Raw genomic sequence first — 57,084 nt, forward strand, 5'->3', positions numbered from 1 at the left:
TGAGATTGCGGGAAATCCGCAGAGGTTTGAGGCGAATGGCAAAGCTCAAGGTCGACGGGAAAGAAATCACTGTACCCGACCATTACACGCTGCTCCAGGCGGCAGAGGAGGCGGGCGCGGAAGTGCCGCGCTTCTGCTTCCACGAGCGGTTGTCGATCGCCGGCAATTGCCGCATGTGCCTGATCGAGGTGAAGGGCGGGCCGCCCAAGCCGCAAGCGTCCTGCGCCATGGGCGTGCGCGACCTGCGTCCTGGTCCGAACGGCGAAGCGCCGGAAATCTTCACCAACACGCCGATGGTCAAGAAGGCCAGGGAAGGCGTGATGGAATTCCTGCTGATCAACCATCCGCTGGATTGCCCGATCTGCGACCAGGGCGGCGAATGCGACCTGCAGGACCAGGCGATGGCCTTCGGCGTTGATTCCTCGCGCTATCACGAGAACAAGCGCGCGGTCGAAGACAAGTATATCGGCCCGCTGGTCAAGACGGTGATGAACCGCTGCATCCACTGCACGCGCTGCGTTCGCTTCACCACCGAGGTTGCCGGCATTTCCGAACTCGGCCTGATCGGCCGCGGCGAGGATGCCGAGATCACCACCTATCTCGAGCAGGCGATGACCTCGGAGCTGCAGGGGAATGTCATCGACCTGTGCCCCGTCGGCGCGCTGACCTCCAAGCCTTTCGCCTTCCAGGCACGGCCGTGGGAACTGACCAAGACCGAATCCATCGACGTCATGGATGCCGTCGGCTCGGCGATCCGCGTCGACAGCCGCGGCCGCGAGGTGATGCGCATCCTGCCGCGCGTCAACGAGGCGGTGAACGAGGAATGGATCTCCGACAAGACCCGGTTCATCTGGGACGGCCTGCGCACGCAGCGCCTCGACCGGCCCTATGTGCGCAAGGACGGTAAGCTGGCCCCGGCGAGCTGGGCCGAGGCCTTCGCGGCAATCAAGGACGCCGTGTCGAAGACTACGCCCGAGAAGATCGGCGCCATAGCGGGCGATCTTGCCGCGGTTGAGGAAATCTACGCGCTGAAGCTCCTGATGGCCGCACTCGGTTCGAAGAACATGGATTGCCGCCAGGACGGCGCCGCGCTCGACCCGTCGCTTGGCCGGGCAAGCTACATTTTCAACCCCACCATCGAAGGCATCGAACAGGCGGACGCGGTGCTGATCATCGGCGCCAATCCGCGCTTCGAAGCCTCGGTGCTCAACGCCCGCATCCGCAAGCGCTGGCGGGTCGGCAATCTGCCGGTCGGCGTCATCGGCGATGTCGGGGATACACGCTATGACTACGAACTGCTGGGCGCAGGACCGGAATCGCTCAAGGATCTGGCCGACGGTGATGGCAAGTTCTTCCAGGTGCTGAAGAAGGCCACGCATCCGCTCATCATCGTCGGCCAGGGCGCGCTGGCACGCCCCGATGGCGCGGCGGTGCTCGGCCAGGCAGCGAAGCTCGCCATGGCCGTGAACGCCGCGCGCGCGGACTGGAACGGCTTTGCCGTGCTGCACAATGCGGCTGGACGCGTCGGCGGCCTCGACCTTGGCTTCGTGCCGAGCGAGGGCGGCAGGAACGTCGCCGGCATGCTGGGCGAGACGGACGTGCTGTTCTTGCTGGGCGCCGACGAAATCGACATGGCAAAGACCGGCGGCGCTTTCGTGGTCTATGTGGGCACCCATGGCGATGCCGGCGCGCACCGCGCCAACGTCATCCTGCCGGGCGCTGCCTACACCGAGAAGTCGGGCACCTATGTCAACACGGAAGGGCGCGTGCAGCAGACCAACCGCGCCGGCTTCGCGCCGGGCGACGCGCGCGAGGATTGGGCCATCATCAGGGCATTGTCGGATGTACTGGGCAAGAAGTTGCCGTTCGATTCACTGCCGCAGCTGCGCGCTAAACTCTACGGCGAGTACCCGCATCTTGCCCGCATCGACCAGGTTGCTGCGGGCAATGCCGAGGATATCGCCAATGTGGCGAAGCTTGGCGGACGGCTGAACAAGGGCACGTTCACGTCGCCGGTCCAGGACTTCTACCTGACCAACCCGATCGCGCGGGCCTCTGCCGTGATGGCGGAGTGCTCGGCGCTGGCCAAGAGCGGCTTCAAGCAGGCGGCGGAATAAGCATGGACACCTTCTTCTCCTTTTACGTGCTGCCGGCGCTGATCATCGTGTTGAAGTCGGTCGTACTGATCGTCGTGCTTCTCATCGCCGTCGCCTACCTGCTCTATGCAGACCGCAAGATCTGGGCGGCGGTGCAACTGCGCCGCGGCCCGAACGTCGTCGGCCCCTGGGGCACGCTGCAGGCTTTCGCCGACCTGTTGAAGTTCGTCTTCAAGGAGCCGGTGATCCCGTCCGGCGCCAACAAGGGCGTGTTCCTTTTGGCGCCATTGGTATCGGCGGTTCTGGCGATCTCGGCCTGGGCGGTCATTCCGGTCAGCCAGGGCTGGGCCGTCGCCAACGTCAATGTCGGTATCCTCTATGTCTTCGCCATCTCCTCGCTCGAGGTTTATGGCGTGATCATGGGCGGCTGGGCGTCCAATTCGAAATATCCGTTCCTCGGGGCGCTGCGTTCGGCCGCACAAATGGTGTCCTACGAGGTCTCGATCGGCTTCGTCATCGTCACCGTGCTGCTTTGCGTCGGCTCGCTCAACCTGTCCGACATCGTGCTGTCGCAGCAGGATGGGCTGGGCACCAGGCTCGGCCTGCCCAACACCTTCCTCGACTGGCACTGGCTGTCGCTGTTGCCGATGTTCGTCATCTTCTTCATCTCGGCGCTAGCCGAGACGAATCGCCCGCCTTTCGACCTCGTCGAAGCCGAATCGGAACTGGTCGCCGGCCACATGGTCGAATATTCGTCGACGCCGTTCCTGCTGTTCTTCCTCGGCGAATATGTCGCCGTCGTGCTGATGTGCGCGCTGGCCACCATCCTGTTCCTCGGCGGCTGGCTGCCGCCGTTCGACTTCGCGCCCTTCACCTGGGTGCCGGGGGTGATCTGGTTCGTGCTCAAGATCTGCCTGATGTTCTTCATGTTCTCCATGGTGAAGGCGTTCGTGCCGCGTTACCGCTACGACCAACTGATGCGGCTTGGCTGGAAGGTGTTCCTGCCGATCTCGTTGTTCATGGTGGTGCTGACCGCCGCCTTCCTCAAGATCACGGGGTTTGCGTGATGTCCGCTCTGTCCCAGGCCGCCAAATCGCTGCTGCTGAAGGATTTCGTCAGCGCCTTCTTCTTGTCGATGCGCCAGTTCTTCGCGCCGAAGGAGACGATCAATTATCCGCACGAGAAAGGGCCGGTGAGCCCGCGCTTCCGCGGCGAGCATGCCTTGCGCCGTTATCCCAATGGCGAGGAACGCTGCATAGCCTGCAAATTGTGCGAGGCGATCTGCCCGGCGCAGGCCATCACCATCGAGGCCGGCCCGCGCCGCAACGACGGCACGCGCCGTACCGTGCGCTACGACATCGATATGGTGAAGTGCATCTATTGCGGCTTCTGCCAGGAAGCCTGCCCGGTCGACGCCATCGTCGAGGGGCCGAATTTCGAATTCGCGACCGAGACGCGCGAGGAACTCTACTACGACAAGGATAGGCTGCTGGCGAATGGCGACCGGTGGGAGCGCGAACTGGCGCGCAACATCTCGCTGGACGCACCGTACCGCTGATATCGCATGGACAGGGGCGAGGGCCCTTGTCCGGGGATGACCCGAAGCATTTCAGGCAAGGTCATCCCTCAGGACTTCAGAGTTGCCCATGTTTCTTTGCGCCGGGTCTTTCAACCCGGTTGGAACATGGGCTAGGACAACGCGGCTTCGCACCGGAGGCGGAACGAAGCCACAGACAACAAACAGGACGAACGTCCTGTTTGGACAGGAACCCGGGGGAACCCCAATGCTGAGTGGACTAGAGGCGGCCTTTTTCTACCTCTTCGCCTTTGTCGCCGTGGCGTCGGCGTTCATGGTCATTTCGTCGCGCAACCCCGTGCATTCGGTGCTGTTCCTGATCCTGACCTTCTTCAACGCCGCCGGCCTGTTCATGCTGACGGGCGCCGAGTTCCTGGCGATGATCCTGCTCGTCGTCTATGTCGGCGCTGTCATGGTGCTGTTCCTGTTCGTCGTCATGATGCTCGACGTCGACTTCGCCGAGATGAAGGAGGGCGCTCTGCAATATGCGCCGATCGGCGCGCTGGTCGGACTGATCCTGGCGGCGGAACTGATCGTGGTGCTCGGCGGCTATACCTTCGCGCCGCAGCTCGCCTCGACGGTATCGAAGCCGATTCCCGATCTCGCGGCGCGCTCGAATACGGCAGCGCTCGGCGACATCCTCTATACGGACTACCTCTACTACTTCCAGATCTCGGGCCTCGTGCTGCTGGTGGCCATGATCGGTGCCATCGTTTTGACGCTGCGCCACAAGGAAGGGGTCAAGCGGCAGTCGATCGCAGCCCAGGTCGCCCGCACGGCGGCGACGGGCATGGAAATCCGCAAGGTCAAGTCGGGCGAAGGAGTCTGAGATGGTCGTCGGCATCGCACATTATCTGACCGTATCGGCGATCCTTTTCACGCTCGGCGTGTTCGGCATCTTCCTGAACCGTAAGAACGTGATCGTCATCCTGATGTCGGTCGAGTTGATCCTGCTTGCGGTCAACATCAATTTCGTCGCCTTTTCGGCGGCTCTCGGCGACCTCGTCGGCCAGGTGTTCGCGCTGTTCGTGCTGACGGTCGCGGCGGCGGAGGCCGCCATCGGACTTGCCATTCTCGTCGTCTTCTTCCGCAACCGCGGCTCGATCGCGGTCGAAGACGTGAACATGATGAAGGGTTGACGGAACCACCATGTACCAGGCCATCGTCTTCCTTCCGCTGCTCGGCTTCCTGATCGTCGGCCTGTTCGGCACTTCGCTCGGCGCCAAGGCGTCCGAATACATCACCTCCGGATTCCTGGTGATCGCGGCGGTGCTGTCGTGGGTTGCTTTCTTCACCGTCGGTTTCGGCCATGGCGAGGTGTTCACCGTGCCGGTGCTGCGCTGGATCCAGTCCGGCGGACTGGAGGCGTCCTGGGCGCTCAGGATCGACACGCTGACTGTGGTCATGCTGGTGGTGGTCAACACCGTGTCGGCGCTGGTCCATATCTACTCGATCGGCTACATGCACCACGATCCGAACCGGCCGCGTTTCTTCGCCTATCTGTCGCTGTTCACCTTCGCCATGCTGATGCTGGTGACGGCCGACAACCTCGTGCAGATGTTCTTCGGTTGGGAAGGGGTGGGCCTGGCGTCCTACCTGCTGATCGGCTTCTGGTACAAGAAGCCCTCGGCCAACGCCGCGGCCATCAAGGCCTTCGTCGTCAACCGCGTCGGCGATTTCGGCTTCGCGCTCGGCATCTTCGGCGTGTTCGTGCTGTTCGGCTCGGTCAATCTCGGCACCATCTTCGCCAATGCGGCGACGTTCATCCCGGCTGAAGGCGCCCCGCAAGGTGCTGCGGTGCTGACCTTCCTCGGTTATGCGCTGGACAAGCAGGCAGCGATGACGATCGTCTGCTTGCTGCTGTTCATGGGTGCCATGGGCAAGTCGGCGCAGGTGCCGCTGCACACCTGGCTGCCGGACGCCATGGAAGGTCCGACACCGGTCTCGGCGCTCATCCATGCCGCCACCATGGTGACGGCCGGCGTGTTCATGCTGGCGCGGCTGTCGCCGCTGTTCGAGCTGTCGCATTCGGCGCTGACGGTGGTGACCTTCATCGGCGCCTTCACCGCCTTCTTCGCGGCGACCGTCGGCCTCGTCCAGAACGACATCAAGCGCGTCATCGCCTATTCGACCTGCTCGCAACTTGGCTACATGTTCGTGGCGCTCGGCGTCGGCGCCTATGGCGCGGCGATCTTCCACCTGTTCACGCATGCCTTCTTCAAGGCGCTGCTGTTCCTCGGCTCGGGCTCGGTCATCCATGCTGTTTCCGACGAGCAGGACATGCGCAAGATGGGCGGCCTGAGGACGCTGATCCCGACGACCTACTGGATGATGGTAATCGGCACGCTGGCGCTGACCGGCGTCGGCATTCCGGTCACCGTTATCGGCACCGCCGGGTTCTTCTCCAAGGATGCCATCATCGAGACGGCCTTTGCCGGGCATAATTCCGTGGCGGGCCTCGCCTTCGTGCTGCTGGTGATCGCCGCCGGCTTCACCTCCTTCTATTCCTGGCGGCTGATCTTCATGACCTTCCACGGCAGGCCGCGGGCGAGCCATGAGGTGATGCACCATGTCCATGAATCGCCGCCGGTGATGCTGGTGCCGCTGTTCGTGCTGGCGGCGGGCGCGCTGTTTGCCGGCATCATCTTCCACGGTGCCTTCATCGGCGAAGGCTATGCCGAATTCTGGAAGGCGTCGCTGTTCACACTGCCGGACAATCACATCCTGCACGACATTCACGAACTGCCGCTATGGGTCGAGCTGTCGCCGTTCATCGCCATGCTGATCGGCCTGGCGCTGGCGTGGAAGTTCTACATCCGCTCGCCGGAAATGCCGGTCAATCTGGCCGCCCAGCATCGCGGGCTCTATGCCTTCCTGCTCAACAAATGGTATTTCGACGAGCTCTATGACTTCCTCTTTGTGCGGCCGGCCAAACGCCTCGGTTCCTTCCTGTGGAAGACCGGCGACGGCACCGTCATCGATGGTCTCGGGCCTGACGGCATTTCGGCACGCGTCGTCGATGTCACCAACCGCGTCGTCAAGTTGCAGACCGGCTATCTCTATCACTATGCCTTCGCCATGCTGATCGGCGTTGCCGCATTCGTCACCTGGATGATGCTCTGATGACCGCTTGGCCAATTCTCTCGCTGGTCACCTTCCTGCCGTTGGTTGGTGTGCTGCTCATCCTGTTCATCAACGACGACAGCGAAAACGCACGCCGCAACATCCGCGCCATCGCGCTGCTGACGACGACGTTCACCTTCATCGTCTCGCTGTTCATCTGGACCGGCTTCGACAATTCGCAAGCCGGCTTCCAGTTCGTCGAGAAGGTCGCCTGGCTCGATTCCGGCATCTCCTACCATATGGGCGTCGACGGCATTTCGATGCTGTTCGTCATTCTGACCACATTCCTGATGCCGCTCTGTATCCTGGCGTCGTGGGAAGCGATCGAGAAGCGCGTCAAGGCCTACATGATCGCCTTCCTGCTGCTCGAAACGCTGATGATCGGCGTGTTCTGCGCGCTCGACATCGTGCTGTTCTACGTCTTCTTCGAAGCCGGCCTGATCCCGATGTTCATCATCATCGGCGTCTGGGGCGGCAAGCGCCGCGTCTATGCCTCCTTCAAGTTCTTCCTCTACACGCTCGCCGGCTCGGTGCTGATGCTGCTCGCCATCATGGCGATGTTCTACCAGTCCGGCACGACCGATATCCCGACGCTGTTGACGCACAATTTCCCCGCCAACATGCAGACATGGCTGTGGCTCGCCTTCTTCGCCTCCTTCGCGGTGAAGATGCCGATGTGGCCGGTGCATACCTGGCTGCCGGATGCGCATGTCGAGGCGCCGACAGCCGGTTCGGTGATCCTGGCCGCCATTCTGTTGAAGATGGGCGGATACGGCTTCCTGCGGTTCTCCTTGCCGATGTTCCCGCTGGCGTCCGAGATGTTCGCGCCGCTGGTCTTCGCACTTTCGGTCGTGGCCATCATCTACACCTCGCTGGTGGCGCTGATGCAGGAGGACATGAAGAAGCTGATCGCCTATTCGTCGGTCGCCCATATGGGCTTCGTGACCATGGGCATTTTCGCCATGAACCAGGAAGGCGTGCAGGGCGCGATCTTCCAGATGCTCAGCCACGGCCTGGTCTCGGGCGCGCTGTTCCTGTGCGTCGGCGTCATCTATGACCGCATGCACACGCGTGAGATCGCCGCCTATGGCGGCCTGGTCAACAACATGCCGAAATACGCCACCGTGTTCCTGATCTTCACCATGGCCAATGTCGGCCTGCCGGGCACGTCAGGCTTCGTCGGCGAGTTCCTGACCATGCTCGGCGTGTTCCGGGTCAATACCTGGGTGGCGTTCTTCGCTGCCACCGGCGTCATCCTGTCGGCCGCCTACGCGCTTTGGCTCTACCGCCGGGTGATCTTCGGCGCGCTGACCAAGGACAGCCTCAAGGGCCTGCTCGACCTGTCGACACGCGAGAAGGCGATCATCTATCCGCTGGTTGTGCTGGTCATCTTCTTCGGCGTCTATCCCGCTCCCGTCTTCGACGCGACGGCCCAGTCGGTCAAGTCGCTCGTCACCAATGTCACCGCATCCATCGGCGCCGCGCAGACCGCGGCGGCGAACTGACCCAGGGGTTTTGCGAACCATGACGCCGGACCTTCTCTCCAGCCTGTCGCTCTCGACGCCCGAGCTGATCCTTGCCATCGGCGCGCTCGCGCTGCTGATGGTCGGGGCCTATTCGCGCGCCAACACCGCCAACACCGTGACCGGCCTTGCCGTTGCCGTGCTGGTGATATCGGGCGCCTGGCTGATCTTCTCCACCGGGCAGGGCAGCGCCTACGGCAATGCCTTCATCCAGGATTCCTTTGCCCGCTTCATGAAGCTGCTGGCGCTGGTGGGCTCGGCGGTGACGCTGATCATGTCGATGCGCTTCGCCAGGGCGGAGCGGTTCGACAAGTTCGAATATCCGGTGCTGATCCTTCTGTGCACGCTCGGCATGATGCTGATGATCTCCGCCAACGGCATGATCGGGCTCTATCTCGGCCTCGAGCTTCAGTCGCTGGCGATCTATGTCTTGTGCGCGATCAACCGCGAGAACCTGCGCTCGACCGAGGCGGGCCTGAAGTACTTCGTCCTCGGCGCGCTGTCGTCGGGCATGCTGCTCTATGGCATCAGCCTGGTCTATGGTTATACCGGCAACACCGGGTTCCAGGAGATCGCGACGGCGCTGGGCGGCGGAGAGCGCCAGCTTGGCCTCGTCTTCGGCCTGGTCTTCGTGCTGGCCGGCCTCGCCTTCAAGATCTCGGCGGTGCCGTTCCACATGTGGACGCCCGACGTCTATGAGGGTGCGCCTACACCGGTGACGGCTTTCCTGGCGGCGGCACCCAAAATGGCGGCTATGGCGCTGATCGTGCGCGTCACCATGGGCGCGTTCAAGCCGATCGCTTCCGACTGGCAGCAGATCATCGTCTTCATCTCCATCGCCTCGATGGCGCTCGGCTCTTTCGCGGCGATCGGCCAGACCAACATCAAGCGCCTGATGGCCTACTCCTCGATCGGCCACATGGGCTACGCGCTGGTTGGCCTTGCCGCCAACAGCCAGGCCGGCGTGCGCGGCGTCGCGATCTACATGCTGATCTATCTGGTGATGACGCTCGGCACCTTCGCCTTCATTCTCGCCATGCGGCGCAAGGAAGGCAATGTCGAGCAGATCAGCGACCTGGCAGGCCTGTCCTCGACCAACCCGATCATGGCGACGATCCTGACCATCCTGATGTTCTCGCTGGCCGGCATCCCGCCGCTCGCCGGCTTCTGGGGGAAGTGGTACGTCTTTCTCGCCGCCATCAATGCCAACCTCTACGCGCTGGCGATCATCGGCGTGCTGGCCTCGGTAGTGGGCGCCTATTATTACCTGCGCATCATCAAGATCATGTGGTTCGACGAACCGGTCGGCGGCTTCGTGCCGATGGCCAGTGAATTGCGCCTCGTACTCGGTGTCTCCGGCGCTTTCGTGCTGTTCTATGTGCTGATCGGCGGTCCGATCGGCACCTATGCCGAAGCCGCCGCCAAGACATTCTTCTGACGGGATGGCATTTCGGCTGGCTCCAACCTCGGCGTCGGAAGCATTCCGGCTGGAGGCGCATGACAGCGTCGGCTCCACCAATGCGCTGGCGCTGGATCACGCCCGGGCCGGCGACCCCGGCAGATTGTGGGTCGTTTCCAAGAAACAGGAAAGCGGGCGCGGGCGGCGCGGCCGCGTCTGGGCGACACCCGAGGGCAATCTGGCGGCGACGCTGCTCGTCCTCACCGGGGGCGAGCTTCGCCTCGCCGCGACGCTCGGTTTCGTCGCCGGCCTGGCGCTGGCCGATGCGCTCGACGCCGTGGTGCCGGCGGGCCGGATCGCCATCGGCCTCGACGGCGGCAATGAAGGCAAGAACCGTTTCGAGCTGAAATGGCCGAACGACGTGCTCGCCTCCGGCGCCAAGCTCGCCGGCATCCTGCTGGAATCGGCCATGCTGGACGGCGGCCGTTTCGCGGTGGCGGTCGGCATCGGCGTCAATGTTGTGGCGTACCCTGAGGATTTGCCGTATCCCGCGACGTCGCTTCACGCACTGGGTGCGGCATGCGATGCCGAAACGCTGTTCCTGGCGCTGTCGGATGCCTGGAGCGAGAATGCCCGCCTGTGGGACGACGGGCGGGGACTTGCCGCCGTCAGGCGGCGCTGGCTGGCACGCGCGGCAGGGCTTGGCGGCGAGGTTGCTGTCAGAATTGACGGTAATGTGGTGCGCGGGGTGTTCGAGACCATTGACGAGGACTGCCGTTTCGTGATCCGCGACGATGAGGGCTCGGTTTTGACGATCGCCGCCGGCGATGTGCATTTCGGCGCGGTCGCATCCGCCCGGGTATAGTTTTGTTTTTGCGCAATTCCAGACGGAAAACCGTTACAGACTTTTCCCGGAATTGCTTCAATGGCTTGGCCTGAGGGCCAGGAAGGAAAAAATCATGGCGAAAGCGGAAAACGCCGAACTCGTCTTCGTGCCGCTGGGCGGCGTCGGCGAGATCGGTATGAACTTCGCTCTCTACGGCTATGGTCCGCCGAGCGCGCGCGAATGGATCGTCATCGACGTCGGCGTCACCTTTCCCGACGCGGCGCATCCGGGCGTCGACCTGATCCTGCCCGACACGCGCTTCATCGAAGAGAAGATCGCCAATTTGCGCGGTATCGTGATCACCCACGCGCATGAGGACCACTATGGCGCGCTGCTGGATATCTGGCCGAGGCTCAAGGCGCCGGTGTGGATGACGCCGTTCAGCGCCGGGCTGCTGGAAGCCAAGCGCCAGGGCGAGCAGGGCGCGCCGAAGATCCCGCTGACCATCTACCGCGCGGGCGAAAAATTCACCGTCGGTCCGTTCGAAATCGAGGCGATCCCGGTCGCGCATTCGATTCCCGAACCGATGTCGCTGGCCATCACCTCGCCGGCAGGCACCGTCATCCACACCGGCGACTGGAAGATCGACCCGGCGCCGACGATCGGACCCAAGACCGACGAAGCACGGTTCCGCGCCTATGGCGACAAGGGCGTTCTGGCGCTGGTCTGCGATTCGACCAATGCTATGCGCGAAGGCGAATCGCCATCGGAAGTCGCGGTCGGCGAGGGGCTGAAAGGGGTTATCCAGGCCGCCAAGGGCCGCGTCGCCGTCACCACCTTCTCTTCCAATGTCGGCCGTATCGTTTCCATCGCCAAGGCGGCGCGCGATGCCGGCCGTCAGTGCCTGGTGCTCGGTCGTTCGCTGAAGCGCGTCATCGATGTCGCCGGCGAACTCGGCTACATGGACGGTCTGCCGGAGTTCATAGCCGAGGAGGATTTCGGCTTCATTCCGCGCGAAAACCTGGTCGTCATCTGCACCGGAAGCCAGGGCGAGCCGCTGGCGGCGCTTGCCAAGCTCTCGCGCGACGAGATGAAGTCGGTGTCGCTGACGGCCGGCGACACGGTGGTGTTTTCCTCGCGTACCATTCCCGGCAACGAGAAGGCGATCCTCGAAATCAAGAACCGCCTCGTCGATCTCGGCATCAAGATCATCGAGGACGGCGATGCGCTGGTTCATGTCTCCGGCCATCCGCGGCGCAGCGAATTGCGCAAGATGTATGAATGGGTACGGCCGCAGATCGGCGTTCCAGTGCATGGCGAGGCCGCGCATCTGGTGGCCCAGGGCTCGCTGATGTCGACGTCGGGCATCGGCCAGGTGGCGCAGGTGCGCGACGGCGACATGCTGCGGCTTGCTCCCGGCCCTGCCACGATCATCGACCAGGTGCCGTTCGGCCGTATCTACAAGGACGGCAGGTTGATCGGCACCGACCAGGCGATGGGCATTCGCGACCGCCGCAAACTGTCCTTTGCCGGCCATGTCGCGGTCAATGTGGTGCTGGACGAGAAGTATGAACTGGCCGGCGATCCCGATCTGGTCGCAATCGGCGTCGCCGAGGCCGATGCCAGGGGCGAGACGCTGGAGGACCTGATGATCGATGCGGCAATCGGCGCGGTGGACTCCATCCCCCGTCAGCGCCGAAAAGACCTCGACCTGGTGCAGGAGGCGGTACGCCGTGCCGTACGCGGCGCCGCCAACGAAGCCTGGGGCAAGAAACCGCTGGTGACTGTATTCGTCACGCGGTGACGAATAGGGGAATAAGGCAGTAGGGGAGTAGGGGAGAATGAGCCGTTGCTTTTCTTCTGTCTTGTTTCCCTACTCCCTTAAAGCGGAGCGCTCTATGCTTGGACGCCTGAACCATGTCGCGCTTGCGGTGCCGGATCTGGCTGCGGCTGTCGCTTGTTATCGCGACACGCTAGGCGCCGAAGTGAGCGAACCACAGGCGCTGCCCGAGCATGGCGTCACCGTGGTGTTCGTCAATGTCGGCGACACCAAGATCGAGTTGCTGGAGCCGCTCGGCGAGGGCTCGCCGATCGCGGCTTTCCTCGAGAAGAACCCGTCGGGCGGCATGCACCATCTCTGCTACGAGGTCGACGATATCCTTACCGCGCGGGACCGGCTCCAGGCAGCTGGCGCCCGGGTTTTGGGCGACGGCAAGCCGAAGACCGGCGCGCATGGCAAACCTGTGCTGTTCCTGCATCCGAAGGATTTCTTCGGCACGCTGATCGAACTGGAGCAATCATGAGCTGGGTTTCGTTCACCGCACTGTTTTTCGCGACCTGGTGGGTGGTGCTGTTTGCCGTTCTGCCGTTCAGCGTCAGGACGCAGGATGACGACCGTGACGTGACGCTGGGCACGGTGCCGAGCGCGCCGCGCGGACCACATATGCTGCGTGCGGTGATCCGCACCACCGTCGCCACGGCGGTGCTCATGGGCATTTTCTACGGCCTTACGCATGGGCTGGGATATAGCCTCAACGACATCCCGCACATCGTGCCGGAATTCGGCCAGGCAACGGCAAAATAGCAGCATTCAAACCGGCTCTTGCGCTTCGGGCGAGGTCACGCCGCCATTCGGCGCCGGCTCATCTGTTCAGGCTTCAAAAATCGTGACGCGGGGTAAGGTGGTTTGGCAATGCATTGCGCTAAGCAGATGATTGCACAAAAAAAATGCAAGGCACAAGGCCTTGCAATTTAAACGCGTCCGATCTGTTTCCGGTTTCCGGCGGCAGCGAGTAACCGCGCCTAGATCGCATCCTCCCAAGACTTTGACCGCGTAGGAGAACAGATTTTTCTCTGCTCTCTCGGTTATCGGGGCACATTAGCCCAACGGAAATGAAAATGTCACGAAGAATTTTGCCTTGAAACGGGCATTCTCGTGCTGCACTGCACAATAGTACGGCAGGCTTTGCTTGGGAAAGCACCAGCCGGGCGTTTTATGCAACCGTGGCTCCTTCGATCGTCCAGCATTCGCGGCGCGCGCGAGGGGTGCTCAAAACGTTTTCATTCCGCGCGCCACGCCGTTCGAAAGCTGAATTTCCGATTTCCGGGTCGATGCGTCCGGGTTCCCATTGCGCCATGAAATGGCTATGAAGCCGGGGCAAGCAAGCCTGCGTCGCACCGATTCTGGCGCGGCCTCCTCATTCACGGACCAGTCCATGCGTTTGTCGCGCTATTTCCTGCCCATCCTCAAAGAGAATCCGCGCGAGGCGGAGATCGTCTCGCATCGGCTGATGCTGCGCGCCGGCATGATCCGCCAGCAGGGGCAGGGCAGTTTTTCCTGGCTGCCGCTGGGCAAACGGGTCCTGGACAAGGTCTGCCAGATCATCCGCGAGGAACAGAACCGCGCCGGCGCGCTGGAAATCCTGATGCCGACCATCCAGTCGGCCGACCTTTGGCGCGAAAGCGGCCGCTATAACGACTACGGCAAGGAGATGTTGCGCATCAAGGACCGCCAGGACCGCGACATGCTTTACGGCCCGACCAACGAGGAAATGGTCACCGAGATTTTCCGCGCCTATGTAAAGTCCTACAAGGACTTGCCGCTCAACCTCTACCACATCCAGTGGAAGTTCCGCGACGAGGTGCGGCCGCGCTTCGGCGTCATGCGCAGCCGGGAATTCCTGATGAAGGATGCCTACTCCTTCGATCTCGACTTCGAAGGCGCGAGAGCCGCCTACAACAGGATGTTCGTGTCCTATCTCCGGACCTTCACCCGCATGGGCCTACAGGCGATCCCGATGCGGGCCGACACCGGTCCGATCGGCGGCGATCTCAGCCATGAATTCATCATCCTGGCCGACACCGGCGAGAGCCAGGTGTTCTGCCATCGCGATTATCTGTCGCTCGGCGTGCCCGGAGCCAACACCGATTTCTCCAACGACGCCGAGATATCAGGCATCGTCAAGACCTGGACGACGCCTTACGCCGCGACCGACGAAATGCATGACGAAGCGGCCTGGGCTGAGGTTCCCGACAGCGACAAGGTTTCGGCGCGCGGCATCGAAGTCGGCCATATCTTCCATTTCGGCGAGAAATACTCCAAGCCGATGGGCGCCAAGGTGACCGGGCCTGACGGCAAGGATCATTTCGCTTCCGGCGGTTCCTATGGCATCGGCCCGTCGCGGCTGGTTGCGGCGATCATCGAAGCCAGCCATGACGAGAACGGCATCATCTGGCCGGAAGCGGTGGCGCCGTTCGACATCGGCCTGATCAACATGAAAGCCGGCGATGCCGATTGCGACCGCGTCTGCGATGAGCTCAACGCAGCTTTCACTGCCGCCGGCAAGGATGTGCTCTATGACGACACCGACCAGCGGCCGGGCGGCAAGTTCGCCACCGCCGACCTGATCGGCTTGCCCTGGCAGGTGATCGTCGGACCGCGCGGCGTGGCCGCCGGCGAGGTCGAGATCAAGAACCGCAAGACCGGCGAGCGCGTGACGCTGCCGATCGCCGATGCGAAAAAACGCTTCGGTGCCGCCGCATGAGCGAGGCGGCGGCAGCGAGACCGGCAGGCGCCGGACCGTTTTCCATCTTCGAACGCACGGTGGCGTGGCGCTATCTGCGCTCGCGACGCAAGGAGACGGTGATCTCGGTCATCGCCTCGATCTCCTTCCTCGGCATCATGCTGGGAGTGGCGACGCTGATCGTGGTGATGGCCGTCATGAACGGGTTCAGGGCCGAGCTGCTCACCCGCATCCTCGGCGTAAACGGCCATCTGATCGTGCAGCCGCTGGATTCGCCGCTTGAGGACTATGCGCAGGTCGCCGGCCGCATCAACGGCGTGGCCGGCGTGAAATACGCCATTCCGCTGATCGACGGCCAGGTGCTGGCGCAAGGCAATATCGGCGGCGGCTCGGGCGCGCTGGTACGCGGCATCAGGGGCGAAGACCTTGGCAAGATCGCCATCGTCGCCAGCAATATCAAGCAAGGCTCGATCGCCGATTTCGACACGGGCGAGGGGGTCGCCATCGGCAAGCGCATGGCGGAGAATCTCGGCCTGGCGCTCGGCGACACGATCACCCTGATCTCGCCGGACGGCGACGTGACGCCGCTCGGCACGACGCCGCGGATGAAGGGCTACAAGATCGCGGCAATCTTCGAAGTCGGCATGTCGGAATATGACGCCTCCATCGTCTACATGCCCTTTTCCGAGGCGCAGCTCTATTTCAACATGGATGGGCGAGCCCAGACGATCGAGATCTATGTCGACAATCCCGATGATGTCGACGCGCTGAAACCGAAGGTGGAAGAGGCGGCGCAGCGACCCATCGACCTCGTCGACTGGCGGCAGCGCAACGAGACCTTCTTTTCCGCCCTGCAGGTGGAGCGCAACGTCATGTTCATGATCCTGACCCTGATCGTTCTGGTGGCGGCGCTCAACATCATCTCCGGGCTGGTCATGCTGGTGAAAGACAAGGGGCACGACATCGCCATCCTGCGCACCATGGGCGCCTCGCGCGGCGCCATCCTGCGCATCTTCCTGATGACGGGCGCGGCGATCGGCGTCACCGGCACCATCGCCGGCGTGCTGCTCGGCGTGATCATCTGCCTCAACATCGAATCGATCCGCGAGTTCTTCTCCTGGATGACCGGCAAGGTGCTGTTCAATCCGGAGCTCTATTTCCTCAGCCAGTTGCCGGCGAAGATGGATCCGCGCGAGACGACCTATGTCGTCATCATGGCGCTCGGCCTGTCCTTCCTGGCGACGTTGTTTCCGGCATGGCGGGCGGCCCGCCTCGATCCGGTCGAAGCGCTGAGGTACGAATGATGGCGCAGGCCATTATCGAGTTGAAGAGCGTCGAGCGGCACTATGTCCAGGGGCCGCGCAAGCTCACCATTCTGAACGGTGCGGACTTCTCGCTGAAGCGCGGCGAGATGGTGGCGCTGGTGGCGCCGTCCGGCACCGGCAAATCGACGCTGCTGCATACGGCAGGGCTCTTGGAACGGCCCGACGCCGGCGACGTGATTCTCTCCGGCCGGGCCTGCGGCCGGCTATCCGATGACGAGCGCACCTCGATCCGCCGCAACGATGTCGGCTTCGTCTACCAGTTCCACCATCTGCTGCCGGAGTTTTCGGCGCTGGAAAACATCATGATGCCGCAGCTCATCAAAGGTCTGCCGCGCAAGGAGGCGGCCGAGCGCGCGGCGCAGCTGCTCGACTACATGCAGATCGGCAAGCGTGCATCGCACCGGCCGTCCGAACTGTCGGGCGGCGAGCAGCAGCGCGTGGCAATCGCGCGTGCGGTCGCCAATGCGCCGCTGGTGCTGCTGGCGGACGAGCCGACCGGCAATCTCGACCCGGTCACTGCTTCCTATGTGTTCGAGGCGCTGGAGGCATTGGTGCGGCAATCGGGCCTCGCGGCGCTGATCGCCACCCACAATCACCAGCTGGCAGCGCGCATGGACCGGCGCGTCACCCTGGCCGAGGGCAAGGTGGTGCCGCTGTAGAACTCTGATGTCCGCTGCGAGATTGGGTCCAACCTTAACAACGTCCAGCGAGATTTCCGCGGGTTTAGTTTCCCGTCGGGGATACTGATCCCTCCGGGATCAGAACCGCCAATGAGCCTTCAGTGCGATCAGGGTGGAAGAGATCGCGATCATCACCAGGATGAGCAGCCAGGTTACAAAGCTGCGCGAGAGGCGCCACCGGTGGCCTTGCCTCATGCGCTTTCGCCAGCGATCAGCTTGATTGGCGCCTTGGTGTTGCCTCACGTCCATCACTCGGCAGTCTTAGCTTACCCACTATTGTCTCGACTGACGTTGAGTGCAAGCAGGCGCTCATCCCATACGCTAACTGACGATAGCGTCGACGACATCTTCCTGACCTGTTGATAGGTCCCGCGCCGTCAACCTTTTCTTAACCCTGCCGGTTTGATCGCTCGAAAATTCCGGCTGCGGACGGATTCCGCTCGTTGACTTTGAAACAAAATTAGAACAAATTGCGAACATATCAACAACAGGAGAGAGTTATGACCGATCTGGTTCAGGATGTCATCTCGCTGGTTTGCATGAGCACCTTCCTCATTTCCATGGCGATCTGGATCGGAGCCATGTGAGGTGACAGTGTCTGCCGTCGCTGTTCCGGCGGACGAAAGTCCGCTTTGCCGTTAAGCCTTTCTTGCCGCCCATGGCGCTAGGGTGTCGCTCCTGAAAGCAGGAGCGCCGCGTGTCGCCCATCGTCGCCGCCTTCCTCGTGGCCAGCAATCTAGGGCTGATTTTTCTCCTGATGAGCGTGCCGCTTGGTTTGCGCACAATCAGGCTCAGCCGCACGGTCGCGGCCGACCGGCAGCGTCTGTGGCAGGCGCTGTGGCCGCTCGGGAGCAATGCCGGCTGGTCCGGCGAAATCCTCTCGGCGGAGATGCTGGGCGAGGGAGTGGTCCGCACCAGAATGTCCTGGGAGGGCCGGGACGGCCTGCCGATCGAACGCAAGGCCCTGCTCGAGAATGTCGTGCATGGCAGGTGCTTTTCGATGCGCGTCATCGAGGACACGGCGCTCGATCCGTCTTTCTGGGCGCATTATCGGGAAACCGCGCAGTTGGTCTCGATTGGCGAGGCCACCCGGGTTACGCTCACCCAGACCGACCGTTACCGCGGCGTGGCCTTCCTGGCGTTCCGCTATTTCGCCATGCGCCGCGAACTCGCCAAGCTGGATGGCTGGGCCAGGACAGGGCGGTATCGCAAGGGCGGCTGGTTCGAACATCCGCTGAGTCAGCTCGGCTTCGCCGCTCTCTCGGCATTCATCCTGTGGCCGTTCTTCGGGCTTCACCGCGGCGGGCTTGCTCTGGCCGCGATCCTGACTTCCGTTGTCGCCCTGCACGAGCTCGGCCACATGGCGGCATTCCGCCTGATGGGCCATCGCAGGGCGCGCATGATCTTCATCCCGCTGCTCGGCGGCCTCGCCATTGGCGGCCGGCCCTATGACAGCCGTTTCGAAGTTGCGTTCGTGGCGCTGATGGGCGCCGGGTTCTCTGCTTTCCTGGTGCCGTTGGCGATGATGGGCAGCACGTTTGCAAGCGCGGAAGGGCACTGGCTTACCGCGACATTGCTGGCGACACTGGCGGGCTGTGCTGCGCTCTTCAACATCGCCAATCTGGTGCCGGTGTGGAAATTCGATGGCGGCCAGGTGCTGCGCCAGATCTGCCCAGGGCCGGTCGCGCTGGCGCTGGCCTCCTTCTTCCTGCTCTCGGCCTTCCTGGCGCTTGGCTGGCGGGCCGGCTTTTCCATTGGCTTTCTGCTCGTGGCCGGCGCGGTCTTTGCAATCCTAAGCCTTCTGACCGCGGGCAGCGGGGTGAAGCCGCGCCACGAACTGAAGCCGATCCGCACAGCCGACCGTTTCGTCATCGCCGGCGCGCTGCTGGCGGTGTTCCTCATCCACGGTTATGGAGTGCTCTGGGCGTCGGCACGGCTGATCTGAGCTGTCCGGGAAGCGTTCAGCCGGCCTCGCGGGCTGTTTCCACGGGCAAGGCCGTGGCTGGGCCGAAGACATCCTCGAACGCTGATTTCAGCGCCAGGTCGAGATCGGCCATCGTCACCGGCAGCCCGAGATCGACGAGGCTGGTGACGCCGTGGTCCTGCACGCCGCACGGCACGATACCGCTGAAATGGCCGAGATCCGGCTCGACATTGATGGCGATGCCGTGAAAACTCACCCAGCGCCTGAGCCGAATACCTATTGCCGCGATCTTGTCCTCGGCGGCAGAGCCGTCCGGCAGGGCAGGGCGATCGGGCCGCACCACCCAGACGCCGACGCGATCCTCACGACGCTCGCCATTGACGTTGAAGGCGGCGAGCGTGCCGATGATCCATTGTTCGAGGGCGGCGACGAAGGCGCGCACATCCTCCCGGCGGCGTTTCAGGTCGAGCATGACGTAGGCGACGCGCTGGCCCGGCCCATGATAGGTGTATTCGCCGCCGCGGCCGGCCGAAAACACCGGGAACCGGTTGGCGTCGATCAGGTCCTCGCTGCGCGCACTCGTGCCGGCGGTATAGAGCGGCGGATGCTCGACCAGCCAGACCATCTCGCCGGCGGCCCCGCTGCGGATCGCTTCGGCGCGCGCCTCCATGAAGGCAAGCGCCTCGGGGTAGGCGGTGAGGCCGGGCTCGATCGCCCATTCGACGGGCGCCGAACCGGGCAAAGGCAGGAACGACGTGGCGATCTGGCTGCGTTCTGGCATGGGATGTCTCTTGTTGTACTCCATATGGCGATATCGGGCCGAAACGTCCAGTTCGCGGTGCATTTTGGCGCTTTGATCCGTTATGGCAATTCCCAGCGATTAAATGCTCGGGGCGCACTTGTTTCGCCGGAAACGATTTGCTACACGCCGCGAGCCGGTCGGTTCCGGCTCCTACCACGTGCGGTCGTGGCGGAATTGGTAGACGCGCAGCGTTGAGGTCGCTGTGGGGCAACCCGTGGAAGTTCGAGTCTTCTCGACCGCACCATTCTCTCTCCCCAGAATCTGATTTGTAGCGGCACCTCCAGCCCTACGGACACCGCGCATTTCGTTTGATATTCCCGCGCGTTACGCCAGTTTCTTTTTGAGCGTCGGATTTTCCCGAAACCGGTTTCCACTTTCGGGTCCGATGTTCTAGACCGGAGATGCACCTTTTCCAGGATTGCAATGGCGGGAGGCGCTGGTGGAAGGCCAGGACGAACGGACGACCGGCGCTGGGGTCGCTGACGAACACCGCGCCGACATCTACGGTGAGGACGGCGCTGTCCTTTCGTCCTTTCTCGCCCAGATCGGCGCGGCGATCGCCGACCGCGATACGCTCACGCTCAAGCGTGAGGTCGACGACCTGCACCAGTCGGAAATGGGCGACCTGATCGAGGCGCTGCATCCCGACCAGCGGCGCGCCCTTGTCGAGCTTTTGGGGGCCGACTTCGATTTTTCCGCGCTGACCGAGGTCGACGAGGCGATCCGCATGGACATCGTCGACAATCTGCCCAACGCGCAGATTGCCCAGGCGGTGCAGGAACTCGATTCCGACGACGCGGTCTACATCCTCGAGGATCTCGAACCGGAGGACCAGGACGAGATCCTGTCGCAGCTGCCGTTTACCGAGCGCATCAGGCTACGTCGCTCGCTCGACTACCCCGAGGAGACCGCCGGGCGGCGCATGCAGACGGAGTTCGTCGCGGTGCCGCCGTTCTGGACGGTCGGCCAGACCATCGACTACATGCGCGAGGACAAGAACCTTCCCGACCGCTTCAGCCAGATCTTCGTCATCGACCCGAGCTTCAAGCTGCTTGGCGCCATAGACCTCGACCAGATCCTGCGCACCAAGCGCTCGGTCAAGGTCGAGGAGGTCATGCATGAGACGCGGCACGCCATTCCGGCCACGATGGACCAGGAAGAGGCCGCGCGGGAGTTCGAGCAATATGACCTTCTGTCGGCCGCCGTCGTCGACGAGAACGAGCGGCTGGTCGGCGTGCTGACCATCGACGACGTCGTCGACGTCATCCAGCAGGAAGCCGAGGAAGATCTCCTGCGCATGGGCGGCGTCGGCGACGAAGAGCTTTCCGACAGCATCTTTTCGACCTCGCGTTCGCGTGTGCCATGGCTGCTTGTCAATCTCCTGACCGCCTTCCTCGCGGCATCGGTGATCGGCCTGTTCGACCACACGATCGAGCGCATCGTGGCGCTCGCCGTGCTGATGCCGATCGTGGCCGGGATGGGCGGCAATGCCGGTTCGCAGACCATGACCGTCACCGTGCGGGCGCTGGCGACAAGGGATCTCGACATCTACAATGCCGGCCGCATCATTCGCCGCGAGATAGGCGTGGGCTTCATCAACGGCATCGTTTTCGCCATATTGATCGGCATCGTAGCCGCCGTCTGGTTCCGCGATGCCAATCTGGGCGGCATCATCGCCGCGGCCATGATCATCAACATGTTCGTTGCGGCCCTTGCCGGCATCCTGATCCCGCTGCTGCTCGACCGCTTCAAGATCGATCCCGCGGTCGCTTCGGCGGTGTTTGTCACCACGGTCACCGACGTCGTTGGTTTCTTCGCTTTTCTGGGCCTTGCCACGTGGTGGTTCGGCGTCCATTGATCCGGCTCAATTGACTTTTACGTAAATGCCGTGCGAGGCTCGGCGACAGGCAGACTGCGGCCGATTCCGGCAGGTCTGCCGCGGACGGAGAGCAGCAGTCGCCAATCTCCGGCTATGGGGCGAGAATGCGGGAATATTATTCGATCACCGAGCTGACGCGCGAATTCGACGTGTCGACGCGGACGCTGCGGTTCTACGAGGACGAGGGACTGGTGCAGCCGGTGCGGCGGGGCCGCACGCGGCTGTTTCGCCCATCCGACCGACACTTGATCCGGCAGATCATGCGCGGAAAACGGCTCGGCTTCTCGATCAACGAGATCCGCGAAATCATCCAGATGTACAAGGAACCGCCCGGCGAGGTCGGCCAGCTCAAGCTGATGATCAAGCGCATCGAGGAAAAGCGCGAGGATCTGAGGCAAAAGCGCCGCGACCTCGAGGAGACATTGGCCGAACTCGACCAGGCCGAGGAATCCTGCGTTGAGCGGCTGGTCGAGCTCGGGGTTAATACGTAGCGACCTTCCAGGCAGGACAATCGCTTTAGAGTCGGCGCCGCCCCTCATCGCCCTGCCGGGCACTTCTCCCCGTATAGTGACGGGGAGAAGGGGGCTGACCGTGATCTCGGTCTCTTTCCTGCAACGCTGGTGGCTGGCGAAACCGCTGATGACAGCGCCCCTCTCCCCGTCACTATACGGGGAGAGGATGCCGGCAGGCAGGTGAGGGGCGGCGCCGACATCGACAAATTGTTGGTCTCCGCCACAAATCGGAAACCGTTATCTTCCCGATATGGCTCTGGCAGCCGGCGTTCAGATGCTCAAATCCAGCGCCGCACTCTTTTGGCATAGTCGCGGTATTTTTTGCCGAACTTTGCCGACAGCATCTTTTCTTCCTTTTCCACCGCGACCTTCTGCGTGACGAAGGCGGCGACGAAGGCGAGCGGCAGGAACCAGACGATCCCGGAGATGAAGGCAACGCCGATCAACAGCAGCGTGTTGGCGAGGTACATCGGATTGCGGGTGATGCCGAAAGGACCCGTGGTGACGAGATGGTCCGGCACGGCGTTGGGGTTGAGCGTCGTCTTGGCCCGCGTCATGGTGCGGATGGCGGTGAACCAGAGTGCGGCGACGCCGAACAGCGCCACCCAGCCGGCCGCGTAGAGGAGGTCGCCCAGGAGGTCGCCGATCCAGGGCAGGGGAAAGAGCAAGCCGAGCGCGATACTGATGGCGATGGCGGCGATGTAGATCAGCGGCGGCCACGGTATCAGCCCAGGTTTGGGCGGGGTCTCGATCATTCGACACCTTCCTCCGTCATCTTGCTGTCGGTCTGGGCCGTGCAGGTGCCGGCGAGATCCGCCAGATGCGCTCTCCATTCGGCGGTCTGGTCGTTCTTGTAGAGCCGATCAAGCGTTGCCTCGCCCTCCAGCGTGTCCAGCATGCACCCACAATAGCTCGAACAGAACTTGCTGTCGCGCTGCTGCTCGCACGAGATCTGGCAGGTCTTGAGAAAGTTCACCTGCGGGGTTTCGACCTTGGCCGGCATTACTTGCGAGAACAACCAGACACTGCCGATCAGCAGCGGCTGATGGATCAGGTAGAAGGCCAGGCTGTGCCGGCCGATGAAGACCAGCGGGTTGGACCAGCGCCCGGGCGCCACATCTGCCAGGCGCGCCAAGGCGCCGAAGCGGGAGGCAAGCTTGGTCGCTCCGAGGCCCACAAGCACCGCACCGAACCACGGGAACAGCGGGACATAGTCGTTGGAGTGTGGGTTGACCGCGGAAAGGCCGACCCACCACAGCCAGGGGTGATCGAACGATTCCAGCCGAAAATAGAAGGGAATGGCGATGACCGCCGCGGCGATCGGCAGTGTGAGCAGCGCCGGCAGGCGCAGGAATGCCAGCCCGAGCAGGCTCGCCAGCGCGATCTGGTGCAGGATGCCGAAGAAGATCCACCCATCCGGCGTGGCGATACGGGTGGCGACCGAAATGGCGATCGCCGCTCCGGCGACCATGGCGAAGCGTCTCCAGAAGCCGTTCCAGCGGATCTCTTTGCCATGGGCGAGATACAGGCTGACGCCGACCAGGAACAGGAAGGTCGAGGCGATGCAGCGAGCATAGAACTTCCACCAGCCGAAGGCGGTCAGGCCGGGATCGGTGTAGCCGAAGAATTCCAGGTCCCAGGTGAAATGGTAGCTCGCCATGGCGATCAGCGCGATGCCGCGCAGCATGTCGATGGCGACGATGCGCTTGGTCTTCGGCAACTCCGCGGCGGGCATGGTCGGCGTCTGGATGCTCATGGTCTCGCGATCTGATTCAGCCCCGTACGAGGACTATCACGGTTACGCCGGACAAAAGAAGGCCGTGAGCTTCGATACAGACAGTCAGCCGGCGCTGCATCAGGCACCCCTTTAGGCCAGCACCGGAAAGCCTTTGACCGGCTTCGTTTTTGTCCGGGGCACGTCGGTTTCCTGTTACCGGTCGCGAACTGATGGCCGCAGATTTGGCTGCTGATTCTGCTTTGGGGAAGCAATGTCCACGCATGTGCGCCATCCGATCTGGCTACCGGCCCTCAAGGCCGCGGATGCCCGCACCTTCGCCTCGCTCTACGCGGTCGAATCCTTCGCTCGCGCCACGGTGTCGAGCGTCATCCCGATACAGGCATACGAGATCCTCCACAACGAGCAGATCGTCTCGATCCTCTACACCATAGTGGCGATGCTCGGCCTGTCGGTGACCCTGTTCATGCCGATGCTGATCCAGCGCTTCGCACGGCGCTGGGTCTACACGGCGGGCGCCTGCCTGCTGGCGATCGGCTCGCTGTTCTTCGTCACGCATACGCGCGCCGGGCAATTGGCCGGCATGCTGTGCCGTGTCATGGGCGCCAGCGCGCTGTCGATCACGCTCAACCTCTACATCATGGACCACATCCGCAAGACCGATTTCATGCAGGCCGAATCGCTGCGCATGGCGTGGTCGATGTTTGCCTGGACGGGTGGGCCGACGCTCGGCATCTTTCTCTACACACGCTTCGGCATCTATGCCGCGCATGGCGCGGGCGCCGTATTCGCCTTGGCCCTGCTGGCGTTGTTCTGGACCTACCGGCTCGGCGACAATCCCTCGATCCGGCCGGGCAAGACGCGCCCGGTCAACCCGCTAGCCAATATCGGCCGCTTCGTCGCGCAGCCGAGGCTGAGGCTGGCCTGGCTGATCGCCTTCGGCCGCTCCTGCTTCTGGACGACATTTTTCGTCTATGGCCCGCTGTTCATGGTCATCACCGGTGAGGGCGAACTTGCCGGCGGCATTCTGGTTTCGGCAGGCAACGCGCTTTTGTTCATGGCGATTTTCTGGGGCAAGGCCGGCAAGCGCTTCGGCGGCCGCAGGACCATGACTTTTGCCTATTTCGCCATGTCGGTGGTGCTGCTGGCGGCGGGTGCCGTCGGCGAAAGCGCGCCGCTCGTCACCGGCGCCTTCCTGCTGTGCGGCGCCTTCTTCACCATCGCGCTCGACGCGCTGGGCTCGACCGCCTTCATGCGCTCGGTCCGCTCTTATGAGCGGGCGCAGATGGCTGCGGTCTACCGCACTTATCTCGACTTTTCCGAACTGACGCCGCCGCTGGTCTACTCGGTGGTGCTGGCCTTTTTCGGACTGGGCTCGGTTTTCGTCACGCTCGGCCTGCTTGCGGCGGTCTGCGGTTATGTCACCTGGCGGTATCTGCCGAAGTCGCTGTGAAGCTTACGGCACAAGCGCAGCATGTCGTTCGCGTACCCAATCGTGGAAGCGGTGGAGGTCGTACTCCTCCGGCATCAGCACGCCGGCCTTATGGCGCATAGAGCGCAGCCCTTTCTGGTTGACCTCGCAGATCGCGGCATCCTCCTCCAGCACCTGGGTGCCGAATCCGACGATGTTGTCGATGTCGGTGGCGGCGAGCGCGTCGGGCGCGAACAGCCATTCGGCGGTCAATTCGGTCTGCTCGGGGCCAAGCGGCACCAGCCGTACGGACCTGACATAGTCGACGTGGCCGACGATGAACATCGAGGGCAGGCTGGTGGCGTAGGTCTGGCCGGCGGCGCGCTCGGCCGGCGTCAGGCCCGAAAAGACCGGCCCATGCGCCCGGCCGTCACGTGACCATGTTTCGGCACCCGCCCGCAGCCTGCCGGAAAATTCCGGCGCGTCATTGTCGGCATGGCGGGTCCATTCGGGGTCGTCATGCCGGCCCATCAGGCCGCGGCCGTAGATCGGCACCAGCCGCGACAGGTCCTTGTGGACGCCGGGGCAATGCAGGCATTCGTTGAAGTTTTCCCAGAAGATCTTCCAGTTGCAGTTCATCACCTTGCGCAGCACATGGCCCGATACCAGCGATTCCAGCGGCCAGTTGCCGAGATCGCCGGAGGCCGGGTCGAAGGATGAGTGCGCCGAGCCGGCGGCATCTTCCGCGAGATTGACGAAGACGAAGCCGCGCCAGACCGACAGCGCGACGCGATAGAGCGGATGGTCCGCCTTGTCGAAACCTTCGGGCAGCGTTTTCGATGGCACGCGCACGAGCTCGCCGCGCAGCGAATAGGACCATGCGTGGTAGGGGCAGGTGATCAGCCGCGCCTTCAGCCGCCCCTCGCGTTCCTGGCAAAGCTGCGATCCGCGATGCCGGCAGGTGTTGTGGAAGGCGCGCAGTTCGCCGGTATCGTCACGCAGCACGACGATCTCCTGGCTGCCGACACGGAAGGTGCGGAAAGCCAGCGGTTGGGCGAGATCAGCTTCACGGCAGACGAGCAGCCAGTTCCTGTACCAGATGGCGTCGAGGTCGCGCTGGTAGGCCGCCGCATCCCAATAGGCCGAGGACGGCAATGTCGGCTCGGCCCGGGTGAGGCCGTTATAGGGGGCGTGCTGGCTCTGGACGGGCTGCATGGCTGGCCTCCTGTGAGGATGGCAGCCGACACCCGGCCACGGAAATTGTCAATTGCAGCGGAGCAAGCGGCCGGACGGCGCTAAAGCGCTTGTCGCCGTCGGAATTTGGTTTGCCGGATGCGGCGATTTTCCCTATAGTCACCTTCGTCGTCGGTTCCGATTGGAGCCAAGAGGGAATGCGGTGCGGGCAGATTTGTTGCCCAATGCCGTGGCTGCCCCCGCAACTGTGTGCGGTAGTCCTCTCCATATGCCACTGAAGATTTTCTTCGGGAAGGTGGGGAAGGGCGCTGATCCGCGAGCCAGGAGACCTGCCGGCGACAGGAAACTGACTTCGATGCCCTCGGGTGGAGGGTGAAAGGACAAGACATGAATACCGCTTCCGTCTCCCTCGGCGCCTCCATCTCCTCGCAGTCGCGCCTCCTGCAGCTCGCGCTCGCGGCGCTGCTCGGCGTTTTCGTCGTAGGCTTTGTCGGTTTCTCGCATATCGACGCGGTCCACAATGCCGCGCACGACTATCGCCACTCGATGGCGTTTCCCTGCCACTGATAGGGATTTGACATCATGAACCTGTTTCGCAACGTCGTGTTCATCGCGGCGATCGCAGGGCTCGTGGCCGGTGTCGTTCTCGCCTGCATGCAGGCCTATGCCACCGTGCCGTTGATCCTGAAGGCGGAAGTCTACGAACAGGCCGGCGGCGGCCACCACCACGACCATACCGCACCGGCCCCGACCGACAACAACGCCATGAACTCTGCCGCCCCGGCGGGCAATGCCATGAGCTCCGCCGCGCCGGCAGCCGCTGAAGCTGTTCCGGCTGAAGAGGAAGGCTGGGCGCCGGCCGACGGCTTCGAGCGCTTCGCCTTCAGCGTGCTTGCCAACATCGTCACCGGCATCGGCTTCGCGCTGGTCCTGGTCGCGGTTTCGGAATTCGCCGGCGGCATCGGCAACTTGCGCCAGGGCGTGTTCTGGGGACTGGCCGGCTTTGCCGTGTTCACGCTGGCGCCGGGCCTCGGCCTGCCGCCGGAACTGCCGGCCATGCCTGCCGCCGAGCTTCTGCCACGCCAGATCTGGTGGACGGCGACGGTGGCGGCGACGGCGATCGGCCTTGCCCTGATCGCCTTCCGCAAATCACTGCCGCTGGCGATTCTGGGCGTGGTGTTGATCGTCGCGCCGCATATTGTCGGCGCGCCGCAGCCGGACAGTTTCGAGACGCCGATTCCGGAAGGCCTGCACCATCAGTTCGTGGTGGCGGTAACCGTGACCAATCTGGTGTTCTGGCTCGTGCTCGGCGCTGTCGTCGGCGTGGTGCGCGGACGCTTCACCGGCAGCGCGACGAGCCTGCGCGACAGCTTTGCCTGATCGCGGAAGACTGACCTTCATCATCGGCGGTGCGCGCTCCGGCAAGAGCGCGCACGCCGAAACGCTGATGACGGCCTTGCCTTCGCCATGGACCTACATCGCCACGGCGCAAGCCTATGACGACGAGATGCGGCAGCGCATCGCGTTGCACCGGTCGCGGCGCGGCGAGGGCTGGACGACCATCGATGCACCGCTTGGCCTTGTCGGTGCACTCGAGGCCCTACCGGAGGACCAGCCGGTCCTTGTCGACTGCCTGACGCTCTGGCTGACCAATCACATGCTGGCCGATCATGATGTAGAGGCCGAATGTCGGCGGCTGGCTGACATGCTGTCGCGGCCGCGCGGACCCTGGTTCGTGGTATCCAACGAGGTCGGGCAAGGCATCGTGCCCGACAATGCGCTGGGGCGCCGGTTCCGCGACGCCGCCGGCCGGCTCAACCAGCAGGTCGCGGCGATTGCCGAGACCGTGCTTTTGATGGTGGCGGGGCTGCCGCTCAAGGTGAAGTGACATGACCGACATCGACGAAAAGGACGAAGAGCGCCACCGCGCCAAGATGGCCAAGCGCAAGGCGGTCCAAGACGCCGAGGTGGCGAGCAAGACGGTCGAAAAGGGGCTGCTGATCGTCAACACCGGTCCCGGCAAAGGCAAGACCACGGCTGCCTTTGGCCTGGCGTTGCGCATGCTCGGCTATGACAAGCGCGTCGGCGTCGTCCAGTTCATCAAGGGCAAATGGCATACGGGTGAGAAGGAGGCCTTCGCCGCCTTCGGCGACCGCGTCGTGTGGCACGCGATGGGCGAGGGGTTCACCTGGGAGACACAGGATCTGAAGCGCGACATCGCGGCGGCCGAGGCCGCCTGGGCCAAGGCGCTGGAGCTGATGGCCGATCCGTCGATCAGTCTCGTCGTGCTCGACGAACTCAACATCGCGCTGCGCTACGAGTATCTCGATCTGGACAAGGTGGTTGTCGCGCTGAAAGCGCGCCGCGAGGGCCTGCATGTCGTCGTCACCGGTCGCAACGCCAAGCCGGCGCTGGTCGAGGCGGCCGACCTGGTGACCGAGATGGGGCTGACCAAGCACCATTTCGCGGCGGGCGTGAAGGCGCAGCAGGGGGTGGAGTTTTGAGAGCTGTTGTCCCCTTTTGTGGATGAGCATTCAAGTCTGGTCGCCAAACGCTTCCAGCAGGGCTCACTTCCTTTCCCTCCGGAGGGGGGAAAGGTGGCGCTGCGAAGCAGCGACGGATTGGGGGAAGGCGGTTATCGAACGCGCGGTCCGCAGACAGGCAGGCGCAACCCGGCGGGTGCGAGAAACGCGACTGCCGAGCTCGTCGACCCCCACTCCGTCTCGGCTCGCCGAGCCACCTCTCCCCCGATCGACGGGGGAGAGGAAAGGCGCGAACCTGTTGCAGCCCGGCTCCCTTCCTCCCCTTCGGGAGAGAACTCACGGGGGGGGTGAGATCATGCCAGAATGACGATCGCCGAAACCACGCCGAACAGCGCGATCAACAGGCAGTCGGCGACGCGGTAGAGTTTCAGCGCCCGCCTTATGTCGATGCTGTCGGCTTCGCGCCGGCCGCCTTCGCCCATGAACGCGTCGTCGACCGTTACGCCGCCATAGCTGCGCGGCCCGGCGAGCGCCAGGCCAAGTGCGCCGGCCATCGCCGCCTCCGGCCAGCCGGCATTGGGCGAGCGGTGCTTTTTCGCGTCGCGCCGCACCGCCTGCCATGCGGCTTTCGCGTCGGCGCCTTTCACCAGGAAAGCCGCCAAGGTGATGAGCAACGCCGTCAGCCGCGACGCCGGCAGGTTGATCCAATCGTCGAAGCGTGCGGCTGCCCTGCCGAATGCTTCGTGGCGCGGCGTGCGATGGCCGATCATCGAATCGGCGGTGTTGGCGGCCTTGTAGGCGGCGCCGCCGGCGAGGCCGCCGACGCCCGTCCAGAAGGCGGGGGCAACGATGCCGTCGGAAAAATTCTCGGCCAGGCTCTCGATCGCCGCGCGGCAGACGCCGGCCCTGTCGAGGGTTTCGGGATCGCGGCCGACGATGCGCGAGACGGCGGCGCGGCCCATGTCGAGGCCGCCCGAGTCGAGCGCATCGGCGACGGCCTCGACATGCTCATAAAGGCTCCGCTGCGACAGGAACGATGTTGCCAGAAGGGCGGTGATGAACAGTCCCAGGGGAATGAACCAGAGCAGGATCTGCACGCACAGGCCAATTAGCGCCGGCACCAGCACGATGACCAGAAGCGCCTGGACACCACGTTGGCGACGCAGTGCGTCGGGATCAGTGGCGCGGTTGAGCCTGCGATCGAGAAAGGATATCAGCCTGCCAAACCACGTCACGGGATGGCCGATGGCGCGAAACAGCCAGTCGGGGTAGCCCAGCGCGGATTCGATGGCCAATGACAGGAAAGCGATCAGGACTGACATGAAGCTTCTTGAAGGAGCGGTGGACCATGGTGGAAGTCTCGGCCGGGCAAGGGCGCTTTTCCCCAACGCCCCCCAGCCTTTCGTCGACCTCTCGACCGGAATCAATCCGCACTCCTACCCGCTTTTCGAGCTGCCCGCCACCTCGCTGTCGCGATTGCCGGAAGCGGGGCGGGCGCGTGAGCTGACGGCGATCGCGGCCATTAGCTATGGTGCGCCCTCGCCAGCCAATGTCGTCGCTGCGCCCGGTACGCAGATCCTGCTGCCACGCGTGGCTTCGCTCATCGCACCGGGCAGGGCGCTCGTGCTGGGGCCGACTTATGCCGAACATGCCCGCGCGGCGGCAATCACGGGGCACGAGGTGACCGAAGTCAGCGATTTCGCTGATCTGGCGGATGCCGACCTGGCCATCGTGGTCAATCCGAACAACCCGGATGGGCGCATCGTCGAGCGCGACCGGCTGCTGGCGCTGGCCGCCGGTTTGCGCGCCAAGGGCGGGCTGCTGGTCGTCGACGAGGCGTTCATGGATGTCGGCCCGCGCGAACACAGCCTTGCCGGCTATGTCGGCCAGGGCGGCATCGTCGTGCTGCGCTCTTTCGGCAAGTTTTTCGGGCTGGCCGGCCTGCGGCTTGGATTTGCGCTTGCCGATGCGCCGACGGCCCAGCGGCTGGAAACGCAATTCGGACCTTGGGCTGTCGCCGGCCCGGCGCTGGAATATGGCATTCGCGCACTTGCCGATATCGGCTGGCAGGACGCGATGCGCGCGTCGCTGGCGGAGGCATCGGCTCGGCTCGACGGACTGTTCGGTCGTTTCGGCGTGCCTGTCGCGGGCGGCACCACATTGTTCCGCTATTTCAGCCTGCCGGATGCCGCCGGCTTGTTTTCTGTGCTTGGCGAGCGCGGCATCCTGCTTCGCCATTTCACCGACCGCCCGCACGTCCTGCGGGCAGGCCTGCCGGGGAACGAGGAGGAGTGGCTGCGGCTCGAATCCGCCCTTGCCGAATGGGCGGCCCGGCGCGAGGATGGAGCGGAAGGTATCAAACCATGATTCATGTCTGCTCGCTGGCAAAGGTCGAGGAAACGGTGGCGAGGACCGGCGCCGAGCGGCTGCTGTCGCTGTTGGCCGCCGGCACCGATGTGCTCCGCCCGGCCTCGATCATGAGGGAAAATCATCTGCACCTGGTCATGCACGACATCGCGGTGGCGCAGGATGGCATGACCATGCCGGGCGAGGAGCATGTGCGCAATCTGCTCGATTTCGCGCGCCGCTGGGACCGGGCGAGGCCGATGGTCGTGCATTGCTATGCCGGCATCAGCCGCTCGACGGCCTCCGCCTATATCATCGCTGCCGCGCTGGCGCCGAAACGCGACGAGGCCGAGCTGGCCCGGACGTTGCGGACGCTGTCGCCTTCGGCGACGCCAAATCCGCGGCTGATCGCGGTGGCCGACGCGCTGCTTGGTCGAGGCGGCCGCATGATCGCGGCAATCGAAGCGATCGGGCGCGGCGCCGATGCCTTTGAAGGCACACCGTTCGAACTGAAGATCGATATGTAGGGCTACTTCAGCCAATCGGCGAGCTTCGCCTTGCGTACATCCCTAAGCAGGCTGACAAAACCATCAGCCTGATGTTCCGCTGTCAGCCGACCTTTTTCAGCCGTGGCAATGCTGGCGTCGCCGACCACGCCGTTCGGATTGAGATCGCTGGCGATCCAAGCGAAGGCGTGGGTGCCGGTGTGGCGCAGGAGCGAAAATTCCTGCTCCGCGTTGGCGACGTTGGAGACGAAATTGTCGGCCTTGGTCATGTCGACGAGATCCGGCCGGAAATGCAGCATCAGCGAGGTCTCGACGTCGCCGCCATGGATGCCGTGGCGGTCCTCGAGTTCGGTGTACATGCCGGCCGGGCGGCCGAAGCGTTGCCAACTGGTCTTCACCGCCAGCATCTTTTCGCGCACCCGCAATTCGCGCGTGACGATGCCCATGATCTCCTCGTTGCCGCCATGCGAGTTGACGACGACCAGCTTGCGCACGCCTGCCCGCGCAATCGACACGCCAAGCTCGGTCCAGGCGTCCGCCAGCGTCGTTGCCGGCAAAGTAAGCGTGCCCGGCGCGTGAAGATGCTCGTTCGATTTGCCCACCGCCTGGACCGGAAGGATGCGGATGTCGAGATCGTCGGGCAGGCGGGCGATCACCGTGTCGAGCATGCCGTTCATGATCGAGGTGTCGGTCGAGACAGGCAGATGCGGTCCATGCTGCTCGATCGCCGCCACCGGCAGTACGGCGATCGTCGCTTCGGGATCGATCGAGGCATATTCGGTGGTCCGATAGTCACCCCACCACACGCGTCTTTTTGCTACGGTCATGTCATGCCTCTTCGATGGACGGTGAGACCTACCGCGAGATAGGCGGTGTGTCGATCACCCGGCCGCGATGGCCTCGACCTCGACCTTGAATTCAGGCCGGGCAAATCCGCTGACGATCATCAGCGTCGAGGCCGGCGCTGGGTTCGAAAACAGCCGGTCGCGGACATCCATATAGGGTCGCAGATGCGCGCGGTCGGTGACATAGGCGTTGATGCGAACGATATTGCCGAGCCCCAGCCCCGCCTCGCCGAGGATCGCGGCGATGTTCTTGAAGCAAAGCTCGGCCTGGGCGCCGGCGTCTTCGGGGATCTGGTCGTCCGCCGTGATCGCGACCTGGCCTGAACACAACACCAGCCGCTTGCCCGGGGGCACTTCGACGCCGTGACTGTAGCGGGCAAAAGGCGGCTTGATCGACTTCGGGGTGAGGAACTTGAACATGGCAATCTCCTGGATACCGCCAGCCTAAGACTGGATTCATCACAGCTTCAAGATGGCGGTGCATGTCGCCGGTGCGATTGTGGACAGGCGTTTAAAAAATAGGCACGATGCCTCCGGTGCAGCACGACCTTTCCGGCGTTCGCAGATGGCTGTGGTGCAGGCGGGCGGGTCCCGGCGCGAGACGCCGGTGGCATGTGTCTTGCTTCTTGAATCTCTGGTGTCGAGCCTGGCGCGTGGCGCGCCGGAGCAAACAAAGGGTGGTGGTGTCGATGTACGGAAAACTGAAGATGTCGGTAGCGGCGGTGGCCGTGCTTGCAGCGAGCACGCTTGGTGCCGCGGCGAATGAAAAAGTCACCTTCGGCACCAACTGGCTGGCCGAGCCGGAACATGGCGGCTACTACCAGGCCGTGGCCGACGGCACCTATGCCGCCTGCGGCCTCGACGTCACCATCATGCAGGGCGGCCCGCAGGTCAGCGGCCGGCCGATGCTCCTGGCCGGCAAGATCGATTTCTACATGGGCGGCAACCTGCTGTCGGCCTTCGACGCCGTCCAGCAAGGCATTCCGATGCGCGTGGTGGCGGCCGATTTCCAGAAGGATCCGCAGGTCATCATGTCCCATCCCGGCGAGGGGCTGGACAAATGGGAGGACCTGAAGAACGCCGAGCAGTACATTCTGGGCGACGAGGGCGCGCAGACCTTCTTCCAGTGGATGATCATCGAACTCGGCTTCGACGCGGCCAAGCGCGTGCCCTACACCTACAACACTGCTCCCTTCCTCGCCAACAAGAAGTCGATCCAGCAAGGCTATGTCACCTCCGAGCCGTTCGCGGTAAAAAAGGAAGGCGGCTTCGTGCCCAACCAGTTCCTGCTCGCCGACTATGGCTGGGACACCTATTCGACGACGATCGAGGTGATGCAGGACACGATCGACAAGAAGCCGGAGGTGGTCCAGTGCTTCGTCGATGGCTCGGCCAAGGGCTGGTACAAATATCTCTACGGCGACAACAAGGCCGCCAACGACATGATCAAGAAAGACAATCCTGACATGACGGATGAGCAGATCGCTTTCTCGATCGAGCAGATGAAGAAGTTCGGCCTTGCCGATTCCGGCGACACCGAGAAGCTCGGCATCGGCGCCATGAACGAGGCGCGGATCAAGAGTTTTTACGACAAGATGGTCAAGGCCAAGGTCACGCCCGCCGGCATCGACATCACGAAAGCCTACACGCTGGCCTTCGTCAACAAGGGCGTCGGGCTCGAGCTGAAGAAATAGGCCGTCCCAGCATGATGCGGGAACAGGTAGCGCAGGCGCCGGCGAACGGGTCCGACACGGCTCCGGCATTGTTGGCGCTGCGGGGCGTCGGCAAGGTCTTTTCCAATGGCGTGACGGCGCTCGCCGACGTCGACCTGACGATCCGGGAAGGGGATTTCCTCAGCCTGCTCGGGCCGTCCGGCTGCGGCAAGTCGACGGCGCTGCGGCTGATCGCTGGCCTGTCAACGCCGACCTCCGGCATGCTCGACTGGCGTGCGGGCGGTTCGCTCGACCGCTCGAACATCGGCTTCGTGTTCCAGGAGCCGACATTGCTGCCCTGGGCCAGCGTTTTCGACAATGTCTGGCTGCCGCTTAGGCTGAAGGGCGTCAGCCGCGCCAAGGCGGCACCGGTGGTGACCGAGATGCTGGCAAGGGTTCATCTCACCGGTTTCGAGAACGCGGTGCCGCGCGAACTGTCGGGCGGCATGAAGATGCGCGTCTCGATCGCACGGGCCCTGGTGACCAAACCGCGCGTGCTTTTGATGGATGAGCCGTTCGCGGCCCTCGACGAAATCACTCGCTTCAAGCTCAACAACGATCTGCTGGAGTTGTGGCAGGACGAGCGCTTCACCGTCGTCTTCGTCACGCATAGCGTCTTCGAAAGCGTGTTTTTGTCCAACAGGGTTGTCGTCATGGCGGCGCGGCCAGGCAGGATCTTCGACGAGCTTGCCATCGATGCGGCCTATCCGCGCGACGAGGCCTTTCGCACCTCACCCGATTATGCGGCGCTGTGCCGGCAGACGTCCGACGTGCTGGTCAAGGCCATCAACTCAATTGCAGGCTCGCATCATGACGGCCATTGACGGTGCATTGAAACTCGACCCCGAGGAAGCACGCCGCGCGCGCCAGGAGCGGCTCGAGCGGATCGGCCGCTGGGTTCTGCCGCTGGCGATCATGATCCTGGCGATCTGGCTGTGGGACCGTATCTGCGTGTGGAATGAAATTCCGCAATACATCCTGCCGCGTCCCGGTGTGGTGCTGGCAACGCTCTACAACGACGCCGGCCTGCTGTTCTCCGCACTTTTGGTCACCTTGCGCATCACCTTCCTCAGTCTGCTCCTTGCCGTCATCGGCGGCGTCGGGCTGGCGGTGCTGTTCGCGCAGTCGAAATGGGTGGAGATGTCGTTCTTTCCCTTCGCCATCGTGCTGCAGGTGACGCCGATCGTGGCCATCTTCCCGCTGATCAACATCTATGTCGACAACCAGACGACCAAGCTTCTGCTCTGCGCCTGGATTGTCGCCTTCTTTCCGATCCTCTCCAACACCACCCTCGGCCTGAACTCGGTCGACCGCAATCTGCGCGACCTGTTCAAGCTCAACGGCGCAACGCGCTGGCAGCAATTGCGCTATCTCAGGCTGCCGGCGGCGATGCCGTATTTTCTCGGCGGGCTGAAGATCGCCGGCGGCCTGTCGCTGATCGGCGCGGTGGTGGCCGAGTTCGTCGCCGGCGCCACCGGCCAGTCTTCGGGCCTCGCCTCGCGCATCATCGAGGCCGGCTACCGGCTGAACGCCCCCAGGCTGTTCGCGGCGCTGTTCCTGATCTCGCTGACCGGCATCCTGATCTTCCTCGTGCTGTCGCTGATTTCGCATCTCATCTTACGGCGCTGGCACGAGAGCGCGCTGAAGCAGGAGCGGTAGCGCCTTGATTCCGAACACAGGTTCATACCGACTCGCCAACGCACGCGTTCATCGGTCCGTCACGCCTGGCCTTGCCGCGCCCTTCGACGGCGACGGTTTCGCACTTGCCGACATCGCGGTGGGCGACGGCAAGATTTCCAGCATTGCTGTTCCTGGCAGATCGAACGCACCTGCCGATGCGATCGACCTCGGCGGGCGGATTCTGCTGCCGTGCTTCATCGATTGCCACACCCATATCGACAAGGGCCATATCTGGCCGCGAAAACCCAATCCTGACGGCACTTTCATCGGGGCGCTGAATGCCACAGGTGCCGACCGCACTGACCGCTGGAGTGCCGAGGACGTGGTGCGGCGCATGGATTTCTCGCTGCGCTGCGCCTACGCGCATGGCACCAAAGCACTGCGCACGCATCTGGACAGTGTCCCGCCGCAGGAGGAAATCTCCTGGCCGGTGTTCGAGACGATGCGTGAGAGGTGGCGCGGCCGCATCGAGTTGCAGGGCGCCTGCCTGATCGGCGTCGAGGGCGTGCGCGACAAGAATTGGTTCGACAGGCTGGCCAAAAGGGTGGCCGCCGCCAAGGGCGTGCTTGGCGTCGTCACCTACATGGTGCCGGATCTGGAAGAACTGCTCGACCATGTCTTCGCCCAAGCCGTCAAGCATGGCCTCGATCTCGATTTCCATGCCGACGAGACCGACGACGTCGCGGCGATCTCGCTGAAGAAAATCGCCGAGGCGTCGCTATGGAGCGGCTTCGAGGGCAAGATCCTCGTCGGCCACTGCTGTTCGCTGGCGCGCCAGCCGGACCTCGACGTGCTGGACACTCTGGACAAGGTGGCGAAAGCCGGGCTGGCGATCGTCTCGCTGCCGATGTGCAATCTCTATCTGCAGGATCGGCGGCGCGATCAGACTACGCCGCGCTGGCGCGGGGTGACGATGCTGCACGAGATGAAGGCGAGGGGCATTCCGGTCGCGGTCGCTTCCGACAACACGCGCGATCCCTTCTATGCCTATGGCGATCTCGACATGCTGGAGGTCTACCGCATGGCGACGCGCATCCTGCATTTCGATCATCCGGTCGCCGATTGGCCGCGGGCCGTCACGGCAACGCCGGCTCACGTGATGCGGCTCGATGGTTTCGGCACGCTTGCCGCCGGCGGCGATGCCGACTTCATTGTCTTCAAGGGCCGCAACTGGACGGAATTGCTGTCTCGGCCCGAATCGGATCGCATCGTGGTGCGCGCCGGGCGAGCGATCGACCGGCAATTGCCCGACTATGCCGAACTCGACGAGCTGATGGTGGACTGATGGATATCGCCGCGCTGAAACGCGATCTCGACGGGATAAAATTCGACGACAATCCGGCCATCGTCCAGCAGAAAAGCCGCGATTTCTACTGGTACAGCCCGGTGCTGAAGCAGCAGCTCGATCACGTCACCGGCGACCTGGTCGTGACGCCGAAAAACGAGGCCGAGCTGATCCGCGTGCTCGCCGCCTGCCACCGGCATGGCGTGCCAGTGACGCCGCGCGGCAGCGGCACAGGCAATTACGGCCAGGCGATGCCGCTCTCGGGCGGCGTCGTGCTCAATCTCGCCGAGATGAACGAGATCAAGTCGATCGCGCCGGGGCGTGTGGTGACCGGGCCGGGCGCTGTGCTGGCCGACATTGACAAGGCAACGCGGGCGCATTCCGGGCAGGAACTGCGGCTCTCACCCTCCACCTACAACACCGCCTCGATCGGCGGCTTCATCGCCGGCGGTTCGGGCGGCGTCGGTTCGATCAATTTCGGCGGCTTGCGTGATTTCGGCAATGTGCTGCGCCTGCGCGTGGTAACCATGGAGGCCGAGCCGAGGGCGCTCGAACTCACCGGCGAGGATCTGCACAAGGTGACGCATGCATACGGCACCAACGGCATCATCATGGAAGTCGAAATGCCGCTGACCGCGGCCTATGAGTGGATCGACATCATTGTCGGCTTCGACGCCTTCATGAATGCGGCGCGCTACGGCAACGCGCTGGCCTGCCAGGACGGCATCCTGACCAAGCTGATCACGCCGATCGCGGCACCGGTGCCGCAGCTCTATTTCAAACGGCACCAGAAATTCCTGAAGGATGGGCAGAGCATCTGCGTCGTCATGGTGGCGCGGCATGGGCTGGACGCCTTTCTCGCTTTCACGCGGCGGGCTGGAGGCGAGGTGATCTTCAACGCCGCCACGGCGACGCCGGAGGAGAAGAAGGGTCTGCCGCCGGCCTATGAACTGGCCTGGAACCACACAACGCTCAGGGCGCTGCGGGTCGACCCTGATATCACCTATCTACAGTCGCTCTATCCCTTTCCCAACCAGCTGGCGCTGGTCGAGAAAATGGACGCGATGTTTCCGGGCGAAGTGTTCTCGCATCTGGAGTTCGTGCGGCTGGATGGCAACATCACCTGCTTCGGCCTGCCGCTGATCAAATTCACCACCGAGGCGCGGCTCGACGAGATCATCCGCCTGCATGAAGAGAATGGCTGCCCGATCTTCAACCCGCATCGTTACACGCTGGAAGAGGGCGGCATGAAGCAGACCGATGCGGTGCAACTCGCCTTCAAGCGCGAGACCGACCCGCAAGGACTGCTCAATCCCGGCAAGATGATCGCCTGGGAAAACCCGGATTATGACTACCGTTCGGGACGAACTTTTCTGTTCAAGGGGCTGCAGAGGACGGGATGAGGAGAGGCTCGCGCTTGAACACCCCCCTCTGGCCTGCCGGCCCGGGCCCTTCGCTGTCGCTTCGGGCGTTCGTCGCTCGGAAAGCCAAGAAATTGGCTTCCCGTCCGCTGCGCGGACCACTCCTCACCCCCCGCATGGGGGGAGATCGGCAGCTTAAGCGCTGCCGCCAACCTGCCGCGCTGACAATTGGCGAAAGCAGGGAGATAGTCCGATCTCCCCCCTTGCGGGGGAGATGCCCGGCAGGGCAGAGGGGGGTGCCTCGCGCTGACCCAGGCAATGCCTCACTATGAACATCCTCGTCCTCCACGCCCATCCGGTCGAAACCAGCTTCAATGCCGGCCTGCACCGGACGATCGTCGAGCGACTGACGGCTGCCGGTCATGCGATTGACGACTGCGACCTCTATGCCGAGGACTTCGACCCGCGGCTCTCTCGCCAGGAACGGCTGGACTATCACAATCCGCGCGGCTCCGCCGACCCTGCGGCGCCGTATGTCGAACGTCTGTTGCGCGCCGATGCGCTGGTGCTTTCCTATCCGGTCTGGAATTACGGCTTTCCGGCAATTCTGAAAGGGTTCTTCGACCGCGTCTTCCTGCCCGGCGTGTCGTTCAAGCTGGTCGACGGCAAGGCGCAGCCGTCGCTGCACAACATCAGGAAGATCGCGGCGGTCACCACCTATGGCGGCAGCCGGTTCCGCGCCATGCTGATGGGTGACCCGCCGCGCAAACTGGTCCAGCGCGTGCTGCGCGCCACGGTCAAGCCGGGCGCTTCGGTTTCCTATCTGGCGCATTATTCGATGAACATTTCGAGCGACGAGACGCGCAAGGCGTTCTTGGCCAAGGTCACGGCCAGCATGGACAGATTCTGATGCGCGCGCTGGTGGTTTATTGCCATCCGGTGCCGGAGAGTTTTTGCGCCGCTATCCGCGACACCGCCGTGGAGGTGCTGACGCGAAAGGGCTGGGAGGTGCGGCTGCTCGACCTCTATGCCGAGAAGTTCGATCCGGTGATGAGCTGCGAGGAACGGCGTTTCTACAACAACCAGGCGCCGCAGGACCTTGCGCTGAAGCCGCATTTCGAGCTGCTCAACTGGGCCGAGGCGATCCTCTTTGTCTATCCGACCTGGTGGTACGGGCTGCCAGCGATGCTGAAGGGTTGGCTCGACCGGGTGTGGGCGACGGACGTCGCCTTCAAGCTGCCGGCCGGCAAGGGGCGGATCAAGTCGCTGATGCGGCATGTGACCAAGGTCGGCGTCATCACCACCTGCGGCGCGCCGACATGGTGGAGCGTCGTCGTCGGCCAGCCCGGGCGCAAAACCTTGCTGCGCGGCATGCGCGCGCTGTGCGCCACGCGCTGCCGGACTTTCTTCATGGCGCACTATCTGATGGACGCCTCGACGCCGAAGACGAGAGCCGCGTTTCTGGCGAAGGTGCGGGCGAAGCTGGAGCGGTTTTGAAGCTGGAGCGGTTTTGAGGGGGCGTTTTTCCCTTCTCCCACAAGGGGAGAAGGGAAAACCGCGCTACATCTTCACCCGTTCCGCCTTCGGATCATACATCGGCTTCAGCGATGCCTCCGCCGCAAACCGCTCGCCGGCGATCTCGATCTCATAGGACGAGGCCAGCACATCCGCCTCGGTCTCGCCCTGGCAGGGCACATAGCCCAGCCCGATCGCGCCGCCGAGATGGTGGCCGTAATTGCCTGAGGTGATCGGACCGACGATCTTGCCGTCGCGCAGGATCGCCTCGTTGTGGAAGAGAAGCGGCTGCGGGTCCTTCAGCCGGAACTGGATCAGCCGGCGGCTCAACCCGGCTTCCTTCTTCTTCAACACCGCGTCGCGGCCGATGAAATCGCCCTTGGCCGTCTTCACCGCGAAGCCGAGGCCGGCTTCCAGCACATTGTCCTCGTCGGTGATGTCGTGACCGAAATGGCGGAAAGCCTTTTCGATGCGGCAGGAATCGAGCGCATGCAGCCCGCACAGCTTGAGGCCGACATCGGCGCCGGCCGCGTCGATCGCCTCGAAGACGTGGGCCGCCTGGTCGGTCGAGACATAGAGCTCCCAGCCGAGTTCGCCGACATAGGTGACACGGTGGGCGCGGGCGAGGCCCATGCCGATCTCGATCTCCTGGAACGTGCCGAACGGATTGTTCTCGTCGGAGAAGTCGTTGGGGCTGACCTTCTGGATCAGCTTTCGCGCATCCGGGCCCATCAGGCAGAGAACGCTTTCGGCTGCGGTTACATCGGTGATGACGACGAACTCATCTGTCACGTGCTTGCGCAGCCAGGCAAGGTCGCGCTGCAGCGTGGCGCCGGGCACGACGAGGAAATAGGCGGTGTCCGACAGGCGCGACACCGTGAGATCGCTCTCGATGCCGCCGCGCCGGTTGAGCATCTGCGTATAGACGATCTTGCCCGGCGCCACGTCTATGTTGTTGGCGCAGAGTTTTTGCAGGAAGGCGCAGGCGTCGCGGCCTTCGACGCGGATCTTGCCGAACGAGGTCATGTCGAACAGGCCGACCTTGTTGCGGACGGCGAGGTGCTCCTCGCGCTGGTTGTCGAACCAGTTCTGCCGCTTCCAGGAATAGCGGTACTCGCGCTCCTGTCCCTCGCGCGCGAACCAGTTGGCGCGCTCCCAGCCGGCGACCTCGCCGAACACGGCGCCGCGCGCCTTCAGATGCTCATGCAGGGCTGAACGGCGCACGCCGCGCGACGTCGCCATCTGGCGATAGGGGAAATGGTCGGCATAGAGCAGGCCGAGCGTTTCGGAGACGCGCTCCTTGAGGTAACGGCGGTTCTTCTGGAAAGGCTGGGCGCGGCGGATGTCGACTTCCCACAGGTCGAACGGTGCCTCGCCGTCGTTGATCCACTGTGCCAGCGCCATGCCGGCGCCGCCTGACGAGACGATGCCGATCGAATTGTAGCCAGTCGCCATCCAGTAGCCACGCAGTTCCGGCGCCTCGCCGAGATAGTAGCGGTCGTCGGGCGTAAAACTTTCGGGGCCGTTGAAGAAAGTATGGATGCCGGCGGTGGCCAGCATCGGCATGCGGTTGACGCCCATTTCCAGGATCGGCTCGAAATGGTCCATGTCCTCGGGCAACTGGTCGAAGCAGAAATCCTCACGGATGCCATCCATGCCCCACGGCTTGGCCACTGGCTCGAAGGCGCCGAGCATCATCTTGCCGGCATCTTCCTTGTAATAGGCGCACTCGTCGGGCACGCGCAGCACCGGCAGGCGGCTCAGCCCCGGGATCGGCTCGGTAACGAGGTAAAAATGCTCGCAGGCGTGCAGCGGGATGGTGACGCCGTTCTGGGCGCCCAGTTCGCGCGCCCACATGCCGGCGCAGTTGACGACGATGTCGGTCTCGATCGTGCCTTGCTCTTCACCCTGCGCCCAGGACACGCCGGTGACGCGGCCTGCCTTGGTGTGGACCTTGGTGACCTTCACATTTTCAACGATGGTGGCGCCGCGTTGGCGCGCGCCCTTCGCCAGCGCCATGGCGATGTTGGCGGGGTCGCACTGGCCATCAAGCGGCAGATGCACGGCGCCGACGACGTCGGACACGTTGAGATGCGGGTACATCTCCTTGACTTCCCTGGGCGAAATCTCGCGCACGTCGACATCGAAGGCGCGGGCGAGTGACGCCTGACGGTAGATCTCGTGCTTGCGCTCCTCGGTCAGCGCGACGGTGATCGAGCCGACTTGGCGCATGCCGGTGCCGACCTCGGTCTCGGCTTCCAGCTTGACGTAGAGGTCGGCCGAATATTTCGCCAGCCGCGTCATGTTCTGCGAGCCGCGCAACTGGCCGATCAGGCCGGCGGCATGCCATGTCGTGCCCGAGGTCAGCTGCTTGCGCTCCAGAAGGACGATGTCGGTCCAGCCGAGCTTGGCCAGGTGATAGGCGACCGAGCAGCCCGAAACGCCGCCGCCGATGATGACGGCCCTTGCCTTGGCGGGAATGGTTCTGGGGGAAGGGATGTTCATGCGGCCTCGCGGCGGTAGCTGGAGACAAAGCGGCGCAGCCGGAGTGCTGCTTCCCGCAAGACGGGTTCCGGCTGGCACAGGCTGACGCGGATATGGCCTGCCGCGGCCTCGCCGAAGCTGGAGCCGGGCATGACGCCGACCTTCTCCTTGTCGAGGAAGGCGAAAGCGAATTTCTCGTCGTCGGATTCGACGGCCGATATGTCGAGCATGACATACATGCCGCCTTCGGAGCCGCGCACGCCGACATCGTTCATGCCGCGCACGGCGTCGAGCAGGACGGCGCGTCGCGCCGCATAGCGTTCGGCGATTTCCTTCACGCCATAACCCTTCTCCAGCGCCTCGGTGCAGGCGATCGAGATGAAGGCCGGCAGGCCGTAGGTCGTCACCAGATTGAGGTTGGTCAGCAGCGAGATCATCTCGCTCGGGCCGGTCAGCCAGCCCATGCGCCAGCCGGTCATGCCGTGGCTCTTGGACATGGAATTGATGACCAGCGTGCGCTCGGCCATGCCGGGCAGGGAACGCGGCGAGATGTGCTCGCCACCGCCGAGCGTCCAATAGACTTCGTCGGACAGCAGCCACAAATCGTGCTCGCGGCAGACCTCGGCCAGCTGTTCCAGCCGTTCGCGCGAATAGACGGCTCCGGTCGGGTTGTTCGGCGTGTTAATCAGGATGGCGCGCGTGTTCGGCCGAAGTGCCGCGCGGATCATGTCGGCGCGGGGCTGGAAACCGTCCTCGGCCGGCGTCTCGACAACCGTGAAGGTCGCGCCCGCGGCGCTGAAGGTGTTGGGGTAGGTCGCGTAGTATGGCGCGACCACGATGGCGTGGTCGCCCGGGTCGAGCACGGCCTGCACGGCGGCGTAGAGCGCCGCCTGGCCGCCCGGCGTGGCGATGACCTGGTCCGGCGTCGTCCCGACGCCCGTGCAGGCGACCGAGGCCGCCGCCATCGCCTTGCGCAGGCGCGGCAGGCCGGGCAAAGGGGTATAGTGGTGATTGCTGCCGCGAACCGCGGTCACGCAAGCCTCGATCGTTTCGGAAGGTGTGTCGAAATCGTGATCGCCGACCGACAGCATGATGATGTCCTCGCCGGCTTCCTTGCGGGCCCATGCGGCGAAGTGGACTTCCCAGCCATCCTTGCCCGACGGCACGATGCCTGAAATGCGCGATGATGGTTTTGGCATCAGGCTCTCAACCTTTCGTTCTTCGGATCCCACAAGGGCTCATCGTTCTGCACGACCGCCTTGAAACGGTCGCCGAAGATCTCGATCTCCACGGCGGTGCCGGGCTCCGCCAGATCGGCACGCAGCATGCCGAGCGCGATCGACTTGCCGACGCGATGGCCCCAGCCGCCCGACGTCGTCTCGCCGACGATCTGGCCGTCATGCCACAGCGTCGACATGTAGGGGGCGTCGCAATCGCCGGGGTTTTCGACCACCAGCGTGACGAAGCGCTTCTTGACGCCCTGCTGCTTCTCGTTCTGGAGCGCCGCCTTGCCGCGGAACTCGGGCTTGTCCCATTTGACGAACCGCTCGAGCCCGCCTTGCAGGATCGAGTAGTCGGTCGAGAGGTCGCCTTTCCAGGTGCGATAGCCCTTTTCAAGCCGCAACGAATCCAGCGCGTACATGCCGAATGGTTTCAGGCCGTGCGGCTGTCCCGCCGCGCAGATGGTGTCGAAAACGGCGGCGGTGTCGTCGACCCTGGTGTGGATTTCCCAGCCGAGTTCGCCGGCGAAGGAGACGCGGACCAGCTTCGCCCAGCGCCCGGCGATCTTGGTTTCCTGATGCGTGAGCCACGGCAAGGTCAGGTCGGCCTCACAGACGGCGGCGAGGATTTCCCGCGACTTGGGTCCGGCCAGGATTTGGGTGGAGAATTCCTCGGTCCGGTCGATCAGCTTGAAAGTCGCATCCACGGGCATGTGCGATTTCAGCCATTCGAAATCATGCCATTGCGCCACCGCCGCGGTGATCAGCGTCATGGATTCCTCGCCGTGGCGCACCACCGACATTTCGGTGACGATGCGGCCCTTGTCGTCGGAGAAATAGACGAGACCGATGCGGCCGGGCTTCGGCACGAGGCCGGTCACTTGCCGGCTAAGCCATTCGGCGGCGCCCGGACCTTCGAGGTTGAAGCGCGAAAAACCCGGCAGGTCGAGGATGCCGGCGGCGTCGCGGACGGCCAGGCATTCCTCGCACACGCGGTGCTGCCACGGCCCGTCGCGACGGAAGGTGAGCGTTGCTTCCTCCGAGACGTCGTCGCCATCCTGCGCATACCAGGTGGCGCGCTCCCAGCCATTATAGGCGTCGAAGCGCGCGCCGAACGCCTTCATGCGATCATGGATCGGCGACAATTTCCTGTCGCGTCCCGCCGGCCAGGCATGGCGCGGAAACTGGATGGCGTATTCGTTGCCGTAGATCTCCATGCCTTTGGCAACGCAGTAATCCGGAGCCGAAGCGAAGGACGTGAAGCGGCGCGGGTCGCAGGACCACATGTCCCATTCGGTCTGGCCTTGCGTGACCCATTCGGCCAATACCTTGCCTGCACCGCCGCCTTGCGCGATGCCGAAGGTGAAGACGCAGGCCTCGAAGGCGTTGGGAACGCCCGGCATCGGCCCGATCAGCGGATTGCCGTCCGGCGCATAGGGGATCGGGCCGTTGATGACCTTGGACAGGCCGGCGGTGCCCAGGATCGGCACGCGGGCGACGGCGTCGGCCAGATAATGTTCCAGCCGGTCGAGATCGTCGGGGAAAAGCTGGAAGGAAAAATCCTCCGGCATCGGATCGTTGTGACCCGCCCAATGCGCGCGGCAATTGCGCTCATAGGGGCCGAGATTCATGCCGTTCTTTTCCTGGCGCAGATAGTAGGAAGTGTCGACGTCACGCAGCAGCGGCAGCTTCCTGCCCTGTTCCTTCGACCATGCGGCGAGTTCGGGGATCTCCTCGAACAATATGTACTGATGGCTCATCACCATCATCGGCACCTCGCGGCCGAACATTTTTCCAACTTCGGCGGCACGGTAGCCGGCGGCGTTGACGACGATCTCGCAGCGGATCTCGCCTTGCGGCGTCACGACCACCCATTCGTCCCTTTCGCGGCGCACGCCTGTCACCGGGCAGAAGCGTATGATCCGGGCACCCATGTCGCGCGCGCCCTTGGCCAGCGCCTGGGTCAGCTGCGCCGGGTCTATGTCGCCGTCGCTCGGGTCGTAGAGGGCGCCTTCCAGCTCATGCGTCTCGATGAAGGGATAGCGGCGCTTGATCTCGTCCGTGCCGACGATATCGATGTCCATGCCCTGGTAGCGGCCCATGCCCTTGGCGCGCTGGAACTCCTGCATGCGCTCTTGCGTGTGGGCAAGCCGCAGGGAGCCGGTGACATGGTAGTTCATGGGATAGTCGACGGCCTCGGCCAGCCCGCGATAGAGCTCGGTCGAATAGCGCTGCATGTTCATCAGCGACCAGGACGAGGAGAAGGTCGGCACGTTACCGGCGGCATGCCAGGTCGAGCCGGAGGTGAGTTCATTCTTTTCCAGGAGAACGCAGTCGGTCCAGCCCGCCTTGGCGAGATGGTAGAGCGAGGAGGCGCCGACGACACCGCCTCCGATGATCACCACGCGTGCCGTGCTCGGCAAACCGGCCATGTTCTTCTCCAACCCTTGGTCCAATTTCATTCAATAAACTGGCGGCGAAACCACCCAGATGACGACCGCCGGCTCCATTCCCGGATTGCGCCAGCGGAATGGCTTGCCCTCGAAGCGAAAGGAATCGCCTTCGCCGAGCCGATGCCATGTCCCCGATATTTCGATGTCGAACGTCCCCGACACGACATATCCAGCCTCTTCGGTCGGCCGACGCGGCTCGCTCTTGAGCTCGGCGCCCGGCGCGAAGACGGAACGCAGCATCTCGAAGCTACCGCCGAGATCAGGCGACAGAAGCTCCTCCATGAGGCCGGATTCGCTTGTGCCAAGGGTGCGGCGGCTGCCGGCCCGCACGACCGCGCCGCGCTCGCTTTCGACAGGCACGTCGTGGCCGAAGAACAGGCTGACCGGCACGCCGAACAGTTCGCCGAAAGCCCGGAGATCACTGAGCGACGGTGTCGACAGGCCGCGTTCGACCTGGCTGACCCAGCCGACCGACCGGCCGAGTTTCAGGGCGATCTCGGCGAGCGTCAACCCTCGCGCCTTGCGCAGCGCCCTGATGTCGCTGGCCAGCAATCGCTCGTAATTTCCCTGCAATGCTTTCGCTGTAGTTGGAGGCAAATCGCGCTCTCGTGAAAAAATCCCATCAAATTTCATGAGATGCCGGAGCGGTGAAAAAATCAAGCGGATTTTCACGGGTGCACAAGATTTGCTTGCGCGATTTTGGCGGTTCATGCAAAGGCTCGGCCGCGAGCGGCGAGTGGGGACGTCCGATCGGGACACAGGGTAAGGGACGGCCCATGCTTGGAAAGAAGGCTCGAATCACGGTTGATGCCGAGATCGTCGACGACGCGATCGTATCGCGCCGGTCGGTGCGCGCTTTTCTGCCCGACATGGTCGACGACAACACGATCCGCGACATACTGGCGGTCGCGGCACGCGCCCCTTCCGGCACCAATATGCAGCCATGGCGGGTCTATGTCACCAAGGGTGACACCAAGCAGCGGATATCGGATGCCATCCTGAATTCCGGCATCCGTGCTGAAAAGGCCGATTGGGACGAATATCGCTATTATCCCACGCAGTTCTTCGAACCCTACCTGACCCGCCGCCGCGCCAACGGTTTCGGGCTCTACGGCGCGCTCGGCATCGGTCGCCGCGAGGTCGACAAGATGCGTGCCCAGCACGACCGCAACTTCGTCTTCTTCGACGCGCCGGTCGGCATGATCTTCACCATCGACCGCCGGCTTAACCAGGGTTCCTGGATCGACTACGGCATGTTCCTGCAGAACATCATGGTTGCCGCGCGGGGCAGGGGCTTGCACACCTGTCCGCAGGCGGCGTTCGCGCCCTATCACCGGCAGATCAGGCCGGTGCTCGGCATTCCCGACGAGGAGATCGTCGTCTGCGGCATGGCGCTCGGTTATGAAGATACGTCGAAGCCCGAAAACGCCTTCCGAACCGACCGCGTGCCGCTGGAGGAATGGGTGACGTTCAGCGAGTAGGCCGCTGCTGCGCTGCGACATCCGCTATTCCGTGTTCATCTGGGCGCCATGGCCGCTGACATGGGCGCCATCCTGCGGCGTCAGCTTGAGATAGGCTGATAGCGCGCACAGCGTGATGACACCCTCGATCACGAACAGTATCCGGAAGTCATTGGCGACGGCCGGGCCGCCGCCGGCCAGAAACGATAGTGCCGCGGCGGCCAGGCCGACGCTGATCGCCACCGCCAGTTGCCACAATATGTAATAGAGCGCGCTGAAGCGGGCGAGCTGATCGGGCGCGATGTCGGAATAGGCAAGGTTGCCGGTCGACGCCCATTGCGCGGAACGGAAGACGCCGAAGATGAAGATGTAGGCAAGCACGATCCACACCGGTGTGGTCGCCTGCATCAGGGCAAAGCCCGCAACCATGGCCGCGACGACGGGCGTGTTGAAAACCAGCACGCGGCGGAAACCGAAGCGGTTGAGCAGGCGAGGCATGAAGACACGCATGACCACCGACCCGACCGCGGCGACGAAGGTCAGCGATCCCGCCTGTACCGCGCTCATGCCGAAGCCGAGCTGGAACATCAGCGGCAGCAGGAAGACGACGGAGCTGAGGCCGATCGTGTCCAGACCGCCGCCGGTGAGGAAGGAGATGCGGAAGGTGCGGATGCGCAGGAGCTTGAGGTCGAGCAAGGGATTGCGCACGCGCAGGCAATAGAACGAGGCGACCGTCAGGATGACCAGCGCCAGGGCAAGCTCGGTCGCGATCACGCCGGCGGCCGCATCTTTCGCCGCCAGCGAATCCATGCCGAAGACAAGCAGGACCATGCCGCTGCCGACCAGCAGGAAGCCCGGGAAATCGAACGGTGTGCGCACGGGTTTGGTCACCGTCGGAAACAGCGAGGCGGCAAGGACAGCCGCGGCCAGCGCGAAGGGCACGTTGATGAAGAAGATCCAGCGCCAGGAAATGTAAGTGGTCAGCGCGCCGCCGACGAGCGGACCGACGAGCGGGCCGGACTGGCCGGCCAGCGAGATATACATGTTGATCTTCAGCGTCCGGCTTCGAGGGAAGGTCGACAGGATGACGACCTGACCGAGCGTGCCCATCAGCGCGCCGCCGAAGCCCTGCAGCGCGCGGGCGCCGACCAGCGTCCAGATGTTGTCGGACAGGCCGCACAGCGCCGACGAGGCGGCGAATACCAGCAGCGCAAAGCAGTAGACGTTGCGCAGGCCGAAGCGGTCGGCAGCCCAACCGCCGAGCGGCATCGAGATGATCAGGCTGGCGACGTAGACCGTGATCAGCAGGCCAAGCTGGCTGGGCGGGCGGCCGAGGCTTTCGCTGATGCCGGGCAGCGCCGTCACCACGACATTCTGGTCGAGGCTGGTCATGAACACGCCGCAGGCGACCGTCAGCGGCAGCAGGAGCAGGGCTCTGGCTGGCACATCGGCGCGATCGGTGGCGCCGGCGGATATTTCTGCGGTCATGGAGATATTCGAACCAAACGGATGCGCGGATTCTGGAGACGGGTTTTGTTACCCTTCGGACCGGCTTGACGGCCATATCACGCCATTATGGCGGCCGCCGGCGCATTGCTGTAGCGTCAGAGCCGGCCGGCCTTGATGCCAGAATTCGTCGATCCCGAGCCTACTGTACCTCGTAGCCGACTTCCTCGCTGGCGTGACACAGCGCCTTCCAGAAGGAGCGCGCGAAAGAACGGAAGACGTAGATGTCGAACTGGTCGCCGCCGGTGCGCTGGACCTGGGCGAAGATGTCGTGATGGGTGGTCGACCGGCCGGCGTCGAGCGGGAAGGCCGGCAGCGCGAAATCGATGGCGAAGAACTTCGCCAGCACCCATTCGGCCTTCGGACCGGCGATGCGGATCGCGGTGCGGCCATGCGAAAGATCGGTCACCGTGCCGATGGCGGGGGTCACCACGCCCGCGAAAGCCGCGGCCAGCCCCTCGGCTTCGTCGGCTACGGTGAACTTTCCCGGTGCGAAACCGAATGCCGATTTGGCGCCATTGGTGGCGCCACCGCCGGCACCGTCGGGCAACGTAAGCCCGGTGACGGCGCGGATGCCTGATATCAGTTTCTTCTCTTCGCCCGGCCAGGCGGCGAGCTGCACGATCGAACCCGGTCTCGTCTCGGTCAGGATGACCTCGACACCATGTTCGAAATTGCCGTGCGAGCCGACATGGAATTCCGGTTCCAGCGGTGAAAGGCGCTCAACCATGCATGCGGCTCCCGTCCGGATCGTAGAAGTGGTTGGAAACGATCTCGACCGGTCCGAACCGGTTGCGCAGCGGATCGGAGACATGGGCGCGCGAGCCGTGCCTGGCCTTGCCGCCTTTGATCAGCGCCAGCGCGATGTGCTTGCCGAGCGCCGGCGAATAGCAGCAGGCCGTGATGTGGCCGATGGAGCCGTGCGGGTTGGACTCGTCAAGCTCCTCGACGATATGCGCGCCGCCGTTGAGCGGCCTGTTGTCGAGCGAGACCAGGCCGACAAGTTCCAGCCGGTCGGGCGAGATGAGGCCCTCGCGGTCCATCATCGCCGAGCCGATAAACGGCTTCTTCTTCGACAGCATCCAGTCGAGATGCAGGTCGCGCGCCGTGGTGCGGCCGTCGATCTCGGCGCCCGTCACATGGCCTTTCTCGATGCGCATGGTGCCCAGTGCTTCCAGTCCGTAGGTTACCAGTCCGAACGGCTTGCCGGCCTCGATAAGCGCTTCCCAGACATGCGTGCCATGGTCGGCGCCGCAATAGACCTCGAACGCCATTTCGCCGGAAAAGGACAGCCGGCAGATCATCACCGGCACACCAGCGATCTGGCCATGCACGATGCCCATGAACGGCAGCGCCGCATTGTCGACAGCGGTGCCGACGACGCAGCCGGCCAGGATCTGCCTGGCTTTCGGCCCGCCGATCGCGGCACCCGCCCACTGGTCGGTCACGGAGGTGACATGAACCTTGAGCTCCGGCCAGACCACATCGAGGAAATATTCCAGATGCTGCATAACCTTGCCGGCATTGGCCGTGGTGGTGGTCATCAGGAAATCCTGTTCGCCGAGCCGCCATGTGGTACCGTCGTCGAAGGCCAGCCCGTCCTCGCGCAGCATCAGCCCGTAGCGCGCTTTGCCGACGGCCAGCGTGGAAAACATGTTGGTGTAGACACGGTCGAGGAATTCGGCCGCGTCCGGACCTTGCACCGCGATCTTGCCCAGCGTCGAGACATCGACGATGCCGGCGCTTTCGCGCGTCGCCCTGGCCTCGCGCACATAGGCCTGCTCGACCGTTTCGCCGGCAAGGCCGTAGATCATCGGCCGGTACCACAGGCCGGCGGAATACATGGTTGCGCCATTGGCGACATGCCAGTCATGCATCGGCGTCAGCCGTTCGGGCTTGAGGTCGCCGAAGCGCTCCGCCGCCAGTGATCCGATCGAAACCGGTGCAAAAGGCGCCCGGAAGCGCGTCGTGCCGACTTCCGGGATCGGCTTGCCCAGCGCCTCGGCCATGATGGCCAGGCCGGGGACGTTGGAATTCTTGCCCTGGTCGGTCGCCATGCCGAGCGTGGTGTAGCGTTTCAGATGCTCGACCGAGACGAAGCCTTCGCGGTGCGCCAGCCGCACGTCCTCCGACGTCACGTCGTGCTGGAAGTCGACGAAGCTCTTGCCGCTGGCCCTGATCTCGAACACCGGCGCCGGATCGGGATCGCAAGCTACGGCTTCGACCGGGGGCAGTGCGGCCGGCGTGGCTTGCGCGCCTGCCGCGGCAAGGCCCGCGGCGCGGCCCTCGATCATTGCTTCGGCCGTGGAAAAGCTGCCGGTGAAGGCGCCGGCGCCAATCCAGTTCTGCGTCGGCTTCGGCGGCAGGAAGGCTTGTCGGGCGGCATTCCACTCCGCCTTGGCGCCGGCCTGGCTGGCCAGGTGGATGGTTGGCGACCAGCCGCCCGACATCAAGAGGCAGTCGGCATGGATGCTGCGAGAATCGCCGGTGAGCGTGCCGTTGGTCATGTCGAAGCGCTGCAGCTTGACGCCGGAGAGCGCCTTGCCGCCCTCAGTGGCGATCACGGCATGGCCGGGAAAGATCTCGGCTTCGGTCTCCTCGGCCAGCTTGCGCATTTGGCCAGAAAGCTCGGGGCGGACATCGACAATCGCGGCAATCCTTGCGCCGGCCTTCTTCAGCGCCAGGGCGCAGCGATAGGCGCTGTCATTGTTGGTGAACAGCGCGACCGTCTGCCCCGCCAGCACGCCGAATTCGTTGGCGTAGCGCTCCGCGGCATGCGCCAGCATCACGCCCGGGCGGTCATTGCCCGGGAATACAAGCGGCCGTTCGAAAGCGCCGGTGGCCAGCACAACCGACCGTGCGCGGATCGCCCAGTAGCGATGGCGCGGTTCGCCCTTGCCGTGTGTCTCCTTGTGATCGGTGACCCGTTCAAGGGCGGCAAGCGTATTGCTGTCGTAGTAGCCCCAGACCGTGGTGCGCGGCAGAAGCCGGACATTGTCGTAACCCTCGAGCTGGGCCACGGTTCGCCTGGCCCAGTCGGCCGCCGGCAGGTCATCGATCGTCTCGTTCGACCAGTTGGCAGAGCCGCCGAAACGCGGATCGAGTTCGGCAAGCATGACGCGCGCGCCCTGATCAGCAGCGGCCTTGGCGGCCGTCAGCCCGGCAGGGCCGGAGCCGACCACCAGCACGTCGCAAAAGGCGTTCATGCGCTCATAGCGCGCCGGGTCGGCGGCGGAACCGGCACGGCCGAGGCCGGCCGCGCGGCGGATGAAATGCTCGCAGAACATCCAGAAGCGCGTGCCCTTCAGCGGCCCGATCACCGGACCCATGAAGGTCTTGTAGTAGAAGCCGGCCGACAGGAGCTTGCCGCCGAGCTGGTTGACGGCGCTGACGTCCCAAGCCAGCGAGGGAAAACGGTTCTGGCTGACGGCGACCAACCCGTCATGAATCTCGACCATGGTCGCCGCGATGTTGGGCTCGCGAACCTCGCCCTTCAGCACCGTCACCAGCGCGTTCGGCTCTTCCACGCCTGCTGTCAGGAGGCCGCGCGGGCGGTGGTATTTGAACGAGCGCCCGTAAAGCGTGACGCCGTTGGCCAGCAGTGCCGAAGCCAGCGTATCGCCGGCATGGCCGGTGTAGGACGCGCCATCAAAGGTGAAGCGGATGGTCTTCAGCCGGTCGATGCGGCCGCCGGTCTCGGTCCGGCGCGGGCTCACGATCTGCCCTCCGCCTTGCGACGCGCGACCGGGCCGTGATCGCCGCGTGCGAAGGCGACGCTGGAAATCTCATGCGTCAGCGTGTTGCGCACGACCCTGAGATGCGCGCGGCAGCCGCCGGAATGCTGCCAGATCTCGTTGTGGTCTCCGGCCGGGTTCAGCCGGTCATAGACATAGGCGTTCCAGGCTTCGAAGTTCTGCGAGGCGGGGTCGGGACGCTCGCGGTTGCCGTCACCCTGGTAGGTGAACTCGATGACGTCGCGCGGGCCGCAATAGGGACAAGTGATCAACATCGGATATTCCTGGTGCAGCCTTGCTCGGTGAAGCCTTGCTTGGAGAGATATTGTTCAGTGCAGTCTGGGATTGGCGCCCTGGCCCTTGTCGTCGATCACCAGGCCGCGATGGAAGCGGTCGAGCGTGAAGGGGGCGTTGAGGTCATGCGGCTCGTCCTTGGCGATGGTCCAGGCAAAGCACCAGCCGGAGGCGGGCGTCGCCTTGAAGCCGCCATAGCACCAGCCGCAGTTGAGATACATGCCGGGCAGGGGCCCGGTGGTGATGATGGGCGAGCCGTCCATCGACATGTCGCAGACGCCGCCCCAGGAGCGCAGCATGCGCACGCGGGCAAGCCCCGGGAACAGCGCCAGCATCTCGCTCATCACCTCGTCGACGATGGGCAGGTTGCCGCGCTGGGCGTAGCTGTTGTAGCCGTCGATGTCGCCGCCGTAGACGAGGCCGCCCTTGTCCGATTGCGACATGTAGAAATGGCCCATGCCGAACGTGACGACCGTATCGATGAAGGGCTTCAGCGATTCGGTGACGAAGGCCTGCAGCACATGGCTCTCGATCGGCATCGTCTCGATGCCGGCAAGCTGCATCACCCGGCCGGTACTGCCGGCCACCGCGACCGCCACCTTCTTGGCGCGGATGTCGCCGCGTGATGTGGTGACGCCGGTGATGCGGTCGCCGTCGCGCAGGAAGCCGGTGACCTCGCAATTCTCGATGATGTCGACGCCGCGCCGGTCGGCGCCGCGCGCATAGCCCCAGGCCACGGCGTCGTGGCGGGCGGTGCCGGCGCGCCGCTGCATCAGGCCGCCGACCACGGGGAAGCGTGCATCACTGGAAATATCGAGCGCGGGGATCAGGCGCTTGATTTGCGCCGGCGTCATCAGTTCGGCGTCGACACCGAGATGGCGCATGGCGTTGCCGCGCCGTGCATAGTCGTCGAACTGGGCCGGCGTGTGCGCCAGGTTCAGGCAGCCGCGCTGCGAGAACATGACGTTGTAGTTGAGATCGTGCGACAGGTTCTCCCACAGCTTCATCGAATGCTCGTAGAAGCGGGTGTTGGCGGGCAGCAGATAGTTGGAGCGCACGGCGGTGGTGTTGCGGCCGACATTGCCGGAGCCGAGCCAGCCTTTCTCCAGCACCGCGACATTGGTGATGCCGTGTTCCTTGGCGAGATAATAGGCGGTCGACAACCCGTGCCCGCCGCCACCGATGATGATGACGTCGTAGGATGCCTTCGGGTCCGGCTTGCGCCAGGCCGGCTTCCAGTCCTTGTTTCCCTTGAGCGCATTCGCGAGCAGCGAAAGGGCCGAGTACTCTGCCATGGATATGATGTCCGTTTCGGGCGATGCGGCAGACTATAGAGCAGGCCGCACGCGCAAAGCCAATATTGCGCCATCGCCTTTCGACTGGCCGACGCTCCGGCCACCGCCAGATCAGCGCAGGTGCGGTCGGATCAGGCGACGAGTCCGGGTGACGGGGTCCTTCGCCGGCGCGCTGTTGATGGAGCATTGAACGAAAAAACCCGCCTGTGCGGCGGGTCGTTGGCGCAACTCAGCACCATGACTGAATATCTACCATAGCTGCCTTCACCCAGTCAAGAAAAAATTCCTATCATAAAGCTGCCGGCACAACGGGACTGGCGGTCGTCAGGTCTTTGTTGCCCCGAGTTCGGAGCCCTGGCGGTCGGATGCGACGGCTTGCCCCATGATATGGCCGTCTTTATCAAGGACAGGCAAATTCAATTGCCATTGCCGCCTTGAGTCGCCAACAAATCATGTTTTTCAAATTGCTTCGTCTCGTCTTGATGTTCGCGCTTGTCGTTTCGGCGCCGCTTTCGTTCGATGCGTCGGCGCAAGGGCTTGGCCAGGCGCCTGCCGGACTGGTCGCCGACCAGCAGAAAATCCTTCAGGACCTGACGACCAAGACCGATAATTTCGACAAGAAGATCCAGCAGGACGGCGACGACGACGCCACTCTCGTCGATATCCGCCTGCAACTCGAGGAACTGTCGCGGCAATCGCTGAACAGCGCGCTGGCCTTCCGCACCCGCCTTAGCGAGATCAACAGCCGGCTCGAGCAGCTTGGCCCGGCACCCGCCGCAGGCCAGCCGCCGGAACCCGACATCGTCAGCACCGAGCGCCAGGCGCTGGTCTCCGAAAAGGCCGAGATCAACGCGGTCATCGCGCAGGCGCAGACGCTGTCGATCCGCATCAGCGGGATGATCGACAAGATCGGCAACATGCGCAGCGCGCTTTTCCGCAATCTCCTGACCAAGCGCTATGTGCTGTCGGATGCGCTGAGCCCACAGGTCTTTTCCGACGCCCGCGACGAGTTCGGCAATTTCTACAAGGCGGTCTCGTCCTGGCTGAGCTTCGCCTTCAGGTTCAAGTTCCAGGCCATTCTGGCGGCAACCTTCGTGGCGCTCGGGCTGGCCCTGGTGCTTCTGGTCGGCGGCAGGCGGTTGTTTGGACGGGTGTTCGAAGCCGAACCGTCCAATGAGGACCCGTCCTATCTCAGCCGCCTGTCGGTGGCCTTCTGGTCGACATTGCTGCCGACGCTGGCGGTCGGCGCCTTTCTTGGGTCGACGATTTTCTTTTTCAACTATTACAACGTTTTGCGCGGCGACATTGGCCTTTTCCTCAACGCGCTGGCGACGGTCATCGGGGTGGTGTTCTGCGTCAATCGGCTGGCCAATGCGGCGCTCGAGCCACGGCTGCCGAACTGGCGCCTGATCCCGGTCGAATCCGGCCCGGCGCGTTGGCTGGTGCGCCTGACCACCGCCATGGCCGTGGTCATCAGCGTCAACACCTTCCTGTCCGTCATCAACGACAAGATGGGATCGCCGCTGTCGCTGACGATCGCGCGCAGTTTCGTGGCCACCATCGTCGTCGGCATCATCCTGATCCTGATGGCGATGCTGCGGCCGTTCAAGGCCCGTGACGGCAGCTGGCGGCCTTGGCCGGCATGGCTGCGCTACCTGGCGCTGGCTCTGGGGCTCTTCACCATCATAGCCGCCTTGCTTGGCTATATCGGCCTTGCGCTGTTCGTGTCGCTGCAGGTGGTGGTCACCGGCACGGCGCTCGTCACCGCTTATATCGGCTTCCTGTCGGCACAGGCGATCGGCGACGAGGGCGCCTTCGCCAATACGTCGGTCGGGCGCTGGCTGTCGGTCAATTCCAGCTACGAGGACACCGCGCTCGACCAGCTCGGCCTTGTGGTCAGCGTGGCCATCAACGTGATGATCGTGCTGGTCTTCCTGCCGCTGATCCTGTTGATGTGGGGCTTCCAACTGGGCGACATCCAGGCCTGGGCGTACAAACTGGCGACCGGGATTAATATCGGTTCGGTGACGATTTCGGTCACCGGCATCCTGTCGGGCATCGTCGTCTTCATCATCGGCTATTTCCTGACGCGCTGGTTCCAGGGCTGGCTCGACGGTTCGGTGATGGCGCGCGGCAAGGTCGACACGGGGGTGCGCAACTCGATCCGGCTGGCCGTCGGCTATGCCGGCGTGGCACTTGCGGCACTGATCGGCATCTCGGCGGCGGGCATCGACCTGTCCAGCCTGGCGCTGGTCGCCGGCGCGCTTTCCCTCGGCATCGGCTTTGGCCTGCAGAACGTGGTGTCGAACTTCGTCTCGGGCCTGATCCTGCTGGCCGAGCGGCCGTTCAAGGTCGGCGACTGGATCGTCGCCGGCGA

Annotated in this window: 50 protein-coding genes, 1 tRNA gene and 1 riboswitch (1 of these 52 only partly in view); of the genes, 35 read left to right on the top strand and 16 right to left on the bottom strand. The window is 63.8% G+C overall.

Annotated features, from left to right (window positions below):
- Positions 1–35: 35 nt before the first annotated feature.
- The 16 genes from nuoG to FJ867_RS11490 all read left to right on the top strand — a co-directional run bounded on the left by nuoG (position 36) and on the right by FJ867_RS11490 (position 19,016).
- Positions 36–2,117 (top strand): NADH-quinone oxidoreductase subunit NuoG, encoded by a 2,082-nt coding sequence (gene nuoG, locus FJ867_RS11415; protein ID WP_140817400.1) that lies wholly within the window; start codon positions 36–38, stop codon positions 2,115–2,117.
- Positions 2,118–2,119: 2 nt separating this feature from the next.
- A complete protein-coding gene (gene nuoH, locus FJ867_RS11420) occupies positions 2,120–3,163 on the top strand; it encodes an NADH-quinone oxidoreductase subunit NuoH (protein ID WP_140495583.1) in 1,044 nt (347 codons plus the stop codon).
- Positions 3,163–3,654, top strand: coding sequence for an NADH-quinone oxidoreductase subunit NuoI (nuoI, locus tag FJ867_RS11425; RefSeq protein ID WP_140495584.1), 492 nt, complete (start codon positions 3,163–3,165; stop codon positions 3,652–3,654). Before nuoH ends, nuoI begins: the two co-directional genes overlap by 1 nt.
- Positions 3,655–3,880: 226 nt before the next feature.
- Positions 3,881–4,501 (top strand): NADH-quinone oxidoreductase subunit J, encoded by a 621-nt coding sequence (locus FJ867_RS11430; RefSeq protein ID WP_140495585.1) that lies wholly within the window; start codon positions 3,881–3,883, stop codon positions 4,499–4,501.
- A 1-nt stretch (position 4,502) separates the two neighbouring features.
- Positions 4,503–4,811, top strand: a complete 309-nt coding sequence (gene nuoK / locus FJ867_RS11435; RefSeq protein WP_019858930.1) for an NADH-quinone oxidoreductase subunit NuoK — start codon at positions 4,503–4,505, stop codon at positions 4,809–4,811.
- Between the two features lie 10 nt (positions 4,812–4,821).
- A complete protein-coding gene (nuoL, locus tag FJ867_RS11440) occupies positions 4,822–6,795 on the top strand; it encodes an NADH-quinone oxidoreductase subunit L (RefSeq protein WP_140516407.1) in 1,974 nt (657 codons plus the stop codon).
- A complete protein-coding gene (locus tag FJ867_RS11445; protein ID WP_140495587.1) occupies positions 6,795–8,300 on the top strand; it encodes an NADH-quinone oxidoreductase subunit M in 1,506 nt (501 codons plus the stop codon). The genes nuoL and FJ867_RS11445 overlap by 1 nt, the downstream gene beginning before the upstream one ends.
- A 19-nt stretch (positions 8,301–8,319) precedes the next feature.
- A complete protein-coding gene (nuoN, locus tag FJ867_RS11450) occupies positions 8,320–9,756 on the top strand; it encodes an NADH-quinone oxidoreductase subunit NuoN (protein WP_140495588.1) in 1,437 nt (478 codons plus the stop codon).
- Positions 9,757–9,760: 4 nt separating this feature from the next.
- Positions 9,761–10,582, top strand: coding sequence for a biotin--[acetyl-CoA-carboxylase] ligase (locus tag FJ867_RS11455; RefSeq protein ID WP_140817402.1), 822 nt, complete (start codon positions 9,761–9,763; stop codon positions 10,580–10,582).
- A 94-nt stretch (positions 10,583–10,676) separates the two neighbouring features.
- Positions 10,677–12,347 carry a ribonuclease J gene (locus FJ867_RS11460; RefSeq protein WP_140817404.1) on the top strand — a complete coding sequence of 557 codons (1,671 nt, stop codon included), beginning with the start codon at positions 10,677–10,679 and terminating at the stop codon, positions 12,345–12,347.
- A 94-nt stretch (positions 12,348–12,441) separates the two neighbouring features.
- Entirely contained in the window at positions 12,442–12,846 is a 405-nt protein-coding gene (mce, locus tag FJ867_RS11465) for a methylmalonyl-CoA epimerase (protein ID WP_140817405.1), read from the top strand.
- Entirely contained in the window at positions 12,843–13,127 is a 285-nt protein-coding gene (locus FJ867_RS11470; RefSeq protein ID WP_140495592.1) for a DUF1467 family protein, read from the top strand. The genes mce and FJ867_RS11470 overlap by 4 nt, the downstream gene beginning before the upstream one ends.
- 631 nt (positions 13,128–13,758) lie before the next feature.
- Positions 13,759–15,087, top strand: a complete 1,329-nt coding sequence (gene proS / locus FJ867_RS11475; RefSeq protein ID WP_140495593.1) for a proline--tRNA ligase — start codon at positions 13,759–13,761, stop codon at positions 15,085–15,087.
- Positions 15,084–16,370, top strand: coding sequence for a lipoprotein-releasing ABC transporter permease subunit (locus FJ867_RS11480; RefSeq protein WP_140817407.1), 1,287 nt, complete (start codon positions 15,084–15,086; stop codon positions 16,368–16,370). The genes proS and FJ867_RS11480 overlap by 4 nt, the downstream gene beginning before the upstream one ends.
- Positions 16,367–17,050: an ABC transporter ATP-binding protein gene (locus FJ867_RS11485; protein ID WP_181165304.1), complete on the top strand. Its 684-nt coding sequence runs from the start codon at positions 16,367–16,369 to the stop codon at positions 17,048–17,050. The genes FJ867_RS11480 and FJ867_RS11485 overlap by 4 nt, the downstream gene beginning before the upstream one ends.
- 718 nt (positions 17,051–17,768) lie before the next feature.
- Positions 17,769–19,016 (top strand): site-2 protease family protein, encoded by a 1,248-nt coding sequence (locus FJ867_RS11490; RefSeq protein WP_140564184.1) that lies wholly within the window; start codon positions 17,769–17,771, stop codon positions 19,014–19,016.
- Between the two features lie 16 nt (positions 19,017–19,032).
- Here the strand turns inward: FJ867_RS11490 and lipB are convergent, their stop codons facing one another.
- Positions 19,033–19,776, bottom strand: a complete 744-nt coding sequence (lipB, locus tag FJ867_RS11495) for a lipoyl(octanoyl) transferase LipB (protein ID WP_140555005.1) — start codon at positions 19,774–19,776, stop codon at positions 19,033–19,035.
- A gap of 180 nt (positions 19,777–19,956) precedes the next feature.
- Here lipB and FJ867_RS11500 point away from each other — a divergent pair.
- From FJ867_RS11500 to FJ867_RS11510, 3 genes are all read left to right on the top strand, one after another.
- A tRNA-Leu gene (locus FJ867_RS11500) sits at positions 19,957–20,041 on the top strand.
- A 195-nt stretch (positions 20,042–20,236) separates the two neighbouring features.
- Complete coding sequence (mgtE, locus tag FJ867_RS11505) at positions 20,237–21,655, top strand: magnesium transporter (protein WP_140656953.1); 1,419 nt, start codon at positions 20,237–20,239, stop codon at positions 21,653–21,655.
- Between the two features lie 125 nt (positions 21,656–21,780).
- Positions 21,781–22,167 carry a MerR family DNA-binding transcriptional regulator gene (locus FJ867_RS11510; RefSeq protein WP_006203215.1) on the top strand — a complete coding sequence of 129 codons (387 nt, stop codon included), beginning with the start codon at positions 21,781–21,783 and terminating at the stop codon, positions 22,165–22,167.
- Between the two features lie 299 nt (positions 22,168–22,466).
- On the opposite strand, the gene FJ867_RS11520 is transcribed toward FJ867_RS11510, so the two are convergent.
- Together FJ867_RS11520 and FJ867_RS11525 are read right to left on the bottom strand one after the other, a co-directional pair.
- On the bottom strand, positions 22,467–22,943 hold the full coding sequence (locus tag FJ867_RS11520; RefSeq protein ID WP_140738814.1) for an isoprenylcysteine carboxylmethyltransferase family protein: 477 nt from the start codon (positions 22,941–22,943) through the stop codon (positions 22,467–22,469).
- Positions 22,940–23,944, bottom strand: a complete 1,005-nt coding sequence (locus tag FJ867_RS11525; RefSeq protein WP_140817409.1) for a DUF1624 domain-containing protein — start codon at positions 23,942–23,944, stop codon at positions 22,940–22,942. The genes FJ867_RS11520 and FJ867_RS11525 overlap by 4 nt, the downstream gene beginning before the upstream one ends.
- A 232-nt stretch (positions 23,945–24,176) precedes the next feature.
- On the opposite strand from FJ867_RS11525, the gene FJ867_RS11530 reads away from it, so the two are divergent.
- Positions 24,177–25,376 (top strand): MFS transporter, encoded by a 1,200-nt coding sequence (locus FJ867_RS11530; protein ID WP_140817411.1) that lies wholly within the window; start codon positions 24,177–24,179, stop codon positions 25,374–25,376.
- Positions 25,377–25,379: 3 nt separating this feature from the next.
- On the opposite strand, the gene FJ867_RS11535 is transcribed toward FJ867_RS11530, so the two are convergent.
- Entirely contained in the window at positions 25,380–26,549 is a 1,170-nt protein-coding gene (locus FJ867_RS11535; protein ID WP_140817413.1) for an aromatic ring-hydroxylating dioxygenase subunit alpha, read from the bottom strand.
- A gap of 134 nt (positions 26,550–26,683) precedes the next feature.
- Positions 26,684–26,880: riboswitch (cobalamin riboswitch) on the top strand.
- Positions 26,881–26,915: 35 nt separating this feature from the next.
- Here FJ867_RS11535 and FJ867_RS11540 point away from each other — a divergent pair.
- The 4 genes from FJ867_RS11540 to cobO are packed head-to-tail and all read left to right on the top strand — an operon-like array spanning position 26,916 to position 29,032.
- Positions 26,916–27,095, top strand: a complete 180-nt coding sequence (locus FJ867_RS11540; RefSeq protein ID WP_140495602.1) for a CbtB domain-containing protein — start codon at positions 26,916–26,918, stop codon at positions 27,093–27,095.
- A 15-nt stretch (positions 27,096–27,110) separates the two neighbouring features.
- Positions 27,111–27,908 carry a CbtA family protein gene (locus FJ867_RS11545; protein WP_140728972.1) on the top strand — a complete coding sequence of 266 codons (798 nt, stop codon included), beginning with the start codon at positions 27,111–27,113 and terminating at the stop codon, positions 27,906–27,908.
- Complete coding sequence (gene cobU, locus FJ867_RS11550) at positions 27,901–28,416, top strand: bifunctional adenosylcobinamide kinase/adenosylcobinamide-phosphate guanylyltransferase (RefSeq protein WP_140521135.1); 516 nt, start codon at positions 27,901–27,903, stop codon at positions 28,414–28,416. Before FJ867_RS11545 ends, cobU begins: the two co-directional genes overlap by 8 nt.
- Position 28,417: 1 nt before the next feature.
- On the top strand, positions 28,418–29,032 hold the full coding sequence (gene cobO / locus FJ867_RS11555) for a cob(I)yrinic acid a,c-diamide adenosyltransferase (protein WP_140817415.1): 615 nt from the start codon (positions 28,418–28,420) through the stop codon (positions 29,030–29,032).
- Between the two features lie 332 nt (positions 29,033–29,364).
- Here the strand turns inward: cobO and cbiB are convergent, their stop codons facing one another.
- Complete coding sequence (gene cbiB / locus FJ867_RS11560; RefSeq protein ID WP_140555013.1) at positions 29,365–30,333, bottom strand: adenosylcobinamide-phosphate synthase CbiB; 969 nt, start codon at positions 30,331–30,333, stop codon at positions 29,365–29,367.
- Between cbiB and cobD the strand changes: the two genes are divergently transcribed.
- On the top strand, positions 30,332–31,378 hold the full coding sequence (cobD, locus tag FJ867_RS11565; protein WP_140817416.1) for a threonine-phosphate decarboxylase CobD: 1,047 nt from the start codon (positions 30,332–30,334) through the stop codon (positions 31,376–31,378). The genes cbiB and cobD overlap by 2 nt on opposite strands.
- Positions 31,375–31,884 carry a tyrosine phosphatase family protein gene (locus FJ867_RS11570; protein ID WP_140817418.1) on the top strand — a complete coding sequence of 170 codons (510 nt, stop codon included), beginning with the start codon at positions 31,375–31,377 and terminating at the stop codon, positions 31,882–31,884. The genes cobD and FJ867_RS11570 overlap by 4 nt, the downstream gene beginning before the upstream one ends.
- 2 nt (positions 31,885–31,886) lie before the next feature.
- On the opposite strand, the gene FJ867_RS11575 is transcribed toward FJ867_RS11570, so the two are convergent.
- Entirely contained in the window at positions 31,887–32,690 is an 804-nt protein-coding gene (locus FJ867_RS11575) for a creatininase family protein (protein ID WP_140547725.1), read from the bottom strand.
- Between the two features lie 54 nt (positions 32,691–32,744).
- On the bottom strand, positions 32,745–33,128 hold the full coding sequence (locus FJ867_RS11580; protein WP_140555017.1) for a RidA family protein: 384 nt from the start codon (positions 33,126–33,128) through the stop codon (positions 32,745–32,747).
- 269 nt (positions 33,129–33,397) lie between these two features.
- Between FJ867_RS11580 and FJ867_RS11585 the strand changes: the two genes are divergently transcribed.
- The 7 genes from FJ867_RS11585 (at position 33,398) to FJ867_RS11620 (ending at position 40,243) form a co-directional block, all read left to right on the top strand.
- The gene (locus FJ867_RS11585; RefSeq protein ID WP_140495611.1) at positions 33,398–34,402 is read left to right on the top strand and encodes an ABC transporter substrate-binding protein; all 1,005 of its coding nucleotides are present in this window, start codon (positions 33,398–33,400) and stop codon (positions 34,400–34,402) included.
- Between the two features lie 11 nt (positions 34,403–34,413).
- Positions 34,414–35,244, top strand: a complete 831-nt coding sequence (locus FJ867_RS11590; RefSeq protein ID WP_140495612.1) for an ABC transporter ATP-binding protein — start codon at positions 34,414–34,416, stop codon at positions 35,242–35,244.
- Positions 35,231–36,079, top strand: a complete 849-nt coding sequence (locus FJ867_RS11595) for an ABC transporter permease (protein ID WP_140495613.1) — start codon at positions 35,231–35,233, stop codon at positions 36,077–36,079. Before FJ867_RS11590 ends, FJ867_RS11595 begins: the two co-directional genes overlap by 14 nt.
- A gap of 4 nt (positions 36,080–36,083) precedes the next feature.
- Entirely contained in the window at positions 36,084–37,385 is a 1,302-nt protein-coding gene (locus FJ867_RS11600; protein WP_140817420.1) for a cytosine deaminase, read from the top strand.
- On the top strand, positions 37,385–38,788 hold the full coding sequence (locus FJ867_RS11605; protein WP_140817422.1) for an FAD-binding oxidoreductase: 1,404 nt from the start codon (positions 37,385–37,387) through the stop codon (positions 38,786–38,788). Before FJ867_RS11600 ends, FJ867_RS11605 begins: the two co-directional genes overlap by 1 nt.
- Positions 38,789–39,074: 286 nt before the next feature.
- On the top strand, positions 39,075–39,656 hold the full coding sequence (locus tag FJ867_RS11615; protein ID WP_140555020.1) for an NAD(P)H-dependent oxidoreductase: 582 nt from the start codon (positions 39,075–39,077) through the stop codon (positions 39,654–39,656).
- Positions 39,656–40,243, top strand: a complete 588-nt coding sequence (locus FJ867_RS11620) for an NAD(P)H-dependent oxidoreductase (RefSeq protein WP_140516377.1) — start codon at positions 39,656–39,658, stop codon at positions 40,241–40,243. Before FJ867_RS11615 ends, FJ867_RS11620 begins: the two co-directional genes overlap by 1 nt.
- Positions 40,244–40,306: 63 nt before the next feature.
- Here FJ867_RS11620 and FJ867_RS11625 read toward each other — a convergent pair whose 3' ends face one another.
- From FJ867_RS11625 to FJ867_RS11640, 4 genes are read right to left on the bottom strand one after another with little or no spacing between them, the layout of a single operon-like run.
- On the bottom strand, positions 40,307–42,766 hold the full coding sequence (locus FJ867_RS11625; protein WP_140817426.1) for an FAD-dependent oxidoreductase: 2,460 nt from the start codon (positions 42,764–42,766) through the stop codon (positions 40,307–40,309).
- The gene (locus FJ867_RS11630; RefSeq protein ID WP_140495619.1) at positions 42,763–43,944 is read right to left on the bottom strand and encodes a pyridoxal phosphate-dependent aminotransferase; all 1,182 of its coding nucleotides are present in this window, start codon (positions 43,942–43,944) and stop codon (positions 42,763–42,765) included. The genes FJ867_RS11625 and FJ867_RS11630 overlap by 4 nt, the downstream gene beginning before the upstream one ends.
- Positions 43,944–46,397, bottom strand: coding sequence for an FAD-dependent oxidoreductase (locus tag FJ867_RS11635; protein WP_140817428.1), 2,454 nt, complete (start codon positions 46,395–46,397; stop codon positions 43,944–43,946). The genes FJ867_RS11630 and FJ867_RS11635 overlap by 1 nt, the downstream gene beginning before the upstream one ends.
- A gap of 30 nt (positions 46,398–46,427) precedes the next feature.
- On the bottom strand, positions 46,428–46,970 hold the full coding sequence (locus FJ867_RS11640; protein WP_246675037.1) for an XRE family transcriptional regulator: 543 nt from the start codon (positions 46,968–46,970) through the stop codon (positions 46,428–46,430).
- Positions 46,971–47,194: 224 nt separating this feature from the next.
- Here FJ867_RS11640 and FJ867_RS11645 point away from each other — a divergent pair, with 224 nt between their 5' ends.
- On the top strand, positions 47,195–47,899 hold the full coding sequence (locus FJ867_RS11645; protein WP_140516370.1) for a nitroreductase: 705 nt from the start codon (positions 47,195–47,197) through the stop codon (positions 47,897–47,899).
- 24 nt (positions 47,900–47,923) lie between these two features.
- On the opposite strand, the gene FJ867_RS11650 is transcribed toward FJ867_RS11645, so the two are convergent.
- The 5 genes from FJ867_RS11650 to FJ867_RS11670 all read right to left on the bottom strand — a co-directional run bounded on the left by FJ867_RS11650 (position 47,924) and on the right by FJ867_RS11670 (position 54,707).
- Positions 47,924–49,366 (bottom strand): MFS transporter, encoded by a 1,443-nt coding sequence (locus FJ867_RS11650; protein WP_140817433.1) that lies wholly within the window; start codon positions 49,364–49,366, stop codon positions 47,924–47,926.
- A gap of 160 nt (positions 49,367–49,526) precedes the next feature.
- Positions 49,527–50,114 carry a sarcosine oxidase subunit gamma gene (locus FJ867_RS11655; RefSeq protein ID WP_140817435.1) on the bottom strand — a complete coding sequence of 196 codons (588 nt, stop codon included), beginning with the start codon at positions 50,112–50,114 and terminating at the stop codon, positions 49,527–49,529.
- Positions 50,107–53,100 carry a sarcosine oxidase subunit alpha gene (locus FJ867_RS11660; protein WP_140817437.1) on the bottom strand — a complete coding sequence of 998 codons (2,994 nt, stop codon included), beginning with the start codon at positions 53,098–53,100 and terminating at the stop codon, positions 50,107–50,109. Before FJ867_RS11660 ends, FJ867_RS11655 begins: the two co-directional genes overlap by 8 nt.
- Entirely contained in the window at positions 53,097–53,393 is a 297-nt protein-coding gene (locus FJ867_RS11665) for a sarcosine oxidase subunit delta (protein ID WP_140516363.1), read from the bottom strand. The genes FJ867_RS11660 and FJ867_RS11665 overlap by 4 nt, the downstream gene beginning before the upstream one ends.
- A gap of 54 nt (positions 53,394–53,447) precedes the next feature.
- A complete protein-coding gene (locus tag FJ867_RS11670) occupies positions 53,448–54,707 on the bottom strand; it encodes a sarcosine oxidase subunit beta (RefSeq protein ID WP_140495627.1) in 1,260 nt (419 codons plus the stop codon).
- 452 nt (positions 54,708–55,159) lie between these two features.
- On the opposite strand from FJ867_RS11670, the gene FJ867_RS11675 reads away from it, so the two are divergent.
- Positions 55,160–57,084, top strand: the 5' portion of a protein-coding gene (locus FJ867_RS11675) for a mechanosensitive ion channel family protein (protein ID WP_140817438.1). The gene runs 565 nt beyond the window's last position; only the first 1,925 of its 2,490 coding nucleotides appear in the window; the start codon lies at positions 55,160–55,162; its stop codon lies beyond the right edge, outside the window.

This window comes from Mesorhizobium sp. B2-5-3 (assembly GCF_006441005.1).
Lineage (GTDB): Bacteria > Pseudomonadota > Alphaproteobacteria > Rhizobiales > Rhizobiaceae > Mesorhizobium.

Excerpts from the sequence above, each read along its gene's own strand:
- FJ867_RS11460 (WP_140817404.1), top strand. The coding sequence starts at position 10,677 with ATGGCGAAAGCGGAAAACGCCGAACTCGTCTTCGTGCCGCTGGGCGGC.
- FJ867_RS11615 (WP_140555020.1), top strand. The coding sequence starts at position 39,075 with ATGAACATCCTCGTCCTCCACGCCCATCCGGTCGAAACCAGCTTCAAT.
- FJ867_RS11595 (WP_140495613.1), top strand. The coding sequence starts at position 35,231 with ATGACGGCCATTGACGGTGCATTGAAACTCGACCCCGAGGAAGCACGC.
- FJ867_RS11620 (WP_140516377.1), top strand. The coding sequence starts at position 39,656 with ATGCGCGCGCTGGTGGTTTATTGCCATCCGGTGCCGGAGAGTTTTTGC.
- nuoH (WP_140495583.1), top strand. The coding sequence starts at position 2,120 with ATGGACACCTTCTTCTCCTTTTACGTGCTGCCGGCGCTGATCATCGTG.
- nuoK (WP_019858930.1), top strand. The coding sequence starts at position 4,503 with ATGGTCGTCGGCATCGCACATTATCTGACCGTATCGGCGATCCTTTTC.
- FJ867_RS11590 (WP_140495612.1), top strand. The coding sequence starts at position 34,414 with ATGATGCGGGAACAGGTAGCGCAGGCGCCGGCGAACGGGTCCGACACG.
- FJ867_RS11570 (WP_140817418.1), top strand. The coding sequence starts at position 31,375 with ATGATTCATGTCTGCTCGCTGGCAAAGGTCGAGGAAACGGTGGCGAGG.
- FJ867_RS11470 (WP_140495592.1), top strand. The coding sequence starts at position 12,843 with ATGAGCTGGGTTTCGTTCACCGCACTGTTTTTCGCGACCTGGTGGGTG.
- FJ867_RS11545 (WP_140728972.1), top strand. The coding sequence starts at position 27,111 with ATGAACCTGTTTCGCAACGTCGTGTTCATCGCGGCGATCGCAGGGCTC.
- FJ867_RS11625 (WP_140817426.1), bottom strand. The coding sequence starts at position 42,766 with ATGAACATCCCTTCCCCCAGAACCATTCCCGCCAAGGCAAGGGCCGTC.
- FJ867_RS11655 (WP_140817435.1), bottom strand. The coding sequence starts at position 50,114 with ATGGTTGAGCGCCTTTCACCGCTGGAACCGGAATTCCATGTCGGCTCG.
- FJ867_RS11455 (WP_140817402.1), top strand. The coding sequence starts at position 9,761 with ATGGCATTTCGGCTGGCTCCAACCTCGGCGTCGGAAGCATTCCGGCTG.
- FJ867_RS11650 (WP_140817433.1), bottom strand. The coding sequence starts at position 49,366 with ATGACCGCAGAAATATCCGCCGGCGCCACCGATCGCGCCGATGTGCCA.
- FJ867_RS11520 (WP_140738814.1), bottom strand. The coding sequence starts at position 22,943 with ATGATCGAGACCCCGCCCAAACCTGGGCTGATACCGTGGCCGCCGCTG.
- FJ867_RS11645 (WP_140516370.1), top strand. The coding sequence starts at position 47,195 with ATGCTTGGAAAGAAGGCTCGAATCACGGTTGATGCCGAGATCGTCGAC.
- FJ867_RS11665 (WP_140516363.1), bottom strand. The coding sequence starts at position 53,393 with ATGTTGATCACTTGTCCCTATTGCGGCCCGCGCGACGTCATCGAGTTC.
- nuoI (WP_140495584.1), top strand. The coding sequence starts at position 3,163 with ATGTCCGCTCTGTCCCAGGCCGCCAAATCGCTGCTGCTGAAGGATTTC.
- lipB (WP_140555005.1), bottom strand. The coding sequence starts at position 19,776 with ATGCCAGAACGCAGCCAGATCGCCACGTCGTTCCTGCCTTTGCCCGGT.
- FJ867_RS11485 (WP_181165304.1), top strand. The coding sequence starts at position 16,367 with ATGATGGCGCAGGCCATTATCGAGTTGAAGAGCGTCGAGCGGCACTAT.
- FJ867_RS11585 (WP_140495611.1), top strand. The coding sequence starts at position 33,398 with ATGTACGGAAAACTGAAGATGTCGGTAGCGGCGGTGGCCGTGCTTGCA.
- FJ867_RS11430 (WP_140495585.1), top strand. The coding sequence starts at position 3,881 with ATGCTGAGTGGACTAGAGGCGGCCTTTTTCTACCTCTTCGCCTTTGTC.
- nuoL (WP_140516407.1), top strand. The coding sequence starts at position 4,822 with ATGTACCAGGCCATCGTCTTCCTTCCGCTGCTCGGCTTCCTGATCGTC.
- FJ867_RS11540 (WP_140495602.1), top strand. The coding sequence starts at position 26,916 with ATGAATACCGCTTCCGTCTCCCTCGGCGCCTCCATCTCCTCGCAGTCG.
- FJ867_RS11445 (WP_140495587.1), top strand. The coding sequence starts at position 6,795 with ATGACCGCTTGGCCAATTCTCTCGCTGGTCACCTTCCTGCCGTTGGTT.
- FJ867_RS11525 (WP_140817409.1), bottom strand. The coding sequence starts at position 23,944 with ATGAGCATCCAGACGCCGACCATGCCCGCCGCGGAGTTGCCGAAGACC.
- proS (WP_140495593.1), top strand. The coding sequence starts at position 13,759 with ATGCGTTTGTCGCGCTATTTCCTGCCCATCCTCAAAGAGAATCCGCGC.
- cbiB (WP_140555013.1), bottom strand. The coding sequence starts at position 30,333 with ATGTCAGTCCTGATCGCTTTCCTGTCATTGGCCATCGAATCCGCGCTG.
- cobO (WP_140817415.1), top strand. The coding sequence starts at position 28,418 with ATGACCGACATCGACGAAAAGGACGAAGAGCGCCACCGCGCCAAGATG.
- FJ867_RS11630 (WP_140495619.1), bottom strand. The coding sequence starts at position 43,944 with ATGCCAAAACCATCATCGCGCATTTCAGGCATCGTGCCGTCGGGCAAG.
- nuoN (WP_140495588.1), top strand. The coding sequence starts at position 8,320 with ATGACGCCGGACCTTCTCTCCAGCCTGTCGCTCTCGACGCCCGAGCTG.
- FJ867_RS11510 (WP_006203215.1), top strand. The coding sequence starts at position 21,781 with ATGCGGGAATATTATTCGATCACCGAGCTGACGCGCGAATTCGACGTG.
- FJ867_RS11530 (WP_140817411.1), top strand. The coding sequence starts at position 24,177 with ATGTCCACGCATGTGCGCCATCCGATCTGGCTACCGGCCCTCAAGGCC.
- FJ867_RS11605 (WP_140817422.1), top strand. The coding sequence starts at position 37,385 with ATGGATATCGCCGCGCTGAAACGCGATCTCGACGGGATAAAATTCGAC.
- cobD (WP_140817416.1), top strand. The coding sequence starts at position 30,332 with ATGAAGCTTCTTGAAGGAGCGGTGGACCATGGTGGAAGTCTCGGCCGG.
- FJ867_RS11480 (WP_140817407.1), top strand. The coding sequence starts at position 15,084 with ATGAGCGAGGCGGCGGCAGCGAGACCGGCAGGCGCCGGACCGTTTTCC.
- FJ867_RS11580 (WP_140555017.1), bottom strand. The coding sequence starts at position 33,128 with ATGTTCAAGTTCCTCACCCCGAAGTCGATCAAGCCGCCTTTTGCCCGC.
- FJ867_RS11535 (WP_140817413.1), bottom strand. The coding sequence starts at position 26,549 with ATGCAGCCCGTCCAGAGCCAGCACGCCCCCTATAACGGCCTCACCCGG.
- FJ867_RS11635 (WP_140817428.1), bottom strand. The coding sequence starts at position 46,397 with ATGGCCGGTTTGCCGAGCACGGCACGCGTGGTGATCATCGGAGGCGGT.
- FJ867_RS11575 (WP_140547725.1), bottom strand. The coding sequence starts at position 32,690 with ATGACCGTAGCAAAAAGACGCGTGTGGTGGGGTGACTATCGGACCACC.
- nuoG (WP_140817400.1), top strand. The coding sequence starts at position 36 with ATGGCAAAGCTCAAGGTCGACGGGAAAGAAATCACTGTACCCGACCAT.
- mce (WP_140817405.1), top strand. The coding sequence starts at position 12,442 with ATGCTTGGACGCCTGAACCATGTCGCGCTTGCGGTGCCGGATCTGGCT.
- FJ867_RS11670 (WP_140495627.1), bottom strand. The coding sequence starts at position 54,707 with ATGGCAGAGTACTCGGCCCTTTCGCTGCTCGCGAATGCGCTCAAGGGA.